Genomic DNA, 57,671 nt, shown 5'->3' with positions numbered 1-57,671 from the left:
TGTAGAAACATTTCGAAGATCGAATAGGGTCGTTTTACTCAAAAGTAAATTAGGAGGTAGAACCATTGAAAGTTTATTCACTTAAGTGGGCAGCCGCTCTTGTTGCTCTTCAGGCGGCGTTTGGTACTTCTACTTACGCTGCAACGCCTACCAATAATTTGTTTTCAGATACATCCTATGTGACGAGTGATAAAATGGCGGCCATCCAAGAAGCTGTACGCCAAGGGCTTTTATCGGGAGATCCTCATGGAACTTTTCGCCCTGCAGCAACATTAACTCGTCAGGAACTCGCAGTATTATTGGTCAGAGCCTTAAAATTGGACCCTATTTCGAGTTCTTCTACTTTTAAAGATGTGCAAAGTAAACAATTTGCTGCCCCATATATAGAAGCCGCACAAAAAGCCGGGTTTCTATCCGGGGATGGATTAGGAAACTTCCGTCCGAACGATCCTGTTACCCGTGAAGAGCTGGCAGCTGTGTTTGTTCGTGCAGTCGGAGGGGTTAATGCAGAGGGCGGATCAAGCATTTTACCCAAAGATCAGTCCTTGGTAAGCCAATGGGCGGCTGGATCGGTAGATACAGCACTTCGCCTGGGTTTAATTGACATTCATGACAGCAAGCTCAATCCCACCGGTGAAGTAAAAAGGGAGGATATTGCTCCTTTCCTGCTGGATATTTTCAAATCTCAAGAGCAAACAGCTACGATCAATAGCATTGATGGGGACATTGTAACAATCGATAATGTTCCTTATTTAATAGAGGGGAATTTGAAAGAGTTAATCGGAAACTCCAATAAAGATGCGCTAAAAGGAGCTAAATTAAAGTTTAATTCGCGCAATCGTAATGTGGACGGGCTGCAACAATTAGAAATCGTGCAAAAAGATGTTGTGTTAAACACCAATGGTCTACCGGAAAGCAGCCTGCTTCGAATTTTAGGTGATGGTGTTCAGATTAAAGGGGATATCAAAGGAGTAATCGAGCTTAATGACGGTGTTTCTAATATCCAGCTGAATGGAAACGTAAACCATCTTAATGTGAATTCCGGCCATGGTATTTCTATTAAAGGAACCGGAACAATCGGGGAGCTTCAAGTTGCCAACGCAAACGCTAAAGTGACCTTGAACCCGAATTTTAAAGTTGAAACGATTAAGCTGCCTAAAGATGCATCCGTTTCACAAGTTATCCAAAATTACAGCGAAGTACAAAAGCAGATTGGACAAATTCAGTCCGCTGACGGAACGGTTCAAGAAACGACTACAATTACGTCCAGTAGCGTGACATTTTCGTCTGGAGGAGGAAAAACTACTTCGACAAATTCAGTGACTAACCATGCGCCAGGCGTTACTACCGGGTTTACTGATATTACGTTAAGTACAGCAGATGAGCCTAAAAAGATTAATCTGGCAAATAGTTTTGCTGATGCTGATGGAGACACACTGACCTACACAGCAAAATCTTCAGCAACGAACGTAGCGACAGTATCGGTGAATGGAAGTCAGCTGACTCTCACGCCGGTGAACGCCGGCACAGCCACGATCACGGTTACGGCGAACGACGGCAAAGGCGGGACCATAAACAGCCAGTTCAACGTGATGATCACGCCGGTGATCCCGGAAGCCGTGAACCATGCGCCGACGGTGGAAACGTCGATCAGCAATGTAACGACAGGGGCCGCGGATGGAGTTAAGACGGTGAGCCTTGCGAGTGTGTTTGCAGATGAAGACAGCGACGCGCTGACATACACGGCAACCTCGACAGATACGGGAGTGGCAACAGCAGCGGTAAACGGAAGCGATCTGAAAATTACGCCAGTGAACGCGGGTACGGTCACGATTACAGTAACGGCAGATGACGGCAAGGGCGGCACGGTGGATACGCAGTTCAACGTAACGGTTACGCCGGTGATCCCAGAAGCCGTGAATCATGCGCCGACGGTGGAAACGTCGATCCGCAATGTAACGACAGGGGTCGCGGATGGAGTTAAAACGGTGAGCCTTGCGAGTGTGTTTGCAGATGAAGACAGCGACGCGCTGATGTACACGGCAACCTCGACGGATACGGGCGTGGCAACAGCAGCGGTAAACGGAAACGATCTGAAAATTACGCCAGTGAACGCGGGTACGGTCACGATTACGGTTACAGCAGATGACGGAAACGGGGGTACAGTGGATACGAATTTCACTCTAACGGTGACCCCTCCACCTGCTGCTAATCACGCTCCTGTTGTTCAAAGCACGATTAATGATGTTTCTACAGAAGCAGGTGCTGTGGACACAACTATTGGACTTGCTTCAACTTTTGCAGATGAAGATTTGGACCTGCTGACATATTCCGCTGATTCATCGGACCCTAGCGTAGCAACGGTTTCCGTTACAGGCGACCAACTGAGTATTACTCCGCTTGCAGTGGGAAGTGCTACAGTCACAGTTACCGCAGATGATGGGAAGGGGGGGACCGTTCAAACGATCTTCCAAGTCACTGCTGGAGAAAAGAAGGGACTTTTCTTCTCCGAGTTGGCATGGGGGGAGAGCGACTCTATGATGCAAATTATTGAGCTTTATAATGCGGGTTCTGAGGGATTGGATGCTTCAAAAATTAGAATTGAACGCAGTGATAGTGGAAATTCGATCGAAATAAGTCAAGACGCTGGTGCTTTTATTCCAGGTGGAGCTACTTTCGTGATAGGAGATACCATGTATTTTGGTGATGCGCATGTAGATTACTTCACAGACATGGGATTTTATAACGATGATTCAGCGCCTGTTACTTTATCGCTTTATTACGATAATCAGTTGATTGATACGGCAGTGTTTCAGCCTCATACCACTTTAGCTAGACAATCCGATGTTACCCATGGAAATGCAGACTACGAGGCAAGTGAATGGTTTGATGAAGGAACCGATTATACGGATAATATCGGCATCTTTAGTAGTGAGGCACCATAATGAATAAAAAGAATAGAGGAAACATCATGAGTTCTAAACCCAATAAATGGCTGATTACATTAGCCTTGGCTGCACTTGTTGCTCCAACGGCTTTGCAGACGATTGCATCTGCTGCCAGCAGTGCATCAAACGGAGCAGCTCTGGCCAGTCTGCCTTTTAAAGACATCAATAATATTGCTTCAGAGCAAAAGACAAACATCCTGCGAGCCATTGAAGCTGGACTTCTGCATGGTGACCCATCTGGATCCTATCGGCCAACGGATTTGTTGACCCGTCAAGAAATGGCGGTTCTATTAACTCAAGCTCTGCAACTCTCTATTTCTAAAGCAGCAAGCAGCAGTTTCTCGGATGTAGAACCGAAAAGTTGGTCGAGTCCCTATATTGAGGCTGTACATCGTGCAGGACTCATGAATGGAGACGACGGCTCCAAATTCAGGCCCAAAGCGGCAGTTACCAGAGAGGAGGCTGCGGTTCTGCTTATGCGGGCCGCCGGGCTTCCTATTACAGCTGACGCCACGGAGTCTGCTAAACTTACTGATTGGAATCGGGTCAGTCCGTGGGCACGGCCTTACGTTAATACGGCTTTACAGTCGGGCTCCATGAAGACGGATCAGTCCGGTTTCAAACCTAAATCGTCCGTTCAGCGCCAAGATATAGCCCAGTATATGATGTCTACCTTTTTCCCTAAGGACCATGTAGTCCAACTCCAAAAAGTAGAGGATGGAAAGGCCTGGATTAACGGGATTGAATATAAACTCTCGGATTCAGTTAAAGAAATCCTGCAAACCTCTAACCAAGAGATTCTCAAAGGAGCAGATATTCAATTTGTAGCATCACAGCGGACCATTGAATCGATCACCAAACTGGTCATCCATGCGAGCGGGCAAGCTCCGATAGGGCAAGCTTCCGAATTCAGCGGCAATCTTGTATTAGATGGTCATAACTCCTCGATTGACGGAGATTTAACTATTGACGGTGATTACATTTCGGTTATGAATTTGAATGTCAAAAATAGTTTTACAGTTACGTCAAGCCTTGAACATGATTTCTATGCCTCTAAATTTACGGTACAAGGAAAAACATATATTCAGGGTGGTGACCAGAACACCGTATTGTTTAACACATCTGAGCTGCAGGATGTCGAGGTATCCAAACAGGATGTCCACGTAGTCATTCAAGGAAATTCGACGGTGGATCAAATGTCGTTGATTTCCAATGCAACGATTGAAAATGATTCATCCTCAACGATACAGCAGTTGAATGTTCTTACCGGTGCCAAGCAAGTAGAGTTGCAGGGGATTATTAAGCAATTGTCGGTCAACAGTGACCAGCCCGTAGCTCTGACAGGCCAGGCCTCCATTAATACATTGGCTGTGAACAGTTCCTCTCCGGTCAGTCTGGAGGTAGCTGGAACTATTTCAAATTTACAAGTAAATAACTCTGCAGCAAATATTAGTGTAAGCTCCTCCAGCCAAGTCACGAATACTTCATTTGCAGTAGGTGTGTCTTCTTCGACGGTATCAGGAGTCACTGGAGTCACTACAACTTCTTCTGGTAGCTCGCGTTCTACGGTTGTGACCAATACAGCACCGAAGTTAGTGACCAAATATGACGATCAAGCCGTAACGGTGGGCGATTCTGAACTTCAGATTGACTTACTTGGACATTTTACGGACGAGGAGCAGTCCGACCTCAAATATACGGCAGTGTCGTCTAGTACAAAAATCAGTACAGTCCGAGTAGAGGGAACAAACCTGTTTATCAAGGCTGTTGGCAAAGGGACTGCGACCATTACGATCGCTGCAGATGACCAGGCCGGGAAAAAAGCGGGAACGAATTTCAAGGTCCGTGTCAATGAATCTCCTGTTTCATTGAGTATCCCCGATCAAAACGAACAGTTGGGGAGCGGCGACGTAACCTTATCTTTAGGATCGTTTTTTACGGATTCTGAAAATGATCCTATGACTTATGAGGTTGCAATCGATGATCCTTCCATTGCTACCTTTACCCTGACGGGTGATCAATTGGTATTAACTCCGGCAGCTGTAGGACATGCCCAAGTTACCGTCAAGGCATCCGATGGTCGGGGAGGCAGCGCAAGCCAGTCGTTTCAATTGGTTGTAACTGCAGTACCTAATCAAAATCCGGTTGTAAATCAGAAGCCTGGCAACCAAACGCTCACTGTGGGCGATGCGGACTACATCCTGGATTTATCTCCGGTGTTCCTTGATTCGGACAGCAATCCACTAATCATCTCGGCAGAATCCTCGGATCTATCCATTGCGACGGTCTCCGTTAACGGAAACCAGGCCACAGTTCATGCGGTTTCCTCAGGAACAGCAAACATCCAGCTAAAAGCGGCAAATGGCCTTGGAGGCGAGGTTAAGACCGATTTTGATATTACCATTAATGAACCTCCGGTATCCTTGCGAATTCCGGATCAGACGAAACAAATCAATTCAGACGACATTCAATTATCTTTAAACGACTTCTTTACCGACCATGAGAAGGATTCATTATCATACAGCATTGATATTTCCGATTCTTCGGTTGCGACTGCAGTGCTAAATGGGGACACGCTTACCATTACACCGTTAAAAATTGGCAGCACATCAGTATCTGTTAAGGCATCTGATGGCCATGGAGGTAGCACAAGCCAGTCGTTTCAAATAGAAGTAACGGCTGTATCTAACCAAAATCCGGTTATAGACCAGAAGCCGGGTAATCAGACACTGAATCTAGGCGATGTGGATTATATCCTGGATTTATCTTCGGTATTCCACGATCCCGATGGCGACCCTGTGGACGTTTTGGCAGAATCTTCGGATTCGTCAGTTGCTGTTGTATCCGTTAACGGATACATAGCCACGGTCCATGCAGTTTCCTCAGGAACAGCAACGATTCAGCTTAAAGCAAAAGATGGCCGCGGGGGCGAGGTCACTACTGATTTTGATGTTACCGTCAATGAATCCCCGATTTCCACAGGGATTCCGGATCAGATGAAAGAAATAAATACAGGCGATATTCAATTGTCCTTAAATGATTTCTTTTCCAGTCCTGATAGCGATGTTTTAACTTACGATGTTCATAGCATTTCTGACCCGACTGTTGTGACGGCTGCCGTTTATGGAGATATGCTTACTCTTACACCGTTAACGATCGGTAGTACATCGGTATCGATCAAAGCAACAGATAGCTGGGGAGGGAAAGTGATCGAAACTTTCAAAACCACCGTCACGGCTGGACCTCCACAGAATCAGTATCCAGTAGAAACTAAACCTGCCGACCAGTCGCTTACTGTAGGTGGTGCGGTCTACTCACTCAATTTAGGTTCCGTTTTTACTGATCCTGATGGGGATACGTTGACCTTTAAGGCAACCTCTTCTGATCCGTCCGTTGCTTCGGCGGAAATCACTGGAGCTCAATTGGAAATTCAGGCACTAAGTGCAGGGACGACAATCATAGAAATCAAGGTTATGGATGGCCGCGGAGGGGAAACTTCAACCACCTTCCAGGTCAGTGTCCAATCATCCGGTTCGTCTAACCCATCTTCTAATCAGCCGCCTCAAGTAGATGCGACCATTTATGAACAAGTGTTGACTGCAGGAGTTACGAATGCAAGAAGCTACGACCTATCTCAATTGTTCAGTGATGCTAACGGGGATGCCTTGACGTTTACTTCTACTGTTGAATCAACCGGTATGGTAAATGCAGAGGTTAACGGATCAACGTTGACTCTTACTCCAGGTAATCAGGCAGGAAGTACCAAGGTAACGATTACTGCGAATGACGGGCATGGCGGAACAGCCACCTATAATTTTCAGGTAACGAATGCTCCTCTGGCGACGAATGGAATTGTTCAAATCCGAACCAAGCAAGGGGTCAAAGATCCGATTACTTATGACATGTCAACAGTGTTCCCGGGTGAAACTTCATTTAAAATCTATTCGGGTACGGCAGATTCTACCTTTACTGGGCCAATCCCTCTTAATGGGACGGTTTGGACATGGAACGGGGATATTTTTCAATACTTCTGGGTAATCGGGGCGAACGGATCTGCCGCTGTATTCCAAGTGACCTCAAATCCTCAAGGACCGGAGGATCTATATTTTTCCCAGTATCTATCTGTGGATAAAACCCGTACTGCTATTGAGCTGTTTTACAATCCGGTAGGAGATACTTCTAAACCTATAGAAAATGCAGGATACTCACTTGAGATTCATCAATACAATTTAGCTACAAATACTCCCAAGGTGTGGAGCCAGCCTATTAATTCGTTTTGGAAAGGCATGCCTTATATATATATCGATTCCATCTTTTATGACTTTTTCGATATCGTTTCTGCGACATACTATAATGATGAATTGATGTTACTAGAAACGAATACAAATGTAACGACAGGCTATGTCCTGAAAAAGAACGGCGTAACGATCGACGTCTTAGGTGATCCTAACGGAAAAACGCAATTTATGCCGAATAATGGCACTATTATCCGAAAATCGGGGATTAAGTCCGGTTCCTCCTCTTATAATCTTCCAGGAGAGTGGAACTCTTATCCAACCGGAACGCTTCAATATTTTAGTCATCATACTCCATAACATTTTGTTGAATTAACGGGAAGCCCTCCAGCGCCGATGGTACTTGGGGCGAAGGGTCCCGGGAGAGTAGGATGTCGCCAAGCAATTAATGTATAACTCTGCATAGTGGTACTCAAGCTGTCGAGACATTCTCGACAGCTTTTTTTATTCCCAATCTTTCAACATGGCATCCTATAAGGTACATACCATACCAAAGGGAATTTTTATCATTACGAGCCGAATATGTCGATTACAGCGACACGAAGCACTGTTCCCATTGGTCGGTAATGGAGGCTTTGTCAAGCTGTTCTCCAATGAGTGTAACATATCCCTGGCTCACAGGAAGTGCAGTAGGCTGCCACTCCAAGTGATTTCCTGAAAATTGCAAAAGCATTGTACCTTCCTGAGGAAGCACGCAATAACCTTTCGCACGAAGCAACGAGGAACCTAACCCGGTCAAAAAGTTTTCCAATCGTTGTTTTTCGAGTGGCTGAGGAGAATATTGATGCAGCGTTAAGCTCTCCAGACGGGAGAACGAATGAGGCTGCTTAGGATCGTGGTTATGACTGTGTGCCGCAATAACTTTGAAAGCCGTACTTCTGGAGACACTACTGGTGCTTCCGATACTTTTGACGGGAATGGAAACGGACGGTACACCTGCATCGGTGGACTGGACTTGTGCAGGTGCAGGTTGAAGTGTCTGTATGGGTTTCGCGGCAACGGATGCGGAGGCCAGAACAGGCTCTAGTAGTGGTTCAAGGTCAATCCGGCTATATTCAGTAGTTTGCAGCTTGGCCGTATCGTTGAGCTTGCGGATGCTCTTGACGACCTTCGTCACTTCACGGCTACTTGCTGCATCCGTCTTGTTCACCACAATAAAGTCTGCGGTGCGCAGTTGTCCGTGCAGGGTGCGAACCAGTTCTTTATCAGCCGTAAAGCGGCTATTGTATTCATGGAACAGCTCAGCATCCACAACACTGATGCTGTGAACCAGATAAAGCCGATCTGCCAGTAGAGGGGAGCGAAGCTCCTCCAGTACTTGTTCGGGGTTGGCTACCCCGGTGGTTTCCATGAAGATCAGGTCTGGCTTCTGGCTGAGCAGGGTATGCAGAGCCCCTGCCAGCTCATTTCTTTTGCTGCAACAAATGCAGCCTTCTAGCAATCCTTCTACTGTTACGTCAGGCATTTCCTCTGAAATTATAGCGCTGTCTACATCATATTCACCCATTTCGTTCATTAAAACAGCAGCACGAAGGGGAATTTGGCGAGTATGGGCTAATAGGCGCAAAAGTAGTGTTGTTTTGCCGCTTCCAAGAAAACCACTGATTAAAATAACAGGAACTTTATTCATCATTTTTCCTCCTTGGTGGGTTTAGTGTGCTGTGTTCAAGCGATCAAAGGTAGCTACCGAGTCTGCTTGGGTATAGACATAAGGGGATTCTGGCTGCTCGACAGCGGTTATTTTTTCGGATCGAATTTCAAGTACCGGAACGTTGCCCTTTTGTGTGGCATGCAGTGTTCCTTCAATGGTCACCCAGGTATCCTTGTCAAAGGACGGGGCCTTCTGGGATTGGACGATGATCCCGAATGGCATGGCATCGGCAGTACAGCACATGACGAGGAATCTTCCTACTGCAAATAGGCCTTTACCCGGCAGGTTGTCGTCTTTATAGACAAAGCCAGTCACCTGTACTTTTTTTCCTTCAAAAGCTTGTTTATATAACTCAATGGCGCCAATAGTTTCGGAGAAAATCTCCGGCTTGATCTGTATGATAGGTTGCTGATACAGGCGTTTCGCCAGCTCGGCGAATTCTACATTGTACTTGTCAGGCGGAACGAACAGCTTATCCAGCGCTTCCTGACTCCATTTTCCCTCTGGAGGGGGCGAAGTTGGGACAGAAGATGCAGTTGATAAAAGGGAGGAGGTGGATGCTTTTGTGGTCTGTATATCTGTTTTTCGTCGGATATCCGGGTTGGGATACGTGAAGGACATGCCTTTTTTGGCGGCCATATCACTACCAAGTGCCTGATTGGGCAGCAGAGAACCGAACAGGAGCGGGATGAGCAGCATTCCATATACGAGTGTTTTTTTGAACCAGCTTTGCGGCAACGGATGCTCACAATCACATACATCCTCACCGTCCCGTTCTCCGATGATTCCGTGCCATGCCATCGCCAATGCGATGAACAAGAGTGGTACAGGACAGAGTAGGAGCAGCTTTTGCATATGGGGAGCTAGGTAGTAATGAAGTGCATTCGTACGGTTTAATGAGATAATGTACACAGCCAATCCGATTAGGAGCAAGGAGCGCATACCATATTGCCAGCGGATGCTAAAGGTTGAATTCACGGTTGTATTCACCTCCCCAATAACCATTCTGCAGCTATAGAACCCACGAGGACGAGTGAAACAATGAGCAAGCCCAGGATGGCGACAAATTTAGTGCGGAAGGTGCTTAGCAGCATGAGCGTGCCTTTGAAGTCTAGCATCGGGCCGAGTACAAGAAAGGCTGCCAGCGGACCTAGTGTAAAGGTGTGTGAAAAAGCAGTGGCTACAAAGGCATCGGAGGTGGAACATAGCGACAGTATGTAGGCAAAACCCATCATAAAGGCGTACGATCCGACCGTTCCGTTGCTTAACGAAAGCATCTCATCACGTGGGATGAAGGTTTGGATGCAGGCTGTTAATAATGCGCCGATAGTGAGATATTTACTCATGTCCAAAAACTCGTCACCAGCATGTACAAAAAAGCCCCGCCATGTGCGACTATGCCGATGAGTCTGATTGTTCTGCTTTTGCTGGTTAAAAGAGAGCAACGACCGTTTGAGCGGATGCACTCGCACAAAGGCATACACGATCAGCCCGATGATCGCGGAGACGGCAAAAGCCAAACCCATTCGAACGGCAGTGACCTCGGGATGGGAAGGGAAAGCCATCATCGTCGCAGCCAGTACCACGGGATTGATAATGGGCCCGCTTAAAATAAAAGTGATACCCATATAGGCAGGCATTCCCTTGAGCATTAATTGGCGAACGACAGGGATCATGCCGCATTCACAGATGGGAAACAGCATACCTAGTAAGGAGGCCAGCAGGACACCCGGTACAGGATGCGCAGGCGCTATTTTGCGAATCCATGTCTCCGGTACAAGCCACTGCAAAAGGGATGAGACGAGTACACCGATAAGGAGAAACGGAACAGCTTCCAGAAAAATACCCATAAATACCGTTTTTAACGGTTGCAGCTGGCCCATATCCAACAAACGAAGCCACTGGGGAGATAGCGTGACAAGCACAGGGATGAGAAAGGCAAACGGAATCATAAAAGGCAGCATCTTCAACAGCGTACTGTTTTTCATTCCACGTCTCCTTGGGAATAAGGGTTCTTATCTACATCCTATGTCTGTAGAGGGACAATCATGCCCGCTGGATTGTGCTTGTCTCACCTCCTATATTGACAATTCAAAGAGTGGTCATATATATTTATGTTTGTTGTTAGTAATTATTACGATTAAAATCCGATAAATGATTGCAAGAAGGAAACTTTTACGGTACGATCCATATTAAATGTTGTAAAGACAAGGAGGGGTTATATGATACCGATAGTTGTTTTATCCGGTTTTTTGGGTAGCGGTAAAACCACTCTTCTTCAGCAGGCGCTGGCTTACTACAAGGAGAAGGGCCTCAAGCCAGCTATTTTGATGAATGAGTTGGGTGATGTTAATCTGGACGGCAGTTTGGTGAATGGCCAAGCACCCATGAAGGAAATGCTCAGTGGTTGTATATGCTGTACTATTCGCGGGGATTTGGGCGTCGAGCTCATGAATCTTGCTGAGGAATATAAGCCGGACGTGATTATTGTAGAATGTACTGGAGTAGCTAACCCGATGGAAATTGTAGATGCAGTGACAGACGCCTCCATCTATTCTTCTATGATATTACAATCCGTTATCACGGTCATAGACGCGCGTCAATTTCTGGATTTTGCCTCGGGGAACGAGAGAGGCAAGTCGCTTCGTTTGATGCAGGATCAGCTTCGGTGCGCTTCCAAACTGATTATTAACAAGACCGATTTATTGGCTGCGGGCGAGTTGCAGAAAGTACAGGCCCTCGTAAAAGAGTTAAATCCATATGCTCTGACTGTGAGTACGCAACGAAGTGACGTAGACGCGGGTATTTTTTTCTCCACTCAAGGAGAGGAGCGTATGGACGTTGACCATCAGTCTCATGATCACCATGACCACGCCCATGACGACGAACATGGGGAGCATTATCATTCCTACGACCACGTAGTGGTTCACACGCATTTCTTTGGACAACCTGTTCCGCGCTCCGAGTTTGAACAGTTGTTCCGCAGTTTGCCAGCTGAAATATACCGGGCCAAAGGAATTGTGCGGTTTCTGGAATCAGAGGGTCAGATGATGTTTCAGTTTGCCTATCGGGAGCTGGAAATCATTCCGATCCGCCCGCAAAAGCCAGTGAACGATGTAGCGGTTGTCATGGGTGAGAATTTCTCTGCTTCCGAGATCGAGGAACAATTGAGAAAGTTGGAAGCGGCCGAAAAGCCATTGAGTAGTAGTTCATGACTTCGAGAAAGAGCAACCTTAATCCATCAAGACCTAATCCATCACAACATAATTCTCGCGCACACCTAGCTGGCAAGTCTACTTGGGGATTTACAACAATTCTGCTGCTGACTGCTGGGCTGTTGCTTTCGGTGACACTCGCAGTCATGCTCGGTCCTGTAGCTGTCGCACCGGGGACGATATGGCGAATTGCACTGTCTCATCTTCCCTGGCTGGACCAGTGGATACCCGTGACATGGACCAAGCCTGAGCAATATATCGTTTGGGAAATCCGCTTTCCACGCGTGCTGCTAGGTGTTGTCGTAGGAGCAGGACTTGCTGTTACAGGGGCGACTATACAGGCATTAATTCGTAATTCGTTAGCGGACCCCTATATTTTAGGAGTCTCGTCTGGGGCTTCGGTGACAGCCACATTGGTAATTGTGTTCGGAGCTTTCGGATTTTTAGGACGATTTGCGCTGCCTTTATCTGCTTTTATAGGCTCGTTAACTGCAATGCTTATGGTGTTCGCGTTAGCCCGTGTGGCTGGGAGCATATCGACGACCCGCTTATTGCTGGCAGGAGTGGCGGTGTCCATGATGCTGTCGGCTGTAACTAGCTTTATCGTTACGATGGCCCCGAATGAAAAAGGCATTCGTGACGCGATGTATTGGATGATGGGAAGTCTGGCAGGTGCTCAATGGGACACGCTTTTCATTCCAAGCCTCATTGTAGCCTTTGGAACGGTAGTCCTCCTGACCCGATACCGTTCGCTGAATGCTTTGCTAACGGGTGAAGAAACCGCAGTAACGCTAGGTGTGAACGTACAGACGTTCCGCGTATTACTGGTTGTTGTGGCGTCTCTTTTAACCGGGGCAGTCGTATCAGTTAGTGGCTCGATTGGCTTTGTCGGACTAATGATTCCGCACATCGTTAGGCTGATAGTGGGATCAGATCATCGGCGTGTACTGCCCGTCAGTCTGTTGGCGGGAGCTATTTTTGTCGTGTGGGCTGATGTATGTGCCCGGCTCGTGCTGGCTCCACAGGAGCTGCCGATTGGTATTGTAACGGCTGTGTGCGGAGGACCCTTTTTTGTGTGGCTTCTGCGTCGTAGTTCCTACTCGTTTGGAGGCGAAAAATGAATATAGAAGTCGAAAGCGTGACCTTCAGTATTCACGACAAACGGCTGATCGACGGCATCTGTCTCCAGGTAAAAGCAGGGGAGCTGGTTGGATTGATTGGTCCGAATGGCAGCGGGAAATCGACGTTGCTCAAAAATATGTATCGTGTGCTAAAGCCTGACAGTGGTTTGGTTACGTTGGATGGCCAGGATATGCTGCGGATGAAGTATAAAGAAACGGCCCGACAAATGGCAGTGGTGAGTCAGGATGCGCCGCAAACGTTTGATTTTTCAGTACGGGACATCGTCCTGATGGGTCGCCATCCGCATAAGAAACTGCTGGAAGCAGATACTGTCGCCGATCATGAATTGGTCGAGCAGGCGCTGGAGCGGGTAGGCATGAATGCTCAGGCGGATCAGGGCTTTGCCACCTTGTCTGGCGGCGAAAAGCAACGGGTATTGATCGCCAGAGCTTTGGCCGGGCAGGCGAAATTTCTTGTTTTGGATGAGCCAACAAATCATCTGGACATCCGGTATCAGCTGCAAATTCTGGATTTGGTCAAAACACTTCGGATAACTACGCTAGCTGCACTACATGATTTGAATTTGGCTGCATTTTATTGTGATCGAATGTATGTATTAAAAGAAGGCAAAGTGGTAGCCTCCGGCATAACGGAGGATGTGCTTCAGCCGGACCTGCTGTGGAGTGTATTCGGGGTGGAGACAGAAATCTGTATTCATCCAAAAACCGGGAAGCCGAATATTACCTTTTTACCGGATTCTCTCAGGAGAGGAGGCTATCCATGACGCTAACAGAAAAGGTGATATGATGAGGTAAGATAAACTACAAATAAAAGAGGAGACGGTACATATGAAAAAATATAGCAAGCCCGCGTTACCGCTGGTTATGCTCGTTTTGGCGATGATGCTGTTGTTATCAGCCTGCGCAGCAGGAAACACGGCTCAAACAAGCGATCCATCGGCAAACAGGCAGCAACCTGCCGCATCGCAATCGGCAACCAATAAGACGTCGGTAGAGCTTGAGAACATGGGCGTTAAAATGACATTTCCCGAGGCGCCCAAACGCGCGGTTACACTGAACCAGCACGCGACTGAGGTTATGCTGGCTCTTGGACTGGAATCCTCTATGGTAGGAACTGCGTATTTGGATGATCAGATTTTACCGAAATATAAGGCTCAATATGACAAAATCCCGGTACTGGCCGAACAATATCCGTCCAAAGAGGTGTTTATGGCCGCTGCACCGGATTTTGCCTATGCAGGCTGGAAGAGTGCCTTTAATGATAAAAATCTGGGTTCCCGTGAGGAGCTAGCCAAACAAGGGGTGCTGACCTATGTACAGGAGTCCTCAAACAAGCCGGGTCCCATATTAGAAGATGTATATCAGGATATACTAAATATTGGGCGTATTTTCAGGGTTGAGGAGCGTGCAGAAAAGCTGGTAAATGACATTCGTGAACAAGTGAAGTCCATTCAGACTCAAATTGGTACTGTTGAGCAGGCACCCAAGGTGTTTGTTTATGACAGCGGAGAAGACAAGCCCTTTACGGCTGCCAACAATTATCTAACGTCCTTGATTGAAAGTGTGAAGGCGAAAAATATTTTTGATGATATCGACAAAAGTTTTACCGAGGTAAGCTGGGAAGAGGTTGTGAACCGTAACCCTGATATGATCGTCATCCTCGACTATGGTGATACTTCACTGGCTGATAAAGAGAAGCTGCTCCTGAGCAAGCCTGCGCTGGCTGGTGTGGAAGCGATCAAAAACAAACGGTTTATAGTCCTGCCATTATCCGCGGCGGCTGAAGGTGTACGTGCACCGATTGCACTGAAAACCTTGGCTGAAGGCTTGTACCCGGACAAAATGAAGTAAACAAACAAAAGAGTTGCCAAAACATTGACGAACCTTGCCTAAACTGTTAAACTTGCTAATGCGTAAAGGTTACGTTTATCAAACGCTTATTTTTTTATTACCAAATCGTAATAATTACGGTAGATGGTTTAATGATCATAAACGACCTGGAGAATCTGCGCAAATGATGATCGCTCAGATGGCTCCAGGCTTTTTAAAGGAAAAGGAGATTTGCGTCATGTTATTGGCCTCATTGGAACAGGTCACATTTGGCTACGGAGATGTTCCTAACTTGGTGGATGCCAATGTTGAAATTTTTTCGGGAGAATTTGTGGCTATTACCGGACCGAATGGTGCTTCCAAATCAACCATGCTCAAACTATTGCTCGGCTTGCTTCAGCCTTGGAAGGGCAAGGTGTTTATGTCTAACCGTACAGGTGAAGGCAAAAAGCTCGTTGTCGGCTTTGTATCCCAACAAATTGCTGCTTTCAATGGCGGATTTCCAAGTACGATTTTGGAATTTGTCCGTTCAGGAAGATATACTCATGGCTCTTGGTTACGCCGTATGCGGTCTGAGGATCATGATCTGACTGAGCAGGCGCTGCGTCAGGTAGGCATGTGGGATTTGCGTCATCGTAAAATCGGCGAATTGTCCGGTGGACAGAAGCAACGCATTTGTGTGGCGAGAGCGCTCGCTCAGGAATCGGATTTGCTCATTTTGGATGAGCCCACGACCGGCATGGATCAGGAAAGCCGCCATCATTTCTACGATCTGATGAATCAGCAGGTTAAGGAATATGGAAGAACCGTGGTCATGGTGACGCATGGACTATCGGAAGTACAACATTATCTGGATCGAATTATTGAGCTTGAAAGGAAGGAAGATGGCGGATGGAAATGCTGCACTACGACTTCATGCAGCGGGCATTTTGTGCCGGTGGGGTAATTGCACTGCTGGCCTCGGTGCTTGGAGTATACCTGATGCTGCGGCGTCAGGCTCTCATGGCGGACATGCTATCGCATGTATCGCTGGCAGGGGTGGCAGCGGGTGCCTATTTAGGCATTAACCCGACGATAACCGGATTTGTTGTTGCCGTAATCGGCGCGATTATCGTTGAATACGTCCGCAGGTCTTATAAAACATATAGTGAGATATCTGTGGCTATTATTATGGTAGGTGGCCTCTCGACGGCCGTTATTTTAATGAATCTGAATCAGAGCATCAACAAGGGGTTTTCCGCTTATTTGTTCGGCTCGGTCGTAGCGGTCAATCAGACAGAGCTGATGTTGATGATTGTAGTGGCTGTGATCGGAGGTATTTTCTTTTTTGTATTCCGGCGTCCTTTGTATCAGATTACCTTTGATGAAGAAACGGCGAAGACCAATGGTCTTCCTGTCAAGTCCATTTCATTTGCATTTAGTATTTTAACAGGGATGATTGTAGCTGCTGCAATGCCGATTGTCGGTGTGCTGCTTGTCTCCTCACTCATCGTGCTCCCTGCGGCGCTGGCGATTCGAATTGCACCGAGCTTCGCGGCAGCCATCTGGATATCTATGGTCACTGCGTTGATCGGCGTATTTATGGGTTTAACGGCATCATATGAACTCAGTACACCCCCAGGGGGGACGATTGCCATGGTGCTGTTATTATTCCTGATTGTAGGAGCTGGTATTCAAAAGCTGGTCCGTAAGCTGGGCAAGCAACAGGCTTCACGGCGGAAGAATGCGACAGGCCAGTGAGTGTAATTACAGTGAGAATTAACTAAAAAATCTAACACATAAAGGAGTAATGAATATGAATACATGGTTCAAAAAATCATTTGTATTGTCTGCGGGACTAGCACTTATTTTATCTGGCTGCGGAGCCAAATCTGATAATGCAGCTACAAATGCTTCCCAAACCGAGCCGAATGCGGCACAAACAGCAGACAGTGGTAAGAAGCTGAATGTGGTCACCACGTTTTATCCAATGTATGAATTTACCAAGCAAGTAGCCGGAGATCATGCTAATGTAACTGCGTTGATTCCTGCCGGTGCTGAACCGCATGACTGGGAGCCAAGCGCCAAAGATATGGCACAGGTTAAGGATGCTGACGTGTTTGTGTATAACGGGATCGTCGAAGGCTGGGCAGAACAGGCTTTGAGCAGCGCGTCCAATGACAAGCGTGTAGTAGTGGAAGCAAGCAAAGGGTTGAACCTGATGGAAGGATCTGCTGAGGAGGAAGAAGGAGAAGAAGTACATGCAGAGGAAGGCCATGATCACAATCATGTGCTGGACCCTCATGTATGGCTTGATCCGGTCTTAGCTCAAAAAGAAGTAGAAGCTATAGAAGCAGGGCTTGTAAAAGCCGATCCTGCAAACAAAGCAGACTATGAGAAAAACGCCGATGCTTATATCGCTAAGCTGAAAGAATTGGATACCGAGTTCAAAACGGGTCTGAAAGATGTAAAACGTAAAGACTTTATTACGCAGCATGCTGCTTTTAGCTATTTGGCTAAGCAATACGGTCTAACCCAAGTACCCATTGCCGGTTTATCTCCAGAGCAAGAGCCTACACCGGACAAGCTGGCGGGTATTATCAAATTTGCCAAAGAAAATAATGTTAAAACGATTTTCTTTGAAACTCTTGTTGATCCGAAGGTCGCTGAGACCGTAGCTACTGAAATCGGTTCAAAAACCGATGTACTGAATCCGCTTGAAGGGTTGACAGATGAAGACAAACAGAAGAACCTGGATTACCTTGGTGTGATGAAAAACAATCTGGAGGCTTTGAAAAAAGCCTTGAATGAATAAACAGACCTTAAACGAATAGTACAAAAAATGACGTTGGGGAACGATACCAGCGTCTTTTTTTATGTCTGTCTAAGAAGATTGTACTTTTTTGGCTAGTGCTCTAGATACAGTAGATATATAGTGCTTTGTAATTTGCTTTACAGGAAAGATTTACGTCATTGTGAAACGTTTTTTTGAAAACTAATGCTGTAGTAGCTAGTTTCAAATTTCTTTTATAATTCATTGGTAGCGTTTTTATTTTTACAGATTCTTTCTATTAATATTACTAGTTTATTCACCGATATTGAAGTTTGGGCGTGCAATATCATTTGACAACGGATTGGAGAGGTTAATTTGGCAACAGTTATAGTAGTGGATGACTCTTTATTTATGCGTTCTGTGCTTAAGGATATTCTTTTGGATTTAGGTCACGCTGTTATCGCGGAAGCAGAAAATGGGTATGATGCTGTTTTGAAATACGCACACTTTCGTCCCGATTTAATCACCATGGATATTAATATGCCTAAGATGGACGGACTTGAGGCTGTTAAAAAGATTGTAGAGCTTGATCCTCAAGCCAACATTTTGATGTGTTCTGCTTTGGGGCAGCAGGAAGCGATTATAAAAGCATTTCAGGCAGGTGCAAAAGACTTTATTGTTAAACCATTTGAGATGGAAAGGGTCGTGAATGCAGTCACAAAAATGCTGGGGAGTTAATGAATCAAGATTTTTAATACATAACATGTTAAAGCGAGAATTCCATGCTTATTTTCACGAATATGGAGATGAATAGGATGAGCAATCGAGTGTTGTCTCAAAAAGTATTTATAGACGAATTGATCGCTACGATCAAGAATGGAGGGCTTGTCCCTGTAAATTATGAACACCTCATCAGTGAACAAAGAGAAAGAATGGATGCTCTTAACAATGAACTTACCCTTCGTATTGAGGGATTAGAGACTGATTTGATCTCTGCTTCGACACATTCCATTCCTTTTGCCAATGGCGAAATTATGTTTCTTGCTCGTTATATTGTACTCATTGGGGATCATACCGAGGGATACTTTGTCTTCTATCGAGCAGAAGATTGTGAAAGTCCAGAGGAATATCAGTTTTTAACAAGCTCTTATCAACTTCCACATTTATTACTTGAATTATCTCTTTCTTTAAAAGAACATGGTACTAATGAGCCGATTGATATTCTGACTTATTGGAATGGCCCTGTCTATCCGCTGAAAGATTTGAATAAAGAAGATATTAAGCTATCCACCTATGAATTTTAATTCCCTTGAGAGAGTCAAATCCCTCAGGGGATTTTTTTACATTGATAATCAAACGCATGTTCGCATATAATACAAACAAACGTTCTGATAAGGAGTGAAGGATCATGTTGGAAAAATACGTGGGGCAGATCGTGGAAATCGTGTATTTGGATCGGAAGGGCAAGCTGTCTCATCGGCGTATCGAGGTGCATCGTGTGCAGAATGGCTTGATACGAGCCATCTGTCTACAGACAGGCCAGCCACGTGTTTTTCGATTAGATCATGTATTGGCATGGCATCCGGTAACCAGAACAGCATAGGAGGGGCTTATGATGGGAAAAAAGCTTGAAGGAAATGGCATATGGGAAAGCTCGCGCATGATTTTGCCTGAGCATCGGGAGGCATATTTAAGACTGATGAAGGAGCAAGGAAGGCGCGGCAAGCCAGCACTGGACGATCAGGAAATGCAGCAGATTGAACAGGCCATCATCGTATCCTATAACGAACGGAAGCCTATTACGCTCAAAGTGTTCAACCCGTTTGATGATGAAGAGCTTCGTGGATTGGTCACGGTGATTAATACAAGTCGGCGAGAAGTGAAGCTGTCCCGTGGGGAGGAGGATTTTAGCTGGATTAAGTTGGAGGAAATTATCGAGGCGGATATATAAAAAAGTCTGACTAAGTCGGACTTTTTTTACATTTGTCCTGCCGTTTTATAATTAAGATTGTAGCTCTATGAATTCATATATAAAATAAACTGTAATTGCAAAAGGAGGAGTTCAATAATGAAAATTAGTAAAAATAATGCCGAACATTATATATGGGGAGATCAATGTGATGGTTGGCGCTTGGTGAAAAATAATGATTTGAGCATTATTCATGAGCGGATGCCCGGAAATACACATGAGGTCAGACATTATCATCATCATGCGCGCCAATTTTTCTTTATTTTATCAGGTACAGCGGTACTTGAAGTGGATGGTGAACGAATCCAATTAGGATCTCAGGAAGGGTGTGAGGTTCCTCCTATGGTGCCTCATCAAATGTTTAATGAAACGAATCAGGATGTTGAATTTTTGGTTATTTCTCAGCCTGCGAGCAGAGGTGACCGGGTTCTGGCCGAAAAATAATATTTTGGAGCAGACATGTTCCAGCGAAGGTTGACAAGTCTCTTTTAGTACCGTATAGTGCTAAATATGATGAAAAAAAATAAAATCACGAATCGGGATGTTGTTCTGCGCATCGCCACCTCATTGTTTCTTACCCAAGGATATCATGCAACAAGTATGGATGAAATTGTGGCTGTGAGCAATGTGTCCAAAACGAACATTTACTATTATTTTAAAAGTAAAGAAGAGCTACTTTCAGCCATTCTGGATCAACTGATTCAAACGTATAATGAGATGATTTATGAAGTTGTTTCGCGTAAGGATCAGTCTGTTCAGGAACGTTTTGAAATCCTTCTTCAATTGCTGACAGAGCAAGAGACAGATTGTTTGGGAGGCTGTCCCTTTATTACTCTTTATACGCAAATGCCTCAAGATAGCGCCTTGTTTCGGAATAAAATAAGCCAGTTCTTCCAAAGCCAAATCACTACCGTAGAAATATTGTTGAACGAGGGAAGGGAAAGATTAGAGATTCAGGCTGAACTTCCTGCGAGGTCGACGGCCCAATTCATCGTCTCGGCCATTGAAGGTGCGCTCTTTCTGCAGCATGCAAGCCAGGACCCGAGCATACTCGAAAATTTAAAATTTACTTTAGCACTTCTGCTAAAGTGATTTTTTTAATCTTTATTAGTACTATGAAGTACTAAAAATTAAAAAAGGCAGGTTTCGTATATGGCACATATCTTTATCACGGGCGGCACAGGATTTATCGGCATGCATACGTTACGACAACTTTCCAAGGAGGAACACACTATTACCGTCCTGGTTCGTTCGCAGCAGAAGTGGGAACAAATATGCAGGCAAATGGATTTGGAGACAGCATGGCATATCGGGAAATTAACACCGGTTATTGGCGATTTGAGTATACCTGCTCTAGGATTAAATCCTGCTGACAGGCAGCTCGTGGAGACCGCAGATGTGATAATTCATGCAGGAGGTCCGATGGATATTCTGCTGGGAGAGGAGGATGCGAGAGCAGCTTTTCTACAAGCGTCAGAAGAAATGATAACGTTGGCTACATATATTCATGCGAGCAAAGGGTTACGACATTTTATTCATTTGGTTGGGTACAAAAGCCCTTTTAATGATCATAACTGGCTTACTCCCGAGCCGGTCATCGCTCATTTGGAACAGGCACCTCCATATGAACGGATGAAATTTTTGGCTGATTTGCGTATCCGTCAAGGAGCACACAAGGAAGGATTTCCGCTTTCGGTTGTCCATTTGAGCGTTGTCATTGGTGACTCAGAGTCTGGGGATACGCCCCAAACTGGTGGGCTAGGCATTCTCGTAGGTTCTACAGCGCGCAAGCTTATGGGACTTGTCCCCGGCGGAAAATCTCATTGGCTCCCCTTGGTCCATGTAGATCATGCAGCCGAATTGATCAGTGCTCTTACGAAGGAATCACATCCTGCCAGCGAAACATACTACTTGATGGATGACAGACAGCAGAGTCCAACGATGATAGAGCTGGGAACGAATATGGCGAAGGAGCTTCGTGTACGTAAACCGCTCGGTTCGATTTCGCCAGCTTGGCTAACCAGTATACTGGGTACTCCTCTGGGCCAAAAGTTAGGTATTCCGAAGGAATCACTCGATTTTATCGTGGATGTGGACTACCCACTGGATGCAGCACGAGAGATTCAACGTAAATACGGGTTGTCACAGGCGATGAACAAAAGCGTGTTCCCATTTGTCATTACTGATCTTGATTTCAGGATTGCTCATTCCACCATAGATACAGATGGATATGTTCGCAACAGACGTGGGCCATTAGCTACACTGGAGCGAAGGGTGAAGAATGGAAATCCAACGATCGTATTAGTTCACGGTACTTTCAGCGGGGCAGATTGTTTGATACCGCTGGCAAATCAATTTCCGGAATTCTCTGTTTGCTTGGTGGATCTTCCCGGTTTTGGCCGTTCCCCATACCATCATAAGGAGGATGTACTAGAAGGCCACATTGAATCGTTAGTGCAGGCTATTCAGGCTTTGGAAACGCCAATCTGCCTTGTAGGTCATTCGTTCGGCGGACTACTAGCTGCTAAGGCATGGGAACGCGTACCTGAGCGTATCAATAGCTTACACCTATTGCAGCCTGTATTGCATACTGCTCCGCGCAGATATCGGAGCGCACGAATTACGGAGAGTATGCTAGGCAGATTCAGCGATTCAGGCTTACGCAAGCAATTGCTTGCGCAGACTTGTTTTGAAAGTATCGACGATATCCCGCCAGCATACATCACGTATGTTCTTGAAGAAATGCGTTCCCCACGCGTAAGAAAGACGACTGCGCAAGCCCTAGCCATGCTAACGAAGTCCGATAGCTTCCGGTCGGTTCCTGAGATATCCGAAAGAATGTATAAAGAGGAGGTTTCGATTCTATGGGGTGTGAAGGATCAGATCTATAAGTTGCCCGAGCCATTTCATGCCCTGCATACGCTGAATATTCCGGCAGCTCATCATTTTCCGATCTCGCAACCGGAACGAACAGCGCAATATCTAAAGCAGCACATAGGACAGAATAACGTTAGAGTATAAAAATAAAACCAGCCTAGCACATGTAAATCAAGTGCCGACTGGTTTTTTTTATCAATAAATGTCCTTAGCATCTGCTGGGAGAGCTTTTACGTGATGGAGATAGTTCGTAACACGTTGATCGTCCAGAGTCGGATATTCGTAACCATAATAGTTCGCTACTTCCAAGGCAACTTTTCTAAATAAATTTCCCATGATCAAAAGAGACTGCCACATATGTTCATAATCTGCATCCGCAAACGTTTGGATATAGAGTGTCCAAAGTCCAGGTTCAAGGTGGTTCTCGAAATATTTTCCCTGTTTACCCGGATCTGCCGCGAAGTCTGTTCGTATACCAATATGCCATTCCAGCATCAAGTGAAGCGCATCTCTGACAGGCCGATCCAGCATAAATTTGGCATAGGGTAGCTCCTGTCGCCATAACCCTTTAGCCACATAAGTACTGACCCACCAGAACTCGTTGCAGGAATTCGCATAGACTTGGGCAGTTGGAGGTATCGTCTTATAATCTTGAAGACTTGGCGGTGGGAAAGGCTCCACAAGCCCGTCTTTATCCAGCAGCAGTACACTTAAGCTGTCTCGGGTCCAATTGGCGATGTTATTCGCAGGGTAGAGTGTAAGATCTATGCGATTGCCGTCCGTAAATAACATGAGAAAAGCAAAGCGATCATGGGGCATCGGGGTAGGTTCCATATGCTCATCGGGCGTCTGCATAATGATCAATTCACCAAAATGGTTGATCCAGCGACGTTCCTGAATAAAGCTGTCCATGGAGGATACGAGAAAGATGATATCATAATCCTGAAAAATGTCCCGTGGAGCATGTGGATTGGCGCGTGAACCATTCAGAATCACGGCACGTACCCGTTCGTCCTCTTGAGCAAAATGGAGAATGGTATGAAGCATTTCATGTTCACTTCTCATAATAGTTGTCTCCACAAACGGTATCTAAAGGAGAAAAACGTGGACAAGGGAGCAATAGAAATAATGGCCACTAGCTCAAGGATCATCAAGGAAAACAACCTCCTGTAAGTTCTTTTATCTGGGAAAAGTCTCCTACCCTTACAATAGCCTATACACAGAAGCCATTCAATTGTGCTGCCGAGGCCTTCTTCATTACCCAAAGTACACTTGACTGAATTGTATGTTTTATCCATAATGAAGCGAGGCATCAAGTACAGACCATCGAAACTCTCATAGGCTTATGGGAGGCAAATCAGACAGATGTGTGCTCATCACATGATTCAAGGAATGGAACTTGCAGAATCTTATTTTTATAAGGCATTCGGTCTTTTTAATACAATGAAGCATCACATATCGATTCAAGGTGTCATTAGCGGCACCATACCGGGTAGAATTTTTTATCTAATAATGGGGATAACGCTGTATTGAGCAACCCCCAAGGCATTTTTCTGGGAGGAAGTCCGGACAATAAAGCCTTTTTAAAAGAAATCAACATGTTGCTTCAAGAAATCCTATTACCTCAACTGGCATCCAAAGGAGAAATATCCGGAACTGGGGAGGCGCTTTGAGCGCGACTTTTTTTGTCAATTCGAGTCCATGCGGCTCTTGTGTGTTATATAAATGCAGTCCATTTAAAGAGGTTGGGAGGTATAAAGATGCCAAAAACGATATTAGTTGTAGACGACGATGAAGAAATCGTAAAACTCATCACAAAGAGTTTAAGGTACGAGCAATTTGCAATAATTTCGGCATGTTCCGGGAAAGAAGCCTTATCTGCATTGGAAGAAAATCACATTGATTTCATCGTTCTTGATATAGTGATGCCTGATATGGATGGACTTGATGTCTGCAGAAGTATCCGAAATTCTTATAATGTCCCAATTCTGTTTTTAAGTGCGCGTGATAAGGACATTGATAAAATCGTCGGGCTCGAAATAGGAGCAGACGATTACATGACCAAACCTTTCAGTATTCAGGAGCTTGTCTCCAGGATAAAGGCTCACTTCAGAAAAGTGGACAGGCTTTTTAAAGAGTGGGATGAACTTAGTCCCAGTAACGAAAAGGCGGATGCTCCGCTCATTTTGAACGATAAGACGTTTGAAGCATTTCTGAATAGCAGGAAGCTCGACTTATCAACGAAGGAATTTCAGATTCTGTCTATCCTCATGCGCCACCCCAATCATGTATTGACTCGTGAGCAGATATATGAAAACGTCTGGGGAGACGAATACGGAGAAATAAATACCGTAACGGTTCATATAAAAAATATCCGTAAGAAACTTGGTTCTGAATATGACTTTATTAAAACAATATGGGGCATAGGATATAAATACACGGAAAGAGAGCAATAGTATGAAACTGAAAATAAAGCTTCCTCTTTTGTTCCTGCTGATGTTTATAATATTCATGTTTTCGATTGGAATGTATCTGAAGCTTGTCTTTGCAGTATATTCCCCTATACGCAGTTCATTGCTGGACTCGCGATATATAGCATTGCTCCTGCCCATATTTGCAATTGCCTGTTTCATATTTATTATTCTGATTATCTATATTCATTTTTGCATAGAGAAACCCATTCAGCTTCTGAATACCAGGCTTGAAGAAGTGAATATTGTACATCCACTGCCTCCGCTAGCTCTGAGAAGTAATGATGAGATCGGAGAACTTTATAAGCACTTCAATAAGATGGAGCATCGGCTTCAACTCGCGCACAAAGAGCAGATCGATATGATCGCGGCAATTGCCCACGACTTGAAAACACCCTTGACATCTATTAATGGTTTTACTGAACTGCTGGCTACACACAAGGATTTACCAGAAACTGAAAAGCAGGAATATTATGATTTGATTCAAAGGAAGTCAGGATATATGGTCGAACTCATCAATGATTTCTCCAGTTTCACCAAAGAAAAACTGGAGTTGGAATCTATGGTAGCTAAACCTGTAAAAGCTTCAAAATTATTTGAAAACATTGCCCTTGAATATGAGTATGAGTTGGCGGGACTTGACAACGAGCTTACTTGCCGCCATTCATTCACGGAAAATATATTGCTGATGGTCAATGAACCGATGATACGTCGGGTTTTCGGCAACCTCTTTAGCAATGCTGTAAGATATGGAGGGAAAAACAAACTGAAAGTGTATATGACCGGATACCCGCTAGGACAGTATGCCTTTTTTCAAATCGAGGATAATGGAATTGGAGTGCCGGATAAGGATATATCTTCTCTGTTCCTCAAATTTTTCACTGTGGATAAATCGCGGCAAATCCAAAAGGGCGGGCTGGGTCTGGGTCTTGCAAGCTGTAAATCCATTATTGAACATCATAGGGGCGAAATTTGCGCCTACCCTTCCGAATATGGCGGTTTGGGGATAAGATTCAGCCTTCCCTTGGCCGCACAACACTGATTTTATTTTTGCACATTTTCTTTTACTACAGGAGTTAAAGGCTGCTGCCGGGTGTGAACACCCAGGCAGCAGCCTTTTTTGTTTTTTCAGCGGTTTATAGTTTTTTATATTCTCTTTATAAACATTTATTTTTCTTTTAAAGAAGCTTTATCTTTGTGTTGTAAAAATTACTTGTAGTAAAAAAACTACAATCACTAGAACTGGAAAAGGAGGATGTTGCAATGTCAATTGAGTTCAGCCGTTGGCCCAATAACTACATGATGTCATACCAAGTCACCAAAGCTTTAGGTATGGCAAGCCTCGGTGCTACGGACGTCACCGAGATCTACGAGGCCTGCAAAAAAATCGACCCCGATGACAAGGACACGTGGCACAGGGAATGGCTCATAACGGCTCAGGCATTGGAAAGACACGGCAAGGAGGCCGAAACGGCTGGAAACTGGTATACAGCACGAAACTGCTACATTCGTGCCTGCAATTACTACAGAATTGCGGAATATGCGGTGATGGATGATGACACCGAGAAAATCCGTGTATTTAAGAAAGTAAATGAACTCTTCGAAGCTGCCGGAAAGTACTTCGATGTCCAACCAGAGAAGATCCAAGTCGATTACGAAGATGTAAAGTTGGATGGTTACTTCTTCTCCCCTTCCTGGATAAAAGGTCCGAAGCCGACCCTTTTTGCTCTCAACGGTGGCGACGAGTGGTCAATTGAAAACTATTTCTGGCTAGGTCCCGCTTTTATTTCGTGTGGATATAACTTTCTGGTCTATGACCAGCCTGGCACCGGCCTCTCGCTGTACGAAAAGGGAAAAGGAAGACGAGCGGACAGTGAGGCTTTCCATTCCCGAGCAATCGACTTTCTTCTAACTCGGCCGGAAGTCGATCCCGATAAGATTATCGTGCACGGGGAGAGTTTTGCGGCTTACGACTCGCTGCGATTCGCTTCGTTCGATCACAGGATTGCTGCCGTCATCTCCGACGGCGGTACGCACACCTTTGATTGGGATGCCATGCTTAAATGGATGCCGCCGAGTCTGGCCGCACACGGCATGAGAATTCTGGGGGCAAAAAGCTTGGAGGATTTTGCGGGGAATCCGCGTTTTGCCTATGATCTTGAGGGCGTGCTCCACCAGATAGAATGTCCGCTTCTTGTAATGCACGGAGCGGAAGAGATATTGGTTCAGCCAAATCCGCTGACACAAGCCTTGAAGAATTACGAGCAAGCGGGTTCGAAAAACAAGACGTTCTACCCGATAGAGGATAGACGACTTGGCGGATTAGAACACTGTCAGGTAGACAACATCAACGTGCTGCATGAGGTAGTGCTGAATTGGCTCTGCTCAATTGGGCTTGGGCCAGCCTCGCCTCGCTTAAGCGATTGCCAGGACATCATAAAGTAGATTTATTGAAAAATTTCTGATTGAGCTTGTTCAGGAGTGTCGTACTTAGAATCCTGAATAAGCTCTCTGTTTATGGAGGAGTTGAAGGCTATGAGTATTTTATCAAAGGAAAAAAATGGCGGAACGCCCGCCATACAAATTGAGGGAGTACACAAAAAATTTGGCGACTATATCGCATTGAACAATCTTTCGCTGGAGGTGAGCCAAGGAGAGATATTTGGATTTTTGGGACTGAATGGCGCTGGAAAGACAACGACCATAAAGATGCTCTTGGCGATGCTCAAGCCAACCTCCGGCAAGCTCTATATGTTAGGTGAAAAGGTCGATGCCGGAAACTATAAATTATGGGACAAGGTTGGATATTTGGAGGAGGCTACTTTTTATCCCGATTTAACTGTAGTTGAAAATCTTGACATAGCACGACGCATGCAAGGGGTGCCTGACAAAGATTCCGTAAATCGGGTTATCTATAAGTTGGGGCTTGAGCTGCACAAACAGAAGAAGGCAAAGAATCTTTCTTTAGGAAACAAACAGCGCCTGGGACTTGCGAAAGCAATGATTCACAATCCGGAAATTCTAATATTGGATGAGCCGATAAATGGCCTCGATCCCGCAGGCGTGGCGGAGATACGGAATATGTTATATAACTTAGCGAAAAATTTCGGCGTAACTGTTTTTATATCCAGCCATCTGTTAGAGGAACTCTCGAAAGTTTCCACACGCATTGGGATTATTCACAATGGCCATCTTGTTAAAGAAGTCGCAATGGATAAGCTGGAGCAATCGTTACAGAAAAACTTAGTGGTGAATGGCCGCGACAAACATGCCTTAAAGGAGGTGCTTGAAGAGCATGGATATGAATTTGAGGAGATAATAGACGGCTATATTAAACTAACCGATGACCACGCAGCGGATAGTCCTGAACGACTGGCCGAACTGCTGGTTAAATCCAATCAACCGCCAACATTGCTTCGAGTGATTACGGAGGATTTGGAAGGATATTTTCTCCGCACAATTGGTATGACAAGGGGGAATATATAAGGGGGAATATATAATGAATATTTTTTCTGTCTTACATTGTGAGATTCGCAAGATTATCCGCGCCAATGTGTTTTGGTTGGTATTTCTTATTTTTGCATTTGGGCCAATCATGATGGGAGTCGGAATTATTTTATCCAGTGACGCCGGCGGAATCAATTGGAAAATGTATTTAACCGAATTGCTTGATAGTCTTGCCCCGCTGGGACTTATCGGGTACACCTTTATCGCGGCATGGGTATTTGGACGAGAGTTTTCGGATAAAACAATTAAAGATTTGCTTGCAAAGCCCGTTTCCAGATCGAAAATTGTACTGTCCAAATTTCTTGTAATTTTAGCATGGAGCCTATTACTTTCCATGTATATGTTTGCCATAGGTTTTGCCGTGGGGGGTATTCTAGGAGTTGCGGGCGGGTTAGCTTCTTTTATTTGGAATATCTTCTTTAAATTCATTATAACATCGCTATTGTTTATTATTGTTACCACACCAGGCACTCTTCTGGCCAATGTGAGCAAGGGATACTTGGCACCATTAGGACTCATCCTGATAATCGTCATTCTCTCAAATGTTTTGGCCTCTTTTGGATTCGCCCCCTATTTTCCGTGGACCATCCCGTCGGTATTTCAAAGCACCGGGTTTTTAAAGTTGAGTAGTATAATCATTCTTGCGTCTACGGGAATAGCCGGAATAGTCGGAACATTTGCCTGGTGGAGATTTGCCGAGCAGCAATAAACGCGCTACATGCACTGAGTTGTAGATATATCAATTATGAAAAGGAACAACAATCTCTCCGCTGCTCGCACGTTCATGCTTGACGATAAACTAAGCGCTGGATTGGAGAGTGTACCACAACCGAAGCAGTTCAAAACGTGCGTTTCAAGGGTTGAAACATACACACAGCCCATTCTGGAGGGCAAAGGGTTGAACGATTAGAACGGACAAATGGATCGGATAGTCAAGAAATACGAAAGGCGAGGAACATCTGCCGAAGAGCAGGTGTTTTTTTGCTTAGAATTACAGAGGGAGCAGTAACCCTTAAATTATGAGGGGGATATGATGTGTCCTTATGCTGAATCTGTTTCCGGTGTTCACCGGCATCGGGCTGATCATTCCGTTAATGCCGAAATTCATTAATGAACTGCGGATTGCCGGAAGATGTGTAATGCTCCCATTGAGCCAGTGGACTTCAACGGTAAGTTGACCGACCAGCTTTTCTAGGCGCTCCTGTTTGCTTTCGTATTCCTTTCTCATCTTGTCCGCTTCACTCGTCCCTTTCTCGAACACCATAGACGCCCGGTTCAGAAACTCGGCTTTCCACCAGCTAATCATCACGGACTCATTTCATATTTGGCGGCAATCTCGTTCACGGTCTGCTCTTCCTGCAAGACCTCCAGCACAATCTTCGTCTTAAAATTTCCTGCGTATCTTTTTCGAGCATAGCGCACCTCATTTCAAGTGATTGGAATAATATAACATTATCACTTACATCATGAACAAGTCTACCGTGTTTAGGATTAAGTAATCATCGGAAGCATTGGGAAAGAAAAAAGCTGTCCCCCAGTAGCTAAACCTACTTTTTGGGAACAGCCCATATTTAAATGATGTTTGTTTCCAGCATGCCTTCGAGATCTTCTTTGGTAAGATGGTAGTGTGCGTTACAAAAGTGGCAATGAGCTTCAGCCTGTCCATCGGTATGGATCATATCTTCTATTTCCTTATTCCCTAAGCTGATAATGGCATTGGTAACGCGCTCTTCTGAGCAGGGACAATGAAATTGTACAGGCATGGTTTCCAGTATGTTCAGGTTGCTTTCTCCCAAAATCTGACCCAGAATCTGCTCTGGCGTAAGACCTTCCATGACCATTGCGGAGATGCTTGGAATGCTCTCAATGCGTCTCTCGATAAAACTGATAACCTCCTCCTGCGTATCTGGCATCAGCTGAATAATAAAACCTCCAGCCGCCTGAATAGAGTTATCCGGGTTAACAATAACTCCCGCTCCTACAGAAGAAGGAATTTGTTCGGATTGGACGAGATAAGATGTGAAATCCTCCCCCAGTTCACCCGAAACGAGAGGGACTTGTCCAACAAATGGGTGTTTTAAGCCGATATCTTTAGATACAATTAGCGCTCCATCTGTTCCTACAGCTCTGGCGACATCTAATTTCCCTATCTGATTAAGCTCAAAATGGGTTTGTGGATTTTTTACATAACCTCTAACTTCACCTTTGGAGTTGGTATCGACAAGAATAGTGCCGATAGGTCCGCCGCCATTAATCCTGATCGTCAGTTTATCCTCATCTTTAAGCATGGCTCCCAGCATGACGCCGACCGTCATAGAACGTCCCAATGCAGCCGATGCTGTGGGCCAGGTATAATGACGCCGTTGAGCTTCACTTACCGTTTCCGTTGTTCTCACGGCATAAGCCCGTACCTGGTTATTGTAGGCAAGAGCTTTTACTAAATAATCGTTCATGTTCATATTCCTTTCTGTTCATTAGAGTTCTTTACAAGACCATTTTTTCCTGAATCCAGTTCTCCAAAGAAGTCATTTTGTCATCATATCCTTCTTTAAAAAAGTCAGCGGATAGTGACGCGATGGTTTCTCTTTTCAGAACGGCTTTCCAGGAGGCTTCCGCTTCTTCCATTAAATTTGCCAGTAAACAACACTGATCGTCTTTCTTTAATTCAAGCATATCGTTGTAGATACCGCTGGAAGAATAGAGAGTCTGTTGTCCTTCAATCGCCAGATAAATATCAAATACCCGTATATCCTCAGGTTTTTTCTTTAATTTGAACCCGCCCTTGACACCAGGTACAGAAGTAATCAAATCGGCGCTAACCAATTTACGTAACAGTTTATGAAAATAAGTAGGTGAAGCACCTAACTGCTGGCTAATGGCCTCCCCAGGTAAAACGGCTTTGTCCGGCAGCATCGTGAGTAGAAGAAGCGCGTAGACAGATTGTTCGACACCTGTTTTCATATGCACTAGCAATCACCTCAATCTTTATAACAGTGCTAATGTGGATAATTATTATCCACATAAATGCATGATAGACGAGCTTCTCGTAAAAGTAAACTGTTTTTGAACAAAAACTAAAAATTTAAATCATTTGCAATTTATAACGGGACACATTATCATAATTGACGTATCAATTGATAGGTCAAAGAATTAAGGCATTGAGGAAAATTCGTAAAATAATATTTTGACAGGGGGTTTATATATAATGACTACGCGTAACGTTGCACTATCTATATTAGATCTTGCACCTGTCCTTGAAGGCGGCACTCCTGCCGATTCCTTCCGTGACACGGTGGATCTTGCCCAGCATGCTGAACAATGGGGGTACCATCGGTACTGGCTAACGGAGCATCATAACATGCAGGCGGTCGCCAGTGCGGCTACGTCCGTGATCATCGGGCATGTAGCTGCACATACAAACAAGATTCGGGTCGGTTCAGGCGGTATTATGCTGGCTAACCATGCTCCACTCATGATTGCAGAGCAGTTTGGAACCCTAGAGTCGCTCTATCCGGGACGAATTGATCTGGGACTTGGCCGGGCTCCAGGCACGGATCAACCTGCGATGAGGGCACTGCGGCGAGGGCTTCACAGTACTGGGGAAGATTTCCCTGAGCAATTGAATGAACTGCGTTCTTACCTGAATCCAGCGCTGAACGGAGCCGTTCCGGGAGTAAGAGCAGTTCCTGGAGAAGGGCTGGACATTCCCATCTGGTTACTGGGATCAAGCGGATTCAGCGCACAGCTGGCAGGTCAGCTTGGGCTGCCGTTCGCGTTCGCCAGCCACTTTGCCCCGGCTCATTTGCTACAGGCTCTGGAGTTGTACCATCGCAATTTTCGGCCATCCAAAGCACTGGATAAGCCATATGTGATGGTCGGTGTTAATGTGCTTGTTGCAGATTCTGATGAGGAAGCAAAATGGCTCTTCACTTCACAAGAACAGCAGTTTCTAAATGTGCTGCGCGGGCACAGCGGAGGACTGAAGCCACCAGTGGATGACATGGAAAAGCTATGGAGTGAGCACGAGAAGGAGATGGTTCGTGGTAATATGCTGGGGTATTCAGCCATCGGCAGTCCCGACACCGTCAAGCAAAAGATGGATTTGATAATCGACCAGACGAGAGCCAATGAGTTGATTACAACCTCTCAGGTATATGACCATCGGGCGCGCCTGCGCTCGTACGAGCTGCTAGCCAAAGTGATGCGTATAGTTGGGTAATTAGATGAGTTAAACGAATGAGGCCGTGCCAGAAAGGTTCTTATAACCGATTCTGACATGGCCTTTATTTTGTGCGTGGCAATGATCGTTTACCAAATGAATATATCCATTTTTTCAGATGGGTAAAAATTAAAATTTATTTTTGATTATTTTTGTATTACATATTTTCAAATTAAAACAAAAGTGTTATAGTCTCCGTAAGCAAAAATAAACACTATAATAAAGTGATTCAAAACTAAACAGAACTTGGAGGTCTTTTTCCTATGGTACAAAGTCTGTGGATTTCTTCACAAGCATCTGAGCAGAAAAGCACGCTGGAACAGCTCGTATACCGTTCTAACCTGATTGGCACAGATAGGAGTGTGTGCAACTGGGGAGGCGGTAACACTTCAGCCAAAACGATGATACAAGATTTTCGTGGGCGTGAAGTAGAAGTGATGTACGTTAAGGGCAGCGGTTCCGATCTCGCAACAATGAAAGCGCATAACTTCACAGGGCTTCGTATGGAGGATATTCGTCCTTTATTTGAAAGGGAAGATATGTCTGACGAGGATATGGTCGCATATTTGGCGAACTGTATGATAGATGCCAAGCATCCACGGGCTTCAATTGAGACGCTATTGCATGCTTTTCTGCCTTTTACACATGTCGATCATACACACCCAGACGCGATTATTAGCTTGTGTTGTGCGCACAACGGTAAGGAAATGGCTAAGGAAATCTTCGGTGACCGTTTTGTATGGGTGCCTTATATCCGTCCTGGCTTTAAGCTGTCGAAAATGATTGCCCAAGGTGTAATCGATCATCCACAAGCTGAATTGGTATTGATGGAAAAGCATGGTCTGGTTACGTGGGGAGACACATCCGAAGCGGCTTATGCCAAAACAATCCAAATCATTCAAGAAGCAGAAAGCTATATTAAAGCTCGTCAAGAGGAAAAGCAGGCGTTTGGAGGCGTAAAATATAAAGCGCTTACTTATGAAGAGCGCCGAAGCATTGCTTCCCAAGTTATGCCATCCGTCCGGGGTGCAGTCAGTGATGAGAAAAAGATGATCCTCACCTTTGATGACGCGGAGGATGTGTTGGAGTTTGTGAACGGCCGAGATTCTGCTGTTTTATCTCAGGTTGGGGCAGCATGCCCGGATCATCTGGTTCATACCAAGATGAAGCCACTCTATGTAGATTGGACACCGAATGTGGAGGACGTAGAGGGCTTGAAAGTTAAGCTCGCTGAGGGTATAGCGGCCTATAAGGAACAGTATCAAACTTATTTCGAGCGCAATCGGCATGAGGGAGATGTTATGTTTGAGGCTGCGCCACGTGTAATTTTGATTCCGGGTATTGGTATGATCAACACAGGAAAAAGCTGGAGCAACGCGCAGGTAAGCGGCGCCTTGTATCATCGTGCTATTGCTGTCATGCGAGGAGCAACGGCGTTAGGAGAGTTTGTTTCACTCAGCGAGAACGAGTCATACAACGTGGAATACTGGCCGCTGGAGCTTTATAAGCTGTCACTCGCACCAGCAGAAGCTGAATTTTCCCGTAAAATTGCGTTCATTACAGGCGGTGCAGGCGGGATTGGCAGTGCAACCGTACGTCGCTTGGTGGATGAAGGTGCACATGTCGTACTGGCAGATCTGAATCTGGAAGGCGCGCAAAAGGTAGCCGCAGAGATAAATGGCAGCTACGGAGAAAACCGTGCCATCGCCGTAAAAATGGATGTGACGCAGGAGGAGCAGATTCAGGCTGCCTATGCAGAAACGGCATTGACCTATGGCGGTGTAGATATCATCGTCAACAATGCAGGCCTTGCTACATCCAGTCCGTTCGATGAAACATCGTTAAAGGAATGGAATTTAAATGTGAATGTGCTGGGAACGGGTTATTTTCTGGTTGCACGAGAAGCGTTCAAGCTCATGAAGGAGCAGACACTTGGTGGGAGCATGGTGTTCGTCGGTTCCAAAAACTCGGTCTACGCAGGTAAAAATGTAACGGCCTATAGCTCGGTCAAGGCGCTAGAAGCACATTTAGCCCGTTGTATTGCCGCAGAAGGCGGTGAATATGGCATCCGTGTGAACACCATTTTGCCGGATGCCATTCTGCAAGGCTCGGCAATCTGGAACTCCAATTGGCGCAACGAGCGCGCTACCGCCTACGGCATCGAGCCCGACCAGCTGGAAGAGCATTACCGCAAACGGACGACGCTGTTGGTTAACATTTATCCGCAGGATATCGCCGAGGGCATTGCCTTTTTCGCCTCATCCAAGGCAGAGAAAACGACAGGCTGTATGCTGACCATCGACGGTGGCGTCCCCGCAGCATTTACACGCTAGCCGAATTAAAATGAACCTATGTAAGCGATATGACGATAGTTTCGAAGGGTTATAAAACACTTTGGAAAACACGTAAATAAGCAATGTAATGTATTTACGTGTTCTCATCCTTGATATACACACTAACACTTTAAAAGTAGAAGTGACTTTATGGGTGGTCAGCAGCGGAGCGGGCGGAATTGTTCTGAAGAAACGAAGTGTTCGCCTTTGCAACGGGATTTTAACCTTATCATGTGTTATAAAATGAAAAATCCCGTTGCAACAGCGATCGGAAGAACAATCCGCACGCGAAGCGGCATCCCCCCGTAACTCACTTTATTTTCCAAGGAGGAACCACGATGAGTGACAAAGCGTACGCCTTATTCGAGGAGCAACAGCAACAACGAGGCATTGACTTGGAGCAAGTAAAGGCAAAGCTGAAAGCGCTTAGCATAGAAACACCATCCTGGGGATATGGCGACTCAGGTACACGGTTTAAAGTCTTTCAGAAAACAGGCGTCCCGCGTGATCCGTTCGAAAAGTTGGAGGATGCCGCGCAGGTTCATGCTGTGACAGGCTTATGTCCATCCGTTGCGATCCACATTCCGTGGGATACAGTAGACAATTACGGCAAGCTTCGCAGTCATGCCGAAAGCCTCGGTTTGCGAATTGGGGCCGTGAATCCCAATTTGTTTCAAGACGAGGACTACATGCTCGGCAGTGTCACCAATGTAGACCCGTCCATCCGCCGCAAGGCCATCAACCATTTGCTGGAATGCGTGGATATTGCGAAGGAAACGGGCTCTAACGATTTTAGCTTATGGTTCGCAGACGGAACGAATTATCCCGGTCAGGGGGATATTCGCAAACGGAAAAATTGGATGCTGGAAGCGCTCAGTGAAATGTATAAGGCGCTCACACCTGACATGCGCATGCTGATTGAATACAAGGCGTTCGAGCCAGCCTTTTATCATACGGATATTGCCGATTGGGGCATGGCGTACAATTACGCAACCAAGTTGGGGCCGCAGGCACAGGTGCTGGTGGATACAGGGCATCATCTGCCGGGAGCCAACGTGGAGCATATTGTCGCATTTCTAATTGATGAGCAGCGACTAGGTGGGTTTCATTTTAATAGCTATAAATATGCAGATGATGATCTGATTGTAGGTTCTGCCAATCCGTATGAGTTATTTTTGATCTTTTATCAAATTTTAAATGCCGCTCAGGATGTAGAAGCTGATATCCGCCAAACCGTGGACAAAATCGCATACTTGATTGATCAGTCGCACAATATTGAATCCAAAATCCCGGCCATGATTCGCTCCGTGTTGAATGTACAGACTCAATATGCAAAGGCACTCTTGATTAATCATGCAGAGGTGGAAGATGCAGCAAACCGCCAGGATGTGCTGGGTGCAGAGGATGCTGTACGCCAGGCGTTTGAGTTTGATGTGGCACCATTGCTCAGAGCGATCCGTGAAGAGCAGGGATTACCTACAGACCCGATGAAAGCCTACTTGGCATCTAATTATGGCGCGCAGATTTTACAAAGAGGCAAGGGTGGTGCAAGCTGGTGAGTATCCTCGCTTATGATTTGGGGGCAAGCAGTGGCAGGGTTCTACTCGGAGAATTGATAGATTCACGTATAGTGGTGGAGGAAATCCATCGCTTTTCAAATGATCCGGTCAAAGTTGGGGAACGTCTGCACTGGGATCTGTTGCGTCTGTATCACGAGGTTCAGCAAGGATTGCTCAAAGCCAAACATATGGGAGTGAATCCGTCCAGTCTTGCGATTGACTCTTGGGCGGTCGATTTTGGATTGATTGGGGAAACCGGAGAACTGCTAGGCAACCCTTATCATTATCGGGATTGGCACACCCATGGGGTGATGGAAGAAATACAGGGAAGGCTAGGGAAAGAGTCCATTTTTCAGCGCACGGGCATTCAGTTTTTGACGTTTAACACGATTTATCAGCTGGCTGCTATGCGAAATGCGAGTTCACCGTTGCTGGAGCAGGCAAAGCATTTCTTGATGATTCCAGATCTGCTGCGGTATTTTCTGACAGGTGAAATGTACAATGAGTTTTCGAATGCGACCAGCACGCAATTATATAATCCGTTGCAGCAAAAATGGGATGAAGAGCTTTTGTCTGGAATCGATATCCCCCGTTCCTGGTTTGGTGAAGTCCTAGAACCAGGAAATGTTGTAGGAACGATCCGCTCGTCGGTCATGACCGATCTGGGCATTGGAGCGATTCCTGTGATTGCAGTAGCAGAGCACGATACAGGATCTGCTGTGGCTGCCGTACCTGCGCTGGAGCGCTCGTTTGCGTACTTAAGCTGCGGAACATGGTCCCTGATGGGAACGGAAACGGCACAGCCTGTAATCAATGACGATACACTTCGTTTTAATTTTACGAACGAAGGTGGGGTCGGTCGAACTTACAGACTGCTTAAAAATATCATGGGATTGTGGATTTTACAGGAGGCGCGTAGAGAGTGGGAGCGGCAGGGAAGCTCCTATTCCTTCCCTAAACTGGTTCATATGGCAGAACAGGCTCCAGCATTCACTTCTTTGATTGATCCGGACGATGAACTGTTTCTGCACGCCGGGGATATGAAAACACGTATCCGTCAATATTGCCGCAACACTGGGCAGCCGTTGCCGGAGACGCCGGGAGAGATTACGCGCTGTATTTTGGAGAGTCTGGCGTTAAAGTATCGTTACATTTTGGAGCTTACGGAACGGGTGTCAGGACAACGTTTTAATGGTTTGCATATGGTCGGCGGGGGGATTCAAAATCGCTTGCTGTGCCAATGGACGGCCAATTCAATTCAAAAACCCGTGTGGGCTGGACCTGCAGAAGCGAGCGCAATCGGCAATCTTGCGGTACAATGGATGACACAGGGAAAGTTCGCCGATATATGGGAAGCACGCCGGGTCATCGCAGATTCTATTTCCGTGGAGGAATATGAACCTGCCGAGTCAGAAGCGTGGGAGGATGCCTACGGGCAATTCCGGCGAGTGGCGGGACTTTTTGTACATTAAAGATGTGGAGTGAGATTGCCATGCTGGTCGCAGAAAGATATGAGATGATTGTGCAGCTCGTTAATGAAAAAGGAAGCATACGGGTGTCCGAATTGAGTGAGTTGTGCAAAGTAACGGAGGAAACGATCCGCCGTGATCTGGACCGCCTGGAGCAGGCGGGACGACTGCGCCGTTCGCATGGGGGAGCGGTCAGTGTCAAAAACGAGCAACCTGAAACGCCCTATGCGGTACGGGAAATTATGAACGCAGAGGAAAAGCGTAGGATTGCCGAAGAAGCGGTCAAGCAGATTCAGCCGAATGATCGTATTTTACTGGATGCTAGCACAACCGCCTGGTATATGGCGTCCAGCTTACCGGATATTCCTTTGACAATATTAACAAATTCGATTCGGGTAGCTACAGAGCTGGCGGGTAAGGAAAAAATCGAGGTCATTTCGACGGGGGGCCAGTTGCTTCAACGCTCGCTGTCATATGTAGGCCCGCTCGCAGAGCGTTCACTAGAAACCTATTATGTGGATAAATTGTTTTTCTCCAGCCAAGGGGTTCATCTGGATCGCGGTATTAGCGAATCGAATGAACTGCAAGCTCGTTTGAAGCAGAAAATGGTCAGCATTGCAGACCGCGTGATTTTACTGGCGGATGCGAGCAAATTTGGGCAGCAGGCGTTTACGCATGTCGTGAACCTGTCGCAAGTGTCCGAGATCATTACAGATTCACGGTTGTCGGACCCGATTCGCAGTCAACTTGCGGAGCTGGCGATTCCAGTTACGGTTGTATAAAGCGGGGAGTTTCCAAGGTGAAGGCCGCTTTGCGTTTCATTTGATCTTACGATCGCTGTTGCAGGGGGATTCTTTGATGATGTAAAAAAGTTATAAGTGAGAATCCCACTGCAAGCTTCTAAATTATCACTTCCCCGGATTTTTAGCATTGAGTAAAAATCCGGGGGCAACAGCGATGGGAAGCACCATCCGACTGCGCAGTGGCACTAAAGGTAACTTTTCAGTTATAAAGTAATAGCAATTCCATGGACGGAAGGGGTGTTCCGTATGAAGGTATCTTTATTTATTACCTGTCTGAGTGATGCGATTTATCCCAAGGTGGGGGAAGCGATGGCACGCTTGCTTACCAGATATGGTGTTCAGCTGGATTTTCCGAAGGTGCAGACATGCTGCGGACAGCCGTCCTATAACAGCGGGTATTGGGATGAAACGAGGGCTGCGGCCAAAACGATTTTGAAAGCGTTTAACGACAGCGATTTTGTCGTATCCCCCTCCGGTTCCTGCACCTATATGATTCATCATTACCGGGAGTTGTTTAAGGATGAGCCCGAATGGCTCGATTCGGCACGGAGGCTTGAGCAAAAGACGTACGAGTTTACGCAATTTATGGTGCAAGTGCTTGGCGTGACCGATGTGGGCGCGTCTTTTCCGCATAAGGTAACCTACCATCCGTCTTGCCATGGCACACGTTTGCTCGGCGTGAAGGAGGAACCGATGAAGCTGCTTGGCAGTGTAAAGGGGCTGCAATTAGTACCACTTCCCTTTGCTGAGGACTGTTGTGGCTTTGGCGGGACTTTCGCGGTGAAAATGCCGGATATTTCGGGAGCGATGGTGACTGAAAAAGTGGACCACATCAGGGAGACCGAAGCCGAGGTACTGGTCGGACTAGATATGGCCTGCTTGATGAACATTGCCGGAAATATCCGGTATCGGGAGGAGCCAGTTCGGGTGATGCATCTGGCTGAGCTGCTGTACGAAGGGGTGAAGCACGCATGACCGCCGTACACTCACATTCCATGAACCAAAAGGTTAAGAAACGCGCAGAGCTGGCTCTCAATGATGATTTTCTGCGGAATGCAGTTCGTTTCACTACCGAGCGTCTGCGCAACGGCAAGCGGGTGGCCTCAGAGCAGCATGGAAATTGGGAGGAATGGCGTGAACGGGGCCGTCAAATTCGTCTTCATACCATTGCCCATCTGGACTATTACTTAAATCTATTTGTAGAAAATGCCCGTGCCAACGGGGTGCATATCCATTTTGCCGACACAGCAGCCGATGCCGTACGTATTACACTGGATATTGCTGCGCATAGCCAAGCTCGTTCCGTCGTCAAATCCAAGTCAATGGTGTCGGAGGAGTTACATTTGAATCAGGCGCTGGAGGGGGCGGATATCGAGACGATTGAAAGTGACCTCGGTGAATATATTATTCAACTGGCAGGAGAGCCCCCGTCTCATATCGTCATTCCGGCGATTCACAAAAACCGCTATCAGATTGCCGAGCTGCTGTCCAAAGAAGCAGGGGAGAAACTGTCCGCGGATACGACGATTTTGGCAGGCTTTGTCCGCAAAAAGCTGCGTGAAAAGTTTCTAGAAGCGGATATTGGCATGACCGGGTGTAATTTTGCCATCGCCGAGACAGGCTCCATGGTCCTGTTTGAAAATGAAGGCAACGCACGAATGGTATCCACTTTGCCCAAAACGCAAATTACGCTGATGGGCATGGAACGGATTATTCCATCCTGGACGGATTTGGAGGTGATGGCTACATTACTGCCACGATCCGCTACCGGACAGAAGCTGACCATGTACATGTCTGGAGTTTCAGGCCCCCGGCGCAGCCAGGATGCCGATGGGCCTGACGAAATGCACATCATCATCGTAGATAACGGACGTTCACTACAGCTAGGCAATCCCGAGTTTCAAGAGCTGTTGAATTGCATTCGCTGCGGGGCTTGCCTGAATGCCTGTCCGGTGTACCGACACATTGGCGGGCACGCGTATGGCGGGACATATAGTGGCCCTATCGGTGCAGTGCTTACGCCTGCCCTTCATGGCAACATCGAAGAGTGGAACGATATTGCAAGTGCGTCCAGTCTGTGTGGTGCGTGTTATGAAGCCTGTCCAGTCAAAATACCGCTGCATGATATGCTGGTATATTTGCGTAGACGCAAGGTGGAGGCGGGACAAGGAGATAAGCTGGAAACGGCAGGAATGAAAGGTTTTGCAACCGTGGTTTCCAGCTCGAAGCGATTCGCAGCGGCGATTCGGCTAGGGCAGATTGCCCAGAAAGCGGTCGTCCGTAAGGGCGAAATTACCCTTAAGCTGGGCCCGCTAAAGGGATGGAATACGTACCGTGTGGCTCCCTCTTTGGCGAAAAAATCCTTCCGTCAGCAATGGAACACGCTGGAGCATAAGCTGGAGCAGGAACGCAACGTGATGCAACCGGATGTTCTCAGCCGAATGGAGAAGATTTTGGCAGATAGAAGTAAAGGAGGGACGCAGCATGAGGGAACAGAGTAATCCTTCTGCGCAAGCAAAAGCGGCCCATGAAGCGTGGCTTCAGCAAATGGAAGCAGAATCGCGTGCTAAGCAGGTATGCTTTATGGACGGCATCGCGACGCGGCTCAAGCGTCCACGACAGACGGAGCCGCCAGTTCAGCCGTTTCGCGGAGCACCTGCATTTTGGCACGAATTCGAATGGAGCGCGGAGCAGCGCATCGAGGAGTTTACCGCCAACTTTACAAGTGTTGGCGGGCATGTCGTGCGTCTGCCGGATTTGGAGCAGACCGCAGACTGGATCGCGCTCAAAGCGCGAGAGCTGGGAGCGGCCTATATCGTCCGGCAGAATGAGCCGGATCTGGATGCGCTCCAGCTGGAATCGGCGCTGCCGGAAGTCCGTTTATCGGTATGGAACACCGATCCAGTCGAGGACTGGAAGGCCCGCGCTGCCGAGGCGGATATTGGCATCGTCATCGCCGACGAAGCGGCTGCTTACACCGGTTCGGTAGCGGTACTATCCTCGCCGGAGAAAGGCCGTGCGGTAAGCCTTTTGCCAACCGCACTGATTATTCTTCTGCCCGTAGAGCGCTTGCGAACACGACTGGGCGAGATTCTAAGTCGCTTTGACGAAATCGGGCGTGAGCAACTGCCCGCAGGCATTCATTTTATTACTGGGCCGAGCCGCTCGTCGGATATTGAAAATGATTTGACGATTGGTGTGCATGGACCCGGCATCGTCTATACGTTGTTAGTGGGCTAGCGTGTAGACCGCCTAACGAGCATGATAGAGGGGAAAACGGGTTTCAAAATCTGTTTGTCTGCGATTACTCCTAACCGAAATGCGGCCATCGTGCAGCTCAGTAATACTTTTTGTAATCGCAAGGCCCAGTCCGGTGCCCCCAGTTTCCTTGGAGCGTGATTTGTCCACCCGGTAAAACCGCTCAAACAAGTGCGGGACATCTTCCGCAGGAATTGGGGTGCCGTAGTTGGTGCAGATTACCACCGCCTCGTCGTCTTCGCGTCCTATGGTGATATCGAGGCGTTTGCCGTCTTTTCCGTATCGAATAGCGTTGGAAAACAAATTTTCATACAGGCGTACCAGCTCGTCGGTATCGGCTAGAATCCGAACAGGCTCGACGATTCGGACAAGGTAGGACATGTCCGCCTGTTCCAGCGAGGGTACAAATTCCTCAGCAAGCTGAGTGAGCAATTTGCCGAGATCTACAGGCTCCAGCTCCAGTGGCAGACTGCCACCGCTCACACGCGTGTATTCAAACAGCTCGTCGATCAGTTTTTTAAGCGTCAATGACTTTTCATAAGCAATGTTCACATAATAGCGCAGCTCAATTTCATCCCGATAGCGGTCGGTTTCAATATATTCCAAAAAACCGATCACGGATGTTAGCGGGGTGCGAAGATCATGAGATACGCCGGTGATCAGGTCGTTTTTGGCTTTGGCGGAAGCCCGTTCTTCTTCCAGAGAGAGACGGAGCTTGTCCGCCATGGTGTTCATATTTTTCGCCAAGGTACCCAGCTCGTCCGCTGAAGAAACAGGAATCGTATAGGACAGATCTCCATCAGCAAACTCCTGCATCCCCGTCGTAATTTCGCGAAGGTAGCCAATCGTATTTTTGGTAAAAAGGAAAAAGAAATAGATATATGTAGGTAGCCCGCCCACCAGCATGATCAGTGGGGACCCAATGTGATTTACGGTCCAGCGAACCAGACGGGTGCCAAAAAATGAACGGGAAGGGTTCAGCCATAGCAGCAAGGATGCTCCATAATAAAACACCATCAAAATCAGTCCGGTTAGAGCGAAAGCGGCAAGGCTAAGGGCTGCCAGCTTCCATCCCAACGTGTCATATCGTTTTGCCTTCAAGACGTGAATCCTCCATTAATCGAATTTTTCCATTTTGTAGCCGATGCCCCACACCGTTTTCAGGTATTTGGGTTTTCTCGGATCAGTCTCAATTTTCTCGCGAATTTTACGCACATGAACCATCAGCGTATTGTTGGATTCCAGATATTGCTCTTTCCACACTTTTTCATAGATCTGCTCCATGCTCAGTACTTGACCACGATTACGGGCCAACAGCTCGACAATGGCAAATTCGCGCGGGGTCAGCTTAATGGATTCTCCGGCGAGAGTGATCTCATGCGTGGCAGAATTAATGGAGAGTTCATCCAGTATCATTTCATGCTCCAATGCAGGGGAAGAGTGGGTATATTTCCGTACTCTGCGCAGCTGGGATTTGATGCGTGCCACCAGCTCCAACGGGCTGAACGGCTTAGTGACATAATCATCGGCTCCAACGCTAAGTCCTGTGATTTTGTCCATATCTTGTCCCTTCGCAGACAACATAATAATCGGAAAATGCTCGGTTTCCCTGATCTTCATGCAAGCTTCAACCCCGTCCATATTGGGCATCATCACATCAAGCACCATCACATCTATCGATTCCCGACTGACTTGCTCCAGCGCTTCCAGTCCGTCCCGTGCCATGAGCAGTCGATATCCTTCATTTTCCAAATAAATTTGCATCAGCTTAATAATTTCAGGTTCATCGTCTACTAATAAAATGGTTCCGTTATGCATGGTTGTGCACCCTTTCTGTTCTTTCTAGCAGTAAACAATATGGGCGTATTATATACCTTTTTAAAGATGGAGGCTATGGACACTCATCTCAGTTCGCTTGCTTGGGGTCGTCAGCCTTTGGATAGTGCTGTTTCAGTTGAAGAAATACGGTTTTCTTGCTTGAATTGTCTTTTTTCTATTTCTGGTAATTGACCGAACAAGATCCAAGCAAATGGCAGGAAACGGGAGATGATCGACACGACGAGCCAAGAGCAAAGAAGTGCAAAGAAAAAACCTCCGGCATACCACGCATGAATAAGCTGCGGAGAACCGATATGTGGTGAAAATTGCCGATACAGGAGCAGGAAGAACGGATGAATCAGATACACACCAAACGACAGTGTGCCCAGACGTTCCAGTTTGCGAGTGACAAAGGAATGTTGTCGTCTGTACATTAAAAAGGAAATCTGTAGTATTACCAGCGTGCTAGACAGGCTGTACATATTATACATAAGTTCAAAAACTAGCGAATTGTACGAGATTCCGTACATTCTATTTTCGTACCACATATAGACATGTATGGTGGCTGAAATCAGCCATAAAGCCCAAATTGCGATCCATGTCAGCACTCCGGCAACACTTCGTTCCCCCTTACGTATCAGAAACCACGTTTTCAGCTGTGGGTAGTAGTAACCGAGAGCAGTACCCAGCATGTAGCAGGCTATATAAGACAGTGCCCAACTGCCCTTATTTTGAACATGAAATAGAAATTTATTTCCAATAACAAATGACCACTGTACCAATAGCCCAAGGACAATAGACCATTGTGGAAGTTGCCGACAACGCTGGAACAGCCACAGTACGAATGGAAATGCGAGATAGAATTGCATCATGATAAAAATATAATATAAATGAGTATAAGCTTTGCCTGTGGCCAGTTTCAGAGCAAAGCTCTTCGCAAGTGTGGCTATATTCCATGGTTCGGAGCTGCCAGCCATAAGGGACAGAATGAAATAAAACAGAGAGAACATGACATAAGGTAAGAGGATGTACAGCAATCTCTGCTTATAAAAGCGGCTTAAGAGCTGTCGTCCCATCGGACGATCCTTGTAGTTGTAGAACAGCACCATGCTGCTAAGCGCGATAAATACGGGGGTTCCATACTTCATCAACACATTGAGGGCATTGTATACAACATATAGGCTGGAATTTGTAAGCTGAACCGTTGCATAAGAAGTGGCATGTACCATCAAGACGGCTAAAATCGCCATGGCTCTGACCAACTGTAATTCGGGAATTTTTTCTTTGGTCTTAGTCTTCATAAGCTTCATTTCCTTTCAGGATTGAACTATATCTTGTTGAACTCCTTCTATTAAAAGATAAAGTTCTTAACAACCCTAAAGGGAACGGCTTAAGAAACGCTTATGAACTTCTTAACTTTTGTTAAGAATTGAGGATTTTGCAAAAATCCCATAAGCGACTTCCAATGAACAAGATATAGATCGAAATGGTTTAGTTCGTCTATATCTTGCACTTCGGAGCGACTGGAATCGAATTTTGCAAAATCCTGAATTAAAAAGAACTTCCATAGCCTCAAAATGAGTGGCATGGAAGTTCTTTTTTATACTCATGTTCATTCGTTATTTGCAACGTTTGATAGGTGCGCGTCTAATCTGTCCACGAATAGCGCCGTTCGGATGACGGATCGTGTGGACATTGACGTAGGCATTGCCCTCTCTAATTTGGCACACCAAATCATAAATGGTTCTGCCTCTGAGCGGACCGGTAAGATCACATGCACGAAGCACGCCGCTAACGACGCCTCTTCTAACGGTTATCCCAAACTTCGAAGGACCAAACAGTGTAGCAACAACAGGGCCATTTTCACCTCTTCGTCCCAGATGAATATGCGCTTCGGTTACCCGTGAGATATTGCGTACAGTCAGTTCAAAGCTTAATTGTTGGCTCGTTGGACGGTAACGGAATTCGGCTGTTCCTGTCGCATTTGTTCTGACAGGAGGCACTTCATTAGCCCCCCTTAAGGTGGCTCTAAACTTATTAGACATGACATCCCTCCTTTCCCAGTGTTGGTTTAGTGTATTCACAGGGCCAGGGAAAGGGCTGCACATTAGCCTATTCATCAGAAGTTGTGTGTTTTACAAGTTATTCAGTCCAAGCACAAAACAAACTTTTTCATAGTCTATGAGTATCTGGTAGAGAGAGGAGGGGAAACCATGGGAACATTTATTGATGGAAGAACATCCCAAAACGCTTCGACAGCTAACTCTATTGCCATTCCGATCACTCTTTTAAATACGCCTCAATTGTTTGGGCAGATCGGTTTAAACACACTGGGGGCTACAGGTACGCCACGGGTTCTGCTTAAAGGAACCATATCGCTTCAACTTCCGCTTGCTTTAGTCGGAATAACGATCACTATTGTAAGAGGTACCCTGGTCACTGACCCTGTTGTTTATTCGGCTACGTCTACTTTTAGTTTGAGTTTATTAGCTCCACAGGTTATTGCGTTCTCAGCCGATGACTTTAACCCGCCGATTACACCACAATTGGTTTATACAGCTTTTGTTTCTTCTAACCTGCTGGGTACAGTACGAGTAGGTCCAGAGAGTTTTGACGGAATTTTGGTTGCAGATTAATGCATTAATTTTGATATGACGAAATATGCTTCATAAAGCTTCGCAGTTGTAACTGCGAAGCTTTTTTGTGTACAAGTACAAGTTTCAGCTTAACGAATAAACTACTTTTCTTTTGCATAAGAATTACATAGGCATACCCCTGCAACAATGGGTAGAATTTTATGTATACGCTTACAAAAAAACGAAATATCCTTTGCTTCATACAATTAAAAATTTGGAGGAGGAATGAAAAATGAAGTGGAAAAAAGGATTGACTGGTATGCTTTTAGCAGCTTTTTTATGTGGTGCACCAGGTGTGGGCATAGCTACCCCGGCACATGCATCCGCTGGCGAGTACAAGTTTGATTTTGGTGGAGGTACGGTCGAAACGGGTTATACCGGAGTGAGCGCTTCGCTGTCCTATGACTCAGCACGTGGCTATGGCTTTCGTACCCCTGAGAATATGCGTAATGTCAGTGCTTCGGGGACTGGAGTGGCAAGTGATGCGGTACGGTTCCTGGCTACAGGTACGAAAAGCGAGAATACTTTTGACGTTGATCTTCCTCCTGGTTTGTATGAGGTGTCGGTTACTTTAGGAGATACCTCTCGTTCGAGTATTGCGGCTGAAGGGGTATATCAGGTCATTAATATGACAGGGAATGGGGCCAAGGATCGCTTTCAAATTCCAGTGACAGACGGACAGCTAAATCTGCTGGTTACTGAAGGCAAAGAGGGCGCGGTCTTCACACTCAGTGCATTGGAAATCAAGCAATTATCTAGCAATCCGGTTACGAATCGAACGATTTATATCGGTGGAGATTCTACGGTTTGTAACTATTATCCGCTAGATAGCAGCGTGCAGGCGGGATGGGGTCAACTGCTGCCAGAGTTTGTGAACACGAATACTTTTCAAATTCGCAATATGGCGTCAGGAGGCCAAATTGCTAGAGGCTTCCACCAGGACGGTCAGTTGGAGGCCATCGTCCAATATATCAAGCCGGGGGATTATTTTATTCTCCAATTGGGCATTAATGACACCAATCCAAAGCATAACGAAAGCGAAGCGGAGTTTAAGGACTGGATGCGGGATATGATCCGGCAGGTTAAGGCCAAGGGGGCGACGGTAATCCTGTCAACTCCGCAAGGACGAGCCACTGACTTTAATGCTAACAATGTACACAACGCAGAAAATAGATGGTATAGAAGCGCTATTTTGGCGCTGGCTCAAGAGGAACAAACGCCTTTAGTCGACCTGAATGTTCTTAGCTCAGCTTATTTCACTTCTATTGGTAAAGACGCTACACTGGCCTTGTATATGAACGGCGATACACTCCATCCAAACTATGAAGGTGCAAGAGAACTGGCCCGATTGGTAGTACAGGATTTAAAAAGGCAGGGTCTGAGCGGATTCTAAATTTAAATTATGGGTTTTCCCCTGCTTCTTGCATTCGTAGGAGCAGGGGTTTTTAGCCTCTGTTCAGGGTGCTATAATTATTGAAAAAGCAATAGTAATACGGAGGAATTAGAACATGCAGCCTTTCACTGCCCGTGTGCTTCAAATTATACGGTTGATCCCTGAGGGAAAAGTAATGACTTACGGTCAAATTGCGGCAGAGGCCGGAAGCCCAAGAGGTGCCAGGCAGGTGGTGCGAATTTTGCATACATTGAGCCAAAAACACCGACTTCCTTGGCATAGAGTAGTCAACCGCTTGGGGGAGATTGCTTTGCAGGAGGATGAGTCCGCATCCCTGCAGCGTCTGTATTTGGAGGAGGAAGGCATACGTTTTAATGAAAGCGGGCGTATTCCACTAGATCAATATCTCTATGATCCGCAAGCGGAGATGGAAGAATAGGAACGGAACAAGCTATGCGGTTTTATATTAGGTTTGATCATCACAAAGATCCGGGACAAATCAATTATCGATTTGTCCCGGATTTTTTTATCTAGCATACGAAGCAGATAACTAGAGGTAATCTGTTATTTATAGCATAAGATTCACTTGTCATTTTATCCGATAAGATGCTGCTGATCCCGTTGGGCAAGGTGAAAAGAAATGCTGTTCATCAGCGGTATATCGTTATTTTTCCGGGCTTCCCGGATTAGTTGTTTCTTTTTTTGTTCTGATTCACGTAAAAAGCGGGTCATCCACAAATCAGACGGTTCGTTAGTGGTTGTCATGCGAGATTCTTTTATCATCTATTAACCCTCCCAGTGAGCGGCTGTTATTCTTTCTCTAGTATATGTTCCAAACCTTAATAGATGCTGTTGGTTTCCTTAAAATTAGCTGAAAATTAGGTAAAGTTCAGGTGAAAATAGGTTGAATCAATATCTCATTGAACGAAAAGTAGTATAAAGCGAGTAATCAGGAAGTAAAGGTTACAAAAATGTATTGTTTTGACACCTTGTACCAACATAAACCTGAAAGTACAATTAGAATGCAAAGAGTTCGTGGAAATTTATGTCGAAAAGAATGGAAATGATTCGAAGAAGGCACGAAAGGGGAGAGATTCATCTATGAAGCAAAAAGCGGCTGCCGTGCTGCTTGTATTGTCCTTATCATCAGGCTTGGCCTCCACTGTACAGGCTGAGAGTTTATCAGGAAATGTAGCATCAAGTACGTCAGTTAGTCCATCCGCTGGGGTTACATCGAAGACATCATCCGTAACGGGTCAGGCTTTACCTACATTGACACTCAAGCAGGCCGCGGAATGGGCACAGACGAACAGTTACAATACGCGTACCGCCGAACGGGACGTAGAGCGTCACAGAATGGAACTAAAAAATGCAGAAAAGGATCTGGGGAATGCATTTGTTGATTTTATAGACGGCGAATATGTTGATGATAATACCTCTTGGAGAAGTTATAACTCTTCGACGCTATCTTATCTAGCCAGCAAAAAGCAGGCGCAGTTCGCCAAAGACCAGATTTATTTTAATGTGATGAAAAGCTACCAAAGTGTGTTCGTGGCAGAGAATCAAGTGAAAAATGATCTAGAAGCACTTGAAATCGCCCAAGCGGAGGAAAAGATTGCACTTGCCAAATTTGCGCGCGGCAAGCTGTCTGAGTATGCAAAAAACGAGAGTACACAGGCCAGAAACCAGGCTCAGCAAACAGTAGAACAGGGGAAAATTGCGTTGCAAAAATCCAGGGATGCTCTGAACTTCCTCATGGGACAGCCTAATGGAACAGCCTATGAATTGGTTGATCGACCCGTGTACAAGGAACCCAAAAAACTGGATATCGAATTACATATACAACAGCTGACAGACATGAATCCGAATTTATGGAAGCTGGAGGATAGTATCAAAACTTCGGAGCTCAATGTGAGATACTTCGATTTTAACAGCGGCGCAGGTGCTTACGATCTAGCTAAAATGGATGTCGATACAGCCAAAGAGGAGCTAGCCAAAGGTCAAAAGGATTTTGCCGAATCACTCCGCAATTTGTATGCCACGGTTAAGGAAAACCAAAAGAAATACGTACAACTGGAAGAAAGCTTGCGTACGGCAAAAGAGGCCTTGGAGTTATCACGCAAAAAGTGGGCCAGAGGTCTAATTATCGAGACGGAGTTGAAAAATAATCAGCTAAAAGTGAACCAGATTGAACGGCAAATGGAAGAGCTGGCGATCGAGTTGGATCAAAATGAGTATACGTTGAACAAGCCATGGAGCACATAGGGAGGAAAAGGCGTTGGCAGAAACGGTTTTAAATGATGCTTTAATCAAGTTACGGAAAAAACGGAGAAAAAAGTGGATATGGACTGCAATTGTTCTACTGGTTGTAGGTGGAGGCGGAGCGGCAGTATATCTGAATCTGCCCAAGGAGCAGGAGGCACCTTTAGTTCAGGATGAGACGCTTAAAGTAGAGCGCGGCGATGTGAGTGAGAAGCTGGACACGTCCGGCACTGTGCAAGCATCCAAGGAAGTGAAGTTAAACTTCACGAGTGCAGGTGATAACAAGCTGGCAGCGGTAAATGTGAAAGCCGGGGACAAGGTGAAAAAAGGACAGGTGCTGGCTCTTCTGGACAGTTCAGAAATTAAAATGCAAATTCAGACTGCGTCTGATACTTTGGAAATATCCAAAGCCAAGCTGGCTGAATTAGAAAAAGGTCCGAAGGCAGAGGATATTGAAATTCAGAAGACAAATGTACTTCGGGCCAAAATGGCTATCGATACAGCGCAAGAATCATTTGAATTGGAAGAAGCCGAAAGTCAGAAGAAAACTTCCCAAAAGCAGTTGGAACAGGCGCGAAAGGCATATGAAGACCAAAAGTTTTTACATGATGCCGGGGCGGTGTCCAACAGTGAATTGGAGCAGGCAGAGCAAGCACTGGATAAAGCACAGACGGACTATGATGGTCTGGATCTGCAGTTCCGCAAAATCATGTCGCAAAAACGTCGCACCATTTCAGAAGCTGAAATCGGATATCGTACGGCAATGGCAGAGCTTCGCAAAATTCAGGTTCCTGCTGATGCATCCAATATTCAAGCCTCACGGATAGAGGTTCGAAGACAGGCGACGGAACTGGAGCAGAAGAAAAATGAATTGAACAAGCTTCAGGTCACAGCACCTTGGGACGGAGTGATCTTGAAGGTGAACGGGGATGTGGGGACCAGTCCGACCGCTCCATTCATTGTCATGAATAACTCGGATTCCAACGATCTTAAGGTAGTTGTAAAGGTAAGTCAGACCGACATTGTCAAAGTAAAAAAGGGTCTTTCAGCCGTGTTGACTACCAATGCCTATCCGGGTGAATCTTTTCCAGGGAAGGTGCAATTCGTCTCACCGGAAGCCTCTACGGATGAAGGGATGACGACGTATCTGATGGAACTGTCTGTCCATGACCCTAAAGGCAAGCTCAAAACGGGCATGATTATGAATGTGGCCGTTATTTTGGGAGTACACAAAAATGTACTGTTCGTACCTGCGACTGCGCTGAGATCCGAAGGGGGACAGGATGGCGTGTATGTTGCCGCCAATAACGCTGCGAATCCAGGGGCGCGCACATTCAAGCCCGTAGAACTCGGATTTTACACGCCAGATCGAGTCGAGCTCAAGTCAGGTGTAAAGGAGGGTGACACGCTTATTGTGCCTGCTCCTGAACCTCCGCCGGATCCTTCCGCTATGGGCGGCATGCAGGGAGGCTTTTAAACGGGTATGAGATACGTCATTCAGATTGAGGATTTGAAAAAAGTGTACCAGGTCGGAGATCAGGAAATTCATGCCCTGCGTGAGGTACAACTTGATATTGCTGACGGTGATTTTGTTGCGATCATGGGACCGTCTGGATCAGGCAAGTCCACGATGATGAATGTCATCGGCTGTCTGGATTTACCTACATCGGGACAATTTTATTTGGATGGCTATTCGATATTAGATGCCCGCGAGGATGAACTGGCTATTATACGTAATCAGAAAATCGGATTTGTATTTCAAAAATTCCATTTGCTCCCGCGAGCAACGGCTTTGGAGAATGTGGAACTGCCTATGATCTATGCGGGTATTTCTGCCAAGGAGCGTCGTTTGCGGGCAATGGAAGCCCTCACTAGCGTAGGTCTAGGCGATCGGATGAACAATAGGCCGAACGAATTGTCAGGCGGTCAGCAGCAGCGGGTATCCATTGCGCGCGCACTTGTGAACAATCCGGTTATTCTCTTGGCGGATGAACCGACAGGCGCATTGGACTCCAAAACTAGCGTTGAAATCATGGGGATTTTTCAGCGTCTGAATGATCAGGGGAAAACGGTTGTATTGGTTACTCATGATCAGGAGGTTGCGGAATACGCCAAGCGTCTGATTCATTTTCGAGATGGGCGGATTGAAGAGGATCAGCCTGTTGGGAAACGAAGAATGGCGGCAGAGGAAGTGAAGGCATGAAGTTTAAGGAAATTATCCGTGTGTCGCTCAACAGTTTGCGAACCAATATGCTGCGATCTTTGCTGACCATGGTGGGCATTATTATCGGAGTGGCCGCTGTGATTATGATTGTAGCCATCGGTAAAGGATCAACGGCTACGATTACATCTCAGATCAACAGTATGGGAAATAATCTGCTGATGATCTATCCTTATGCTCCATATGATGGGTCCAGCTCCATGTCGTTCAGTCAGACGAAAGGAATATCTCTGGAAGATATCGATGCGCTAGAGCAGCAAAAAGCAGTAGCAGAGGTAGCACCAAGTGCCATGACCAATGCAGATATTACGTGGAGCCGCAATAAGGTCAGCGGGCAAATTGAGGGGACTTCGCTGGCATTTGTTCATGTGAGAAAGCTGTCGCTAGCTCAAGGTAGGTCCTTTACACACTATGAAGTGGATAAACGAATGAATGTGGCTGTGCTTGGGAGTGATGCGGCCCGTAATATTTTTGGTCCGGATGCCTCCAGAGCGGTCGGTGAGACGATCATGATCAAACAGCTTCCTTTTAAGGTGGTTGGTGTGCTGGCAAATTCCAATTCCAATATGAGTAACAGTGGTCAGCAGGTATATGTACCGATTACAACGGGGATGGAACGGCTAGGCAATATGAGTATTCAGCAGGTGAACGCCTCCGCAACAACAGAGGAGAAGATTAGTCAGGCAAGTGCTGAAATTCGGCAGGTGCTACGTGTCAGACATGAGCTAAAGCCATCAGAGGGTGATGATTTTCAGATTATGACCCAGACGGAAATCTTAAAAACAGTGTCCGGGGTTGATCGGATTATGAATATGTTGCTGGCCGGTGTAGCTGCAATTGCGCTTGGCGTTGGTGGTGTCGGCATTATGAATATTATGCTGGTGTCCGTTACGGAACGCACAAGGGAGATCGGGATTCGCAAAGCGATTGGTGCGCAGCGCAGTGATATTATGTTGCAGTTTGTGGCTGAGGCTGTTTTTCTCAGTCTGATGGGTGGACTGGTCGGCGTAATGGTGGGTCTCGGAGGTGCAAAGCTGCTCGAGAAATTCGTCCAAATGCCGATTGTGTATTCGATAGAGCCCGTGCTGTACTCTTTTCTGTGCTGTATGGCAGTCGGGGTGTTGTTCGGAGTATATCCGGCGCGGAAGGCGTCGAAGCTACGTCCGATTGATGCTTTAAGATACGAATAAGGGAGCGGGTACTTCGCCTTACTCGAAAGAGCAGGGTGTAAGTACCCGTTTTTTGTGTGTAATAAGTGTTTTAAATGATGAAAAGACATGAATAAACACTTTAGTTTTATATATATGATGTTTTATATGATTTTTAAGGTTGATTTATTGTTATATATGACGTATTATATTCAATATCAGATCGAAAGAAAAAAGGAGGGACGTTCATCATCGACCTTACGGCAAGACAAGTAGAAATTTTAAACATTGTACAAAAGCATGCCCCGATTACCGGGGATCAGATTGCGGAAATGCTTAATCTCAGCAAGGCGACCATTCGGACCGACTTATCCAAATTGGGCATTCTGAATTACATAGATGCAAAGCCCAAGGTCGGATATTTTGTTGGAAAACGGGGCACGCCAAATCGGGAGGAAAAATTCCGGCTGTTGCAAATGAAGGTCGGCGATCTTCATGGGGTTCCAGTCATCGTACGTGAAACAACAACGATTCAGGAAGCTGTCGTGGCTCTCTTTTTGGAAAATGTGAGCAATTTGATCGTCACCGATGAAGACGGAGATTTGGCAGGGGTAGCTTCCCGCAAGGATTTGCTTAAGGTAACGTTAGGGAATCCCAATGCAGCAACCATTCCTGTCAGCCTTGTGATGACCCGACAGGCGAATGTTGTCACCGTTTCCCCAGAGGATACGGTATTAGAGGCAGCGCGCAAAATTATTGCCCGTCAAATCGACAGCCTGCCTGTCGTCGTCCCTTCCGACTCCGACAAGCCAGGGGAGCACTGGAAAGTCGTGGGACGCATTACAAAAACGAATATTATTAAAATGTTGCTCGATATGGTAGCAGAGGATTAATGGGAGGAATCGAATGGTTCAGGCGAGCAGTCATTTTATAGCGATCTGTTCAGACTCGATTGGCGAAACGGCAGAAGCTGTCGTACAGGCGACCATGCGCCAATTTGAGTTACCAGACACAGAGATCAAAAGATTTATGAACGTGAGGGATGAAGACGAGCTGAGCCGGGTGATGGAGGAAGTTGCCGAGCGTAAAGGCTTTGTAGCGTATACGCTGGTACAGCCGGAATTGAGAGAGGCGATGAAAGAGGAGGCTGTCCGGCTGAATGTGCGGGCTGTCGACATTATGGGACCGATGATGCAGGCGTTTGCCGATACGTTCCATGACGATCCCAAAGAGAAGCCAGGTCTGCTGCATCGACTGGACGACAACTATTTTCGCCGTGTAGAGGCCTTGGATTTTGCGGTTCAATACGATGATGGCAAAGATGTGAGCGCCATTCTTAAAGCGGATATTGTATTGCTTGGGGTATCCCGTATTTCCAAAACTCCTTTATCCATGTTTCTCGCGCATAAAGGTTATAAAACGGTCAACATACCGGTTGTACCGGAGCTGACACCCCCTGTTCAGTTGAAGGATGTTCAGCGTGGTCGAGTGTTCGGACTAACGATCGAGCCAGAGTTACTGTTAAAAATACGCAGTGAGCGACTAAAGGTTATGGGGCTTCCTAATAATGTGCAGTATGCTACAGCGACGAGGGTGGAAGAGGAAATAGCGTATGCGCAGTCTTTGTTTAAAGAGCTGAATTGTCCGGTTATTGATGTTACAGATAAGGCGATTGAAGAGACGGCAGGTTTGATTATCAGAATGTTATAGAGCCTAGTAGCTGCTCATATAACTAAAAATTAAAATCGTAGGATACAGGAGTTTAATAGATAAATAGAAAGATTGCGGCAAAGCTACCCTAAATAATTCATTTGCTTAAGGGTAACGATTATTTTTAGGAGAGGTGGAGGGATAGGTATGGAGAGTCAAATGGCATTGGAATTCGTTCGGGTAACAGAGGCAGCGGCACTGCAATCAGCACAATGGACAGGGCGTGGAGATAAGAATAGCGCGGACGAGGCGGCTACGGTAGCCATCCGCACTCATTTTAATGCGGTATCCATGGACGGCACGGTCGTCATTGGTGAAGGCGAAATGGATGAGGCTCCCATGCTGTATATCGGGGAAAGAGTAGGCAACCGCAGAGGACCGGCTATGGACATCGCTGTCGATCCACTAGAGGGAACCGAAACGGTAGCAAATGGTTTGAATAACGCTCTGTCGGTCATTGCTGCTGCACCTCGTGGTAGTCTACTCCACGCTCCGGATATGTACATGCAAAAAATGGCCGTTGGCCCGGCATTGGCTGGAAAGCTATCACTTGAGGACCCCATCCCAACTACATTGTCAAAAGCTGCACGAGTACTCGGTAAATCCTTGTCTGATCTTACCGTGTCCATTCTGGATCGTACACGGCACGCCGGGATCATCAAGCTTCTGCGGGAAAGCGGCGTTCGAATCAAATTGCTTGGCCATGGGGATGTGATGGGCGCGATTGAAACATGCCTGGATAGCGGTGTGGATTTGCATATCGGTTCTGGTGGCGCTCCTGAGGGTGTATTGGCTGCTGCAGCGCTGAAATGCATGGGCGGAGAAATTCAGGGTCGTCTGCTGCCTCATGGTGAAGAAGAGATTGAGCGTTGCAAACGTATGGGCATTACTGACCCCGGTGCGTTGCTTTCCATGGATGATATGGTCGGACGCCAAGGCGTGATGTTTGTGGCTACAGGTGTGACACCTGGAGAGTGGTTGCAGGGGGTTCGTTCTCTTCCCGGTCACAGAGCGGAAACTCATTCAGTTGTAATGCACTCGGAAACAAAAACGATTCGCTTCGTGCGGAGTATTCATCATACAGCTGATTCTTCCGGTACGCTTGCGGTAGCGGCATCCTCTTGAATATTAAAGTCATGGCTTCCTAAATCTGTCCTGTCCCCACAGTCGGCGCAAGGTTCTTCTTCGCCTTGCATCGTTGAGAGGTGAACTCAAAGCAGGAGTTGCGTATGTTGTAAACACAATACGGAGATTAAGTTTATCGTTTAACAAACGAGGAACGATAGTTCAATAAAACAGCGGTATCTAGGACTCGTCTAAAGATACCGCTGTTTTTCATATTTCGGGATCAATCTAACTGTCATAGAGCAGATGAAGTTATCAACTTTTGGAATACACATCGAATAACCTCACTTTCATTGAGTGACGTAAGCATAATTGTTTTTGCCATAACTAATTGACAAAGCAAATCCTCATGTAAAATTAGAATAACACAGATTTAAGTAATACTTCCGCCTATTGGCATTATGAATTACTTTGGTGTTTATCTATAGTTGTCTATTAAAAGGAATTAATTGCAAGTAGAATTAATTTGGTATACGTGTTAAATTACTAGTCCAGCCGATAAAACAAGATCAAAGATTTTTAATAAGTTTGAACAAACTGGAAATTTTTACAGGTAGACTTAATTGCTTTAAATTGATATATTATTAGTCCAGCCCGAAAATGATTATTAAAAATATGGGTTGGATGAATCGCCTGGAATTATTTACAGGTTGAACAAATTAGACGAAAATGTTATATTAATGTTCTGGCTCAAACAAAGCCGTATGAAAATTTGATCTTTGAAAACTGAACAACGAGTGAGTACGGATTTTGCTTGCAAAATCCAACGCTGAAATTTTGGTACATGCCGTCAGGCTGTATGAAATGGAAGCGAACAAGAGATATTTTTATCTCGTCAGTTTCAACATGAGCTTATCGCTCTTTCTATAAACCAACTTCGGTTGGTCTTTAATGGAGAGTTTGATCCTGGCTCAGGACGAACGCTGGCGGCGTGCCTAATACATGCAAGTCGAGCGGGGTTATGTAGAAGCTTGCTTCTACATAACCTAGCGGCGGACGGGTGAGTAACACGTAGGCAACCTGCCCACAAGACAGGGATAACTACCGGAAACGGTAGCTA

At 46.1% G+C, this 57,671-nt stretch carries 51 protein-coding genes and 1 rRNA gene; 40 read left to right on the top strand and 12 right to left on the bottom strand.

All coding sequences use genetic code 11. From position 1 onward, the window contains the following. Nucleotides 1-65: 65 nt before the first annotated feature. On the top strand, nucleotides 66-2,945 hold the full coding sequence (locus tag NLX73_RS06710; RefSeq protein WP_254325733.1) for an S-layer homology domain-containing protein: 2,880 nt from the start codon (nucleotides 66-68) through the stop codon (nucleotides 2,943-2,945). A 26-nt stretch (nucleotides 2,946-2,971) separates the two neighbouring features. Further along, nucleotides 2,972-7,543, top strand: coding sequence for an S-layer homology domain-containing protein (locus NLX73_RS06705; protein ID WP_254325732.1), 4,572 nt, complete (start codon nucleotides 2,972-2,974; stop codon nucleotides 7,541-7,543). A gap of 229 nt (nucleotides 7,544-7,772) precedes the next feature. Here NLX73_RS06705 and NLX73_RS06700 read toward each other — a convergent pair whose 3' ends face one another. From NLX73_RS06700 to NLX73_RS06690, 3 genes are read right to left on the bottom strand one after another with little or no spacing between them, the layout of a single operon-like run. Then, entirely contained in the window at nucleotides 7,773-8,876 is a 1,104-nt protein-coding gene (locus tag NLX73_RS06700) for a CobW family GTP-binding protein (protein ID WP_250261505.1), read from the bottom strand. An 18-nt stretch (nucleotides 8,877-8,894) separates the two neighbouring features. After that, nucleotides 8,895-9,872: a TIGR03943 family putative permease subunit gene (locus NLX73_RS06695; RefSeq protein ID WP_254325731.1), complete on the bottom strand. Its 978-nt coding sequence runs from the start codon at nucleotides 9,870-9,872 to the stop codon at nucleotides 8,895-8,897. Nucleotides 9,873-9,880: 8 nt separating this feature from the next. After that, nucleotides 9,881-10,882 carry a permease gene (locus NLX73_RS06690; RefSeq protein WP_235308242.1) on the bottom strand — a complete coding sequence of 334 codons (1,002 nt, stop codon included), beginning with the start codon at nucleotides 10,880-10,882 and terminating at the stop codon, nucleotides 9,881-9,883. Between the two features lie 234 nt (nucleotides 10,883-11,116). Here NLX73_RS06690 and NLX73_RS06685 point away from each other — a divergent pair, with 234 nt between their 5' ends. The 14 genes from NLX73_RS06685 to NLX73_RS06620 all read left to right on the top strand — a co-directional run bounded on the left by NLX73_RS06685 (nucleotide 11,117) and on the right by NLX73_RS06620 (nucleotide 22,823). After that, a complete protein-coding gene (locus tag NLX73_RS06685) occupies nucleotides 11,117-12,109 on the top strand; it encodes a CobW family GTP-binding protein (protein WP_254325730.1) in 993 nt (330 codons plus the stop codon). Then, nucleotides 12,106-13,230 carry a FecCD family ABC transporter permease gene (locus NLX73_RS06680; RefSeq protein ID WP_254325729.1) on the top strand — a complete coding sequence of 375 codons (1,125 nt, stop codon included), beginning with the start codon at nucleotides 12,106-12,108 and terminating at the stop codon, nucleotides 13,228-13,230. The genes NLX73_RS06685 and NLX73_RS06680 overlap by 4 nt, the downstream gene beginning before the upstream one ends. Then, entirely contained in the window at nucleotides 13,227-14,015 is a 789-nt protein-coding gene (locus NLX73_RS06675) for an ABC transporter ATP-binding protein (RefSeq protein ID WP_254325728.1), read from the top strand. The genes NLX73_RS06680 and NLX73_RS06675 overlap by 4 nt, the downstream gene beginning before the upstream one ends. Nucleotides 14,016-14,079: 64 nt before the next feature. Then, entirely contained in the window at nucleotides 14,080-15,102 is a 1,023-nt protein-coding gene (locus NLX73_RS06670; protein WP_254325727.1) for an ABC transporter substrate-binding protein, read from the top strand. A gap of 217 nt (nucleotides 15,103-15,319) precedes the next feature. Beyond that, nucleotides 15,320-16,027, top strand: coding sequence for a metal ABC transporter ATP-binding protein (locus NLX73_RS06665; RefSeq protein WP_025724201.1), 708 nt, complete (start codon nucleotides 15,320-15,322; stop codon nucleotides 16,025-16,027). Then, a complete protein-coding gene (locus NLX73_RS06660; RefSeq protein ID WP_061831372.1) occupies nucleotides 15,973-16,821 on the top strand; it encodes a metal ABC transporter permease in 849 nt (282 codons plus the stop codon). Before NLX73_RS06665 ends, NLX73_RS06660 begins: the two co-directional genes overlap by 55 nt. A gap of 55 nt (nucleotides 16,822-16,876) precedes the next feature. Then, on the top strand, nucleotides 16,877-17,875 hold the full coding sequence (locus tag NLX73_RS06655; protein ID WP_254325726.1) for a metal ABC transporter substrate-binding protein: 999 nt from the start codon (nucleotides 16,877-16,879) through the stop codon (nucleotides 17,873-17,875). Between the two features lie 333 nt (nucleotides 17,876-18,208). Then, nucleotides 18,209-18,571, top strand: coding sequence for a response regulator (locus NLX73_RS06650; protein ID WP_023988407.1), 363 nt, complete (start codon nucleotides 18,209-18,211; stop codon nucleotides 18,569-18,571). 77 nt (nucleotides 18,572-18,648) lie between these two features. After that, complete coding sequence (locus NLX73_RS06645) at nucleotides 18,649-19,137, top strand: hypothetical protein (protein ID WP_039273324.1); 489 nt, start codon at nucleotides 18,649-18,651, stop codon at nucleotides 19,135-19,137. Nucleotides 19,138-19,241: 104 nt separating this feature from the next. Further along, nucleotides 19,242-19,436, top strand: coding sequence for a hypothetical protein (locus tag NLX73_RS06640; RefSeq protein ID WP_028542346.1), 195 nt, complete (start codon nucleotides 19,242-19,244; stop codon nucleotides 19,434-19,436). A gap of 12 nt (nucleotides 19,437-19,448) precedes the next feature. Then, nucleotides 19,449-19,784, top strand: a complete 336-nt coding sequence (locus NLX73_RS06635) for a YolD-like family protein (RefSeq protein ID WP_013310132.1) — start codon at nucleotides 19,449-19,451, stop codon at nucleotides 19,782-19,784. A gap of 117 nt (nucleotides 19,785-19,901) precedes the next feature. Continuing rightward, nucleotides 19,902-20,246, top strand: coding sequence for a cupin domain-containing protein (locus tag NLX73_RS06630; RefSeq protein WP_028542344.1), 345 nt, complete (start codon nucleotides 19,902-19,904; stop codon nucleotides 20,244-20,246). Nucleotides 20,247-20,312: 66 nt separating this feature from the next. Then, nucleotides 20,313-20,894, top strand: coding sequence for a TetR/AcrR family transcriptional regulator (locus NLX73_RS06625; RefSeq protein ID WP_226887689.1), 582 nt, complete (start codon nucleotides 20,313-20,315; stop codon nucleotides 20,892-20,894). 60 nt (nucleotides 20,895-20,954) lie between these two features. Then, nucleotides 20,955-22,823 carry an alpha/beta fold hydrolase gene (locus NLX73_RS06620; RefSeq protein ID WP_254325725.1) on the top strand — a complete coding sequence of 623 codons (1,869 nt, stop codon included), beginning with the start codon at nucleotides 20,955-20,957 and terminating at the stop codon, nucleotides 22,821-22,823. 51 nt (nucleotides 22,824-22,874) lie between these two features. Here NLX73_RS06620 and NLX73_RS06615 read toward each other — a convergent pair whose 3' ends face one another. Next, the gene (locus NLX73_RS06615) at nucleotides 22,875-23,744 is read right to left on the bottom strand and encodes an aminoglycoside 6-adenylyltransferase (RefSeq protein WP_254325724.1); all 870 of its coding nucleotides are present in this window, start codon (nucleotides 23,742-23,744) and stop codon (nucleotides 22,875-22,877) included. A gap of 695 nt (nucleotides 23,745-24,439) precedes the next feature. Between NLX73_RS06615 and NLX73_RS06610 the strand changes: the two genes are divergently transcribed. From NLX73_RS06610 to NLX73_RS06590, 5 genes are all read left to right on the top strand, one after another. Then, nucleotides 24,440-25,135, top strand: coding sequence for a response regulator transcription factor (locus NLX73_RS06610; RefSeq protein WP_013310135.1), 696 nt, complete (start codon nucleotides 24,440-24,442; stop codon nucleotides 25,133-25,135). Nucleotide 25,136: 1 nt separating this feature from the next. Further along, entirely contained in the window at nucleotides 25,137-26,192 is a 1,056-nt protein-coding gene (locus tag NLX73_RS25085; protein ID WP_028541664.1) for a HAMP domain-containing sensor histidine kinase, read from the top strand. A gap of 221 nt (nucleotides 26,193-26,413) precedes the next feature. Continuing rightward, complete coding sequence (locus NLX73_RS06600; protein WP_254325723.1) at nucleotides 26,414-27,595, top strand: alpha/beta hydrolase family protein; 1,182 nt, start codon at nucleotides 26,414-26,416, stop codon at nucleotides 27,593-27,595. A gap of 90 nt (nucleotides 27,596-27,685) precedes the next feature. After that, nucleotides 27,686-28,636 (top strand): ABC transporter ATP-binding protein, encoded by a 951-nt coding sequence (locus NLX73_RS06595; RefSeq protein WP_254325722.1) that lies wholly within the window; start codon nucleotides 27,686-27,688, stop codon nucleotides 28,634-28,636. A gap of 13 nt (nucleotides 28,637-28,649) precedes the next feature. Further along, nucleotides 28,650-29,366 (top strand): ABC transporter permease, encoded by a 717-nt coding sequence (locus NLX73_RS06590; RefSeq protein ID WP_039275252.1) that lies wholly within the window; start codon nucleotides 28,650-28,652, stop codon nucleotides 29,364-29,366. A 303-nt stretch (nucleotides 29,367-29,669) separates the two neighbouring features. On the opposite strand, the gene NLX73_RS25080 is transcribed toward NLX73_RS06590, so the two are convergent. From NLX73_RS25080 to NLX73_RS06575, 3 genes are all read right to left on the bottom strand, one after another. Next, a complete protein-coding gene (locus NLX73_RS25080; protein WP_367997092.1) occupies nucleotides 29,670-29,963 on the bottom strand; it encodes a hypothetical protein in 294 nt (97 codons plus the stop codon). Between the two features lie 265 nt (nucleotides 29,964-30,228). Further along, nucleotides 30,229-31,110 (bottom strand): Hsp33 family molecular chaperone HslO, encoded by an 882-nt coding sequence (gene hslO / locus NLX73_RS06580; RefSeq protein ID WP_069291826.1) that lies wholly within the window; start codon nucleotides 31,108-31,110, stop codon nucleotides 30,229-30,231. A 31-nt stretch (nucleotides 31,111-31,141) separates the two neighbouring features. Beyond that, entirely contained in the window at nucleotides 31,142-31,624 is a 483-nt protein-coding gene (locus tag NLX73_RS06575; RefSeq protein WP_039275257.1) for an RrF2 family transcriptional regulator, read from the bottom strand. Nucleotides 31,625-31,862: 238 nt separating this feature from the next. Here NLX73_RS06575 and NLX73_RS06570 point away from each other — a divergent pair, with 238 nt between their 5' ends. From NLX73_RS06570 to NLX73_RS06535, 8 genes are all read left to right on the top strand, one after another. Continuing rightward, nucleotides 31,863-32,876, top strand: a complete 1,014-nt coding sequence (locus NLX73_RS06570; RefSeq protein WP_069291827.1) for an LLM class flavin-dependent oxidoreductase — start codon at nucleotides 31,863-31,865, stop codon at nucleotides 32,874-32,876. Nucleotides 32,877-33,139: 263 nt separating this feature from the next. Next, nucleotides 33,140-35,209 (top strand): bifunctional aldolase/short-chain dehydrogenase, encoded by a 2,070-nt coding sequence (locus tag NLX73_RS06565; protein ID WP_254325721.1) that lies wholly within the window; start codon nucleotides 33,140-33,142, stop codon nucleotides 35,207-35,209. Nucleotides 35,210-35,547: 338 nt separating this feature from the next. Then, nucleotides 35,548-36,768, top strand: a complete 1,221-nt coding sequence (gene rhaI / locus NLX73_RS06560) for an L-rhamnose isomerase (protein ID WP_254325720.1) — start codon at nucleotides 35,548-35,550, stop codon at nucleotides 36,766-36,768. Then, on the top strand, nucleotides 36,765-38,240 hold the full coding sequence (rhaB, locus tag NLX73_RS06555) for a rhamnulokinase (RefSeq protein WP_254325719.1): 1,476 nt from the start codon (nucleotides 36,765-36,767) through the stop codon (nucleotides 38,238-38,240). The genes rhaI and rhaB overlap by 4 nt, the downstream gene beginning before the upstream one ends. A gap of 20 nt (nucleotides 38,241-38,260) precedes the next feature. Continuing rightward, a complete protein-coding gene (locus NLX73_RS06550) occupies nucleotides 38,261-39,019 on the top strand; it encodes a DeoR/GlpR family DNA-binding transcription regulator (RefSeq protein WP_061831384.1) in 759 nt (252 codons plus the stop codon). 267 nt (nucleotides 39,020-39,286) lie between these two features. After that, a complete protein-coding gene (locus NLX73_RS06545) occupies nucleotides 39,287-40,015 on the top strand; it encodes a (Fe-S)-binding protein (RefSeq protein ID WP_254325718.1) in 729 nt (242 codons plus the stop codon). After that, on the top strand, nucleotides 40,012-41,541 hold the full coding sequence (locus NLX73_RS06540) for a LutB/LldF family L-lactate oxidation iron-sulfur protein (protein ID WP_254325717.1): 1,530 nt from the start codon (nucleotides 40,012-40,014) through the stop codon (nucleotides 41,539-41,541). Before NLX73_RS06545 ends, NLX73_RS06540 begins: the two co-directional genes overlap by 4 nt. After that, the gene (locus tag NLX73_RS06535) at nucleotides 41,525-42,280 is read left to right on the top strand and encodes a LutC/YkgG family protein (protein WP_254326041.1); all 756 of its coding nucleotides are present in this window, start codon (nucleotides 41,525-41,527) and stop codon (nucleotides 42,278-42,280) included. Before NLX73_RS06540 ends, NLX73_RS06535 begins: the two co-directional genes overlap by 17 nt. A 12-nt stretch (nucleotides 42,281-42,292) precedes the next feature. Here the strand turns inward: NLX73_RS06535 and NLX73_RS06530 are convergent, their stop codons facing one another. The 4 genes from NLX73_RS06530 to NLX73_RS06515 all read right to left on the bottom strand — a co-directional run bounded on the left by NLX73_RS06530 (nucleotide 42,293) and on the right by NLX73_RS06515 (nucleotide 46,161). Next, nucleotides 42,293-43,399 (bottom strand): sensor histidine kinase, encoded by a 1,107-nt coding sequence (locus NLX73_RS06530; protein WP_254325716.1) that lies wholly within the window; start codon nucleotides 43,397-43,399, stop codon nucleotides 42,293-42,295. A 15-nt stretch (nucleotides 43,400-43,414) separates the two neighbouring features. Beyond that, nucleotides 43,415-44,116, bottom strand: a complete 702-nt coding sequence (locus NLX73_RS06525) for a response regulator transcription factor (protein WP_254325715.1) — start codon at nucleotides 44,114-44,116, stop codon at nucleotides 43,415-43,417. 110 nt (nucleotides 44,117-44,226) lie between these two features. Further along, a complete protein-coding gene (locus NLX73_RS06520; protein WP_254325714.1) occupies nucleotides 44,227-45,417 on the bottom strand; it encodes an acyltransferase in 1,191 nt (396 codons plus the stop codon). A 318-nt stretch (nucleotides 45,418-45,735) separates the two neighbouring features. Beyond that, nucleotides 45,736-46,161, bottom strand: coding sequence for a CHRD domain-containing protein (locus NLX73_RS06515; protein ID WP_023988435.1), 426 nt, complete (start codon nucleotides 46,159-46,161; stop codon nucleotides 45,736-45,738). A gap of 168 nt (nucleotides 46,162-46,329) precedes the next feature. On the opposite strand from NLX73_RS06515, the gene NLX73_RS06510 reads away from it, so the two are divergent. From NLX73_RS06510 to NLX73_RS06500, 3 genes are all read left to right on the top strand, one after another. Next, nucleotides 46,330-46,752 carry a hypothetical protein gene (locus NLX73_RS06510; RefSeq protein ID WP_023988436.1) on the top strand — a complete coding sequence of 141 codons (423 nt, stop codon included), beginning with the start codon at nucleotides 46,330-46,332 and terminating at the stop codon, nucleotides 46,750-46,752. A gap of 232 nt (nucleotides 46,753-46,984) precedes the next feature. After that, nucleotides 46,985-48,145: a rhamnogalacturonan acetylesterase gene (locus NLX73_RS06505; protein ID WP_254325713.1), complete on the top strand. Its 1,161-nt coding sequence runs from the start codon at nucleotides 46,985-46,987 to the stop codon at nucleotides 48,143-48,145. Between the two features lie 115 nt (nucleotides 48,146-48,260). Beyond that, a complete protein-coding gene (locus tag NLX73_RS06500) occupies nucleotides 48,261-48,584 on the top strand; it encodes an MGMT family protein (protein WP_235308267.1) in 324 nt (107 codons plus the stop codon). A gap of 155 nt (nucleotides 48,585-48,739) precedes the next feature. Here NLX73_RS06500 and NLX73_RS06495 read toward each other — a convergent pair whose 3' ends face one another. Next, complete coding sequence (locus NLX73_RS06495) at nucleotides 48,740-48,928, bottom strand: hypothetical protein (RefSeq protein WP_013370989.1); 189 nt, start codon at nucleotides 48,926-48,928, stop codon at nucleotides 48,740-48,742. A gap of 318 nt (nucleotides 48,929-49,246) precedes the next feature. On the opposite strand from NLX73_RS06495, the gene NLX73_RS06490 reads away from it, so the two are divergent. The 8 genes from NLX73_RS06490 to NLX73_RS06455 form a co-directional block, all read left to right on the top strand. Then, the gene (locus NLX73_RS06490; RefSeq protein ID WP_254325712.1) at nucleotides 49,247-50,410 is read left to right on the top strand and encodes a TolC family protein; all 1,164 of its coding nucleotides are present in this window, start codon (nucleotides 49,247-49,249) and stop codon (nucleotides 50,408-50,410) included. 13 nt (nucleotides 50,411-50,423) lie between these two features. Beyond that, nucleotides 50,424-51,884, top strand: coding sequence for an efflux RND transporter periplasmic adaptor subunit (locus NLX73_RS06485; protein WP_061832085.1), 1,461 nt, complete (start codon nucleotides 50,424-50,426; stop codon nucleotides 51,882-51,884). 6 nt (nucleotides 51,885-51,890) lie between these two features. Further along, entirely contained in the window at nucleotides 51,891-52,610 is a 720-nt protein-coding gene (locus tag NLX73_RS06480) for an ABC transporter ATP-binding protein (protein WP_061832084.1), read from the top strand. Next, nucleotides 52,607-53,818: an ABC transporter permease gene (locus NLX73_RS06475; protein WP_165175377.1), complete on the top strand. Its 1,212-nt coding sequence runs from the start codon at nucleotides 52,607-52,609 to the stop codon at nucleotides 53,816-53,818. The genes NLX73_RS06480 and NLX73_RS06475 overlap by 4 nt, the downstream gene beginning before the upstream one ends. Nucleotides 53,819-54,054: 236 nt before the next feature. Next, nucleotides 54,055-54,669, top strand: a complete 615-nt coding sequence (locus NLX73_RS06470) for a helix-turn-helix transcriptional regulator (RefSeq protein WP_223822107.1) — start codon at nucleotides 54,055-54,057, stop codon at nucleotides 54,667-54,669. 13 nt (nucleotides 54,670-54,682) lie between these two features. Then, complete coding sequence (locus NLX73_RS06465; RefSeq protein WP_069291845.1) at nucleotides 54,683-55,486, top strand: pyruvate, water dikinase regulatory protein; 804 nt, start codon at nucleotides 54,683-54,685, stop codon at nucleotides 55,484-55,486. 147 nt (nucleotides 55,487-55,633) lie between these two features. After that, nucleotides 55,634-56,611 carry a class II fructose-bisphosphatase gene (gene glpX / locus NLX73_RS06460; RefSeq protein ID WP_013310165.1) on the top strand — a complete coding sequence of 326 codons (978 nt, stop codon included), beginning with the start codon at nucleotides 55,634-55,636 and terminating at the stop codon, nucleotides 56,609-56,611. Nucleotides 56,612-57,499: 888 nt separating this feature from the next. Continuing rightward, a 16S ribosomal RNA gene (locus tag NLX73_RS06455) occupies nucleotides 57,500-57,671 on the top strand; the annotation flags it as partial.

This window comes from Paenibacillus sp. CH40, assembly GCF_024213605.1.
In the GTDB taxonomy this organism is placed as follows: Bacteria; Bacillota; Bacilli; order Paenibacillales; family Paenibacillaceae; genus Paenibacillus; species Paenibacillus polymyxa_B.
Note: the sequence above shows the minus strand (reverse complement) of the source record. Positions and strands in the feature narration are given on the sequence as shown.

Excerpts from the sequence above, each read along its gene's own strand:
- NLX73_RS06705 (WP_254325732.1), top strand. The coding sequence starts at position 2,972 with ATGAGTTCTAAACCCAATAAATGGCTGATTACATTAGCCTTGGCTGCA.
- NLX73_RS06700 (WP_250261505.1), bottom strand. The coding sequence starts at position 8,876 with ATGATGAATAAAGTTCCTGTTATTTTAATCAGTGGTTTTCTTGGAAGC.
- NLX73_RS06690 (WP_235308242.1), bottom strand. The coding sequence starts at position 10,882 with ATGAAAAACAGTACGCTGTTGAAGATGCTGCCTTTTATGATTCCGTTT.
- NLX73_RS06685 (WP_254325730.1), top strand. The coding sequence starts at position 11,117 with ATGATACCGATAGTTGTTTTATCCGGTTTTTTGGGTAGCGGTAAAACC.
- NLX73_RS06680 (WP_254325729.1), top strand. The coding sequence starts at position 12,106 with ATGACTTCGAGAAAGAGCAACCTTAATCCATCAAGACCTAATCCATCA.
- NLX73_RS06675 (WP_254325728.1), top strand. The coding sequence starts at position 13,227 with ATGAATATAGAAGTCGAAAGCGTGACCTTCAGTATTCACGACAAACGG.
- NLX73_RS06670 (WP_254325727.1), top strand. The coding sequence starts at position 14,080 with ATGAAAAAATATAGCAAGCCCGCGTTACCGCTGGTTATGCTCGTTTTG.
- NLX73_RS06665 (WP_025724201.1), top strand. The coding sequence starts at position 15,320 with ATGTTATTGGCCTCATTGGAACAGGTCACATTTGGCTACGGAGATGTT.
- NLX73_RS06660 (WP_061831372.1), top strand. The coding sequence starts at position 15,973 with ATGGAAATGCTGCACTACGACTTCATGCAGCGGGCATTTTGTGCCGGT.
- NLX73_RS06655 (WP_254325726.1), top strand. The coding sequence starts at position 16,877 with ATGAATACATGGTTCAAAAAATCATTTGTATTGTCTGCGGGACTAGCA.
- NLX73_RS06645 (WP_039273324.1), top strand. The coding sequence starts at position 18,649 with ATGAGCAATCGAGTGTTGTCTCAAAAAGTATTTATAGACGAATTGATC.
- NLX73_RS06640 (WP_028542346.1), top strand. The coding sequence starts at position 19,242 with ATGTTGGAAAAATACGTGGGGCAGATCGTGGAAATCGTGTATTTGGAT.
- NLX73_RS06635 (WP_013310132.1), top strand. The coding sequence starts at position 19,449 with ATGGGAAAAAAGCTTGAAGGAAATGGCATATGGGAAAGCTCGCGCATG.
- NLX73_RS06630 (WP_028542344.1), top strand. The coding sequence starts at position 19,902 with ATGAAAATTAGTAAAAATAATGCCGAACATTATATATGGGGAGATCAA.
- NLX73_RS06625 (WP_226887689.1), top strand. The coding sequence starts at position 20,313 with ATGATGAAAAAAAATAAAATCACGAATCGGGATGTTGTTCTGCGCATC.
- NLX73_RS06620 (WP_254325725.1), top strand. The coding sequence starts at position 20,955 with ATGGCACATATCTTTATCACGGGCGGCACAGGATTTATCGGCATGCAT.
- NLX73_RS06615 (WP_254325724.1), bottom strand. The coding sequence starts at position 23,744 with ATGAGAAGTGAACATGAAATGCTTCATACCATTCTCCATTTTGCTCAA.
- NLX73_RS06610 (WP_013310135.1), top strand. The coding sequence starts at position 24,440 with ATGCCAAAAACGATATTAGTTGTAGACGACGATGAAGAAATCGTAAAA.
- NLX73_RS25085 (WP_028541664.1), top strand. The coding sequence starts at position 25,137 with ATGAAACTGAAAATAAAGCTTCCTCTTTTGTTCCTGCTGATGTTTATA.
- NLX73_RS06600 (WP_254325723.1), top strand. The coding sequence starts at position 26,414 with ATGTCAATTGAGTTCAGCCGTTGGCCCAATAACTACATGATGTCATAC.
- NLX73_RS06595 (WP_254325722.1), top strand. The coding sequence starts at position 27,686 with ATGAGTATTTTATCAAAGGAAAAAAATGGCGGAACGCCCGCCATACAA.
- NLX73_RS06590 (WP_039275252.1), top strand. The coding sequence starts at position 28,650 with ATGAATATTTTTTCTGTCTTACATTGTGAGATTCGCAAGATTATCCGC.
- NLX73_RS25080 (WP_367997092.1), bottom strand. The coding sequence starts at position 29,963 with ATGATTAGCTGGTGGAAAGCCGAGTTTCTGAACCGGGCGTCTATGGTG.
- hslO (WP_069291826.1), bottom strand. The coding sequence starts at position 31,110 with ATGAACGATTATTTAGTAAAAGCTCTTGCCTACAATAACCAGGTACGG.
- NLX73_RS06570 (WP_069291827.1), top strand. The coding sequence starts at position 31,863 with ATGACTACGCGTAACGTTGCACTATCTATATTAGATCTTGCACCTGTC.
- NLX73_RS06565 (WP_254325721.1), top strand. The coding sequence starts at position 33,140 with ATGGTACAAAGTCTGTGGATTTCTTCACAAGCATCTGAGCAGAAAAGC.
- rhaI (WP_254325720.1), top strand. The coding sequence starts at position 35,548 with ATGAGTGACAAAGCGTACGCCTTATTCGAGGAGCAACAGCAACAACGA.
- NLX73_RS06550 (WP_061831384.1), top strand. The coding sequence starts at position 38,261 with ATGCTGGTCGCAGAAAGATATGAGATGATTGTGCAGCTCGTTAATGAA.
- NLX73_RS06545 (WP_254325718.1), top strand. The coding sequence starts at position 39,287 with ATGAAGGTATCTTTATTTATTACCTGTCTGAGTGATGCGATTTATCCC.
- NLX73_RS06540 (WP_254325717.1), top strand. The coding sequence starts at position 40,012 with ATGACCGCCGTACACTCACATTCCATGAACCAAAAGGTTAAGAAACGC.
- NLX73_RS06535 (WP_254326041.1), top strand. The coding sequence starts at position 41,525 with ATGAGGGAACAGAGTAATCCTTCTGCGCAAGCAAAAGCGGCCCATGAA.
- NLX73_RS06525 (WP_254325715.1), bottom strand. The coding sequence starts at position 44,116 with ATGCATAACGGAACCATTTTATTAGTAGACGATGAACCTGAAATTATT.
- NLX73_RS06520 (WP_254325714.1), bottom strand. The coding sequence starts at position 45,417 with ATGAAGACTAAGACCAAAGAAAAAATTCCCGAATTACAGTTGGTCAGA.
- NLX73_RS06515 (WP_023988435.1), bottom strand. The coding sequence starts at position 46,161 with ATGTCTAATAAGTTTAGAGCCACCTTAAGGGGGGCTAATGAAGTGCCT.
- NLX73_RS06510 (WP_023988436.1), top strand. The coding sequence starts at position 46,330 with ATGGGAACATTTATTGATGGAAGAACATCCCAAAACGCTTCGACAGCT.
- NLX73_RS06505 (WP_254325713.1), top strand. The coding sequence starts at position 46,985 with ATGAAGTGGAAAAAAGGATTGACTGGTATGCTTTTAGCAGCTTTTTTA.
- NLX73_RS06500 (WP_235308267.1), top strand. The coding sequence starts at position 48,261 with ATGCAGCCTTTCACTGCCCGTGTGCTTCAAATTATACGGTTGATCCCT.
- NLX73_RS06495 (WP_013370989.1), bottom strand. The coding sequence starts at position 48,928 with ATGATAAAAGAATCTCGCATGACAACCACTAACGAACCGTCTGATTTG.
- NLX73_RS06490 (WP_254325712.1), top strand. The coding sequence starts at position 49,247 with ATGAAGCAAAAAGCGGCTGCCGTGCTGCTTGTATTGTCCTTATCATCA.
- NLX73_RS06480 (WP_061832084.1), top strand. The coding sequence starts at position 51,891 with ATGAGATACGTCATTCAGATTGAGGATTTGAAAAAAGTGTACCAGGTC.
- NLX73_RS06475 (WP_165175377.1), top strand. The coding sequence starts at position 52,607 with ATGAAGTTTAAGGAAATTATCCGTGTGTCGCTCAACAGTTTGCGAACC.
- NLX73_RS06465 (WP_069291845.1), top strand. The coding sequence starts at position 54,683 with ATGGTTCAGGCGAGCAGTCATTTTATAGCGATCTGTTCAGACTCGATT.
- glpX (WP_013310165.1), top strand. The coding sequence starts at position 55,634 with ATGGAGAGTCAAATGGCATTGGAATTCGTTCGGGTAACAGAGGCAGCG.